Origin of the sequence: Pantoea sp. C8B4 (assembly GCF_051336905.1) — a bacterium.
Lineage (GTDB): Bacteria > Pseudomonadota > Gammaproteobacteria > Enterobacterales > Enterobacteriaceae > Pantoea > Pantoea rwandensis_B.
The window spans coordinates 1-44,619 of record NZ_JBGMNK010000024.1 but is presented as its reverse complement, the minus strand read 5'-3'; the positions used below and the strand labels follow the sequence as shown (position 1 = coordinate 44,619).

Here is a 44,619-nt window from a genome sequence, read left to right as displayed (position 1 = left end):
ACTCGAACTCGCGACCCCGACCTTGGCAAGGTCGTGCTCTACCAACTGAGCTATTCCCGCATAATCTTCGTCTTTCAATTTGCTGCTGCGTTGGCTTCCTTCACTCACACGGGTCACTTACTGAAGTAAGCTCTCTGTGATTCGTTCAGTTGCTGCCTTGCCGCAAACCGAAATACTTGATTCTGGAACTTCGTGTTACTGCTGCGCACCGTTGTAAATTCTTCACCGGTACGGGGTGCGCATTATACGAGAAATCCTTTCAGTCGCAAGAGTCTAAAAGCAAAATTTTACGCTTTCAGTTCGTTTGCTGCTTTAATCGGCAACCTGATGATTTCCTGCGCACCCTTTGCCGATTAAAGCTGCAAGAAGTGCTCGCGGTAATACGCCAACTCAGCAACGGACTCGCGAATGTCGTCCAGCGCCTGATGGCTGCCGGCTTTTTTGAAGCCTGGCAGGATATCCGGTTTCCAGCGACGCGCCAGTTCTTTCAGCGTGCTGACATCCAGATAACGGTAATGGAAGTAGGCTTCCAGTTCCGGCATGTATTTGAACAGGAAGCGACGATCCTGGCCGATGCTGTTGCCGCAAATCGGAGAAGTGTTGGCCGGAACCCACTGCTTAAGAAATTCGATGGTTGCCCGCTCTGCAGCACGGTCGTCGTATTGGCTGGCTTTCACACGTTCTACCAGGCCACTGTTGGTGTGCGTACGCACATTCCACTCATCCATCAATGCCAATTGCTCATCAGACTGATGCACCGCAAACACCGGGCCTTCTGCCAGGATGTTCAGGTTGGCATCGGTGACGATCGTGGCGATCTCAATAATGCGATCCTGCTCCGGATCCAATCCGGTCATTTCCAGGTCGATCCAAATCAGATTATTTTCATTTCCAGCTGTCATGCGTTTCCCGCCTGTTGCCAAAGTCGTCATTACACTCGTTTCAGGTGTATCATAGACGTTTTGCCCAGCGGGGCGAAGCCTGGCGAAAGCCGTGAGAGGATGCGTGAGCAAAAATAAACTGTCGAAGGGTCAACAACGTCGCGTGAGCGCTAACCATCAGCGTCGTCTGCAGCAACGGAATGAAAAGCCGGAACCGGATGACAACCTGTTTGGAGAAGCGAGCGAAGGCGTGGTGATCAGCCGTTTCGGCATGCACGCAGATGTGGAAGATGGCGTGGGCGAAGTGCATCGCTGCAATATCCGTCGCACCATTCGCTCGCTGGTCACCGGTGACCGTGTGCTGTGGCGTGCGGCGATTGGCGGCGGCAAAGGCATCGTAGAAGCGGTTCACGAACGTAAAACGGTGCTGACCCGTCCGGATTTCTATGATGGCGTCAAACCGATCGCGGCGAACATCGATCAGATCATCATTGTGTCGGCGATCCTGCCGGAACTTTCGCTCAATATCATCGATCGTTATCTGGTGGCCAGTGAAACCCTGGGCGTTGAGCCGCTGCTGGTCCTGAACAAAACCGACCTGCTCGACGCGGAAGCCCGCGCGTTTGTGGATGAGCAGATGGAGATCTATCGCAAAATTGGCTATCGCGTGTTGATGGTCTCCAGCCGTGCCAAAGATGGCCTGGCGGAGCTGGAACAGGCCTTAACCGATCGCGTGAGCATTTTTGCGGGTCAATCTGGTGTGGGTAAATCCAGTTTGCTGAACAATCTGCTGGGACTGGAATTGGCGGGCGATGAGATTCTGACCAACGACGTCTCTGATAACTCCGGTCTGGGCCAACACACCACCACCGCTTCACGCCTATATCACTTCCCGCACGGCGGCGACGTGATTGATTCTCCAGGCGTACGTGAATTCGGTTTATGGCATCTGGAGCCGGAACAAATCACCCGTGGATTTGTCGAATTTCGTGAGTTTATCGGCGGTTGCCGTTTCCGCGACTGCAAGCATGATACCGATCCCGGCTGCGCCATTCGCGAAGCGGTAGAGGATGGAACAATCAACATCTCGCGCTTCGATAACTACCACCGTATTCTGGAGAGTATGGCGCAGGTAAAAACGCGTAAAAACTTTTCCGCCAGCGAAGATTAACGGGTACAACGGCACATTCGCCAACTGACCGGGGCGCTGCTACAATCCGCCCCCTTTTGTGTAAACCAAGCGTAATTAAGCCAGGAGGCAACGGTGTTTGATCGTTTTAAACTCGGCCTGAATCATATTCTGCCTAAAAAAGGGCTGACCGAACTTGCCGGCTGGGGCGCCAGTCGTAGCGGTGGCTGGCTGACCAAAGCGGTCATCGACATTTTTGTCTGGTACTACAAAGTGGATATGGCCGAAGCCAGCAAACCCCATACCGGTAGCTATCGCACCTTCAATGACTTCTTCGTGCGTCCGTTAAAAGAGGGTGCGCGCCCGATTGATCCCGACGCGACCTTGCTGGCGCTGCCAGCCGATGGTGCGGTAAGCCAGTTAGGCCGCATCGAAGGCGATCAGATCTTCCAGGCGAAAGGCCATTACTATTCCTTGCAGGCCTTGCTGGCCGGTAACGACGATCTGGCGGAAAAGTTCGTCGATGGCGAGTTCATCACCACCTATCTCGCACCGCGCGATTATCACCGTGTGCACATGCCCTGTAACGGCATTCTGCGCGAAATGATTTATGTGCCGGGCGACCTTTACTCCGTCAACCCGCTGACAGCACGTAACATCCCGAACCTGTTTGCACGCAATGAGCGTGTGATCTGCGTCTTCGATACCGATCATGGCCCGATGGTGCAGATCCTGGTGGGAGCGACCATTGTGGGCAGCATCGAAACCGTGTGGGCGGGCACCATTACGCCACCACGTGAAGGGGTGATTAAACGTTGGCGTTATCCTTCAGCCGATCATGACGGTGCCGTTGTGCTGTTGAAAGGTCAGGAAATGGGGCGTTTCAAACTCGGTTCGACGGTGATTAACTTGTTCGCACCGGGTCGCGTCAAGCTGGCGGAAAGTCTCGAAGCCGAGAGTAAAACCCGTCTTGGCCAACCGCTGGCGATTGCCCTGCCGCAGCCCGGCGAAAGCGCCCCGCTCGCTGAATAACCGGAACCTATCCCGTGCGCGTTTTTCTCTCTCTGCTGCTGAGCCTGGTGCTCAGCAGTTCTGTATTGGCAGCCACCGTTCCTCCTGCGAGTCAACTGAAGCAGGAACTGGATGCGGCCAAATCCGCCAAAGCCTCTCCCGCTCAAGCCGAGCAAGTTCAGGCGATTGAAGCGGCGATCAATTTCCTCGCTGAGCGTGATGAATCGCTGGAGCGTGCCAAACAGTATCAGCAGGTGATTGATGATTTCCCACGGCTGGCACGCGAACTGCGTCAGCAGATTGCCACGCTGACCGACAGCAGTAAAACAGTGCGCACCAACATGAGCAGCGCCGAGCTGGATCAGGAAATCCTGCAAATCAGCAGCCAGCTGCTGGAAGAAGGCCGCCAGGCACAGCAAGAGCAGGACCGCGCACGTGAGATCAGCGATTCACTTTCACAGTTACCGCAGCAGCAGACTGACGCACGCCGGGCGATGACCGAAAGCGATCGCCGTGCTCAGGGCTTTTCTGCGGCCGCTACGCCGTTGGCTCAGGCGCAGATTTATGCCCGACTGGCCGAGAATGCCGCCAATAAAGCGCGCGTGGATGAGTTAGAACTGGCACAGCTCTCCGCCAATAATCGCCAGGAGCTGGCGCGTATGCGGGCGGAGGTGCATCAGCGCAAAGTGACGCAGCTGGATAACTATCTGCAATCGCTGCGCAATCAACTGAATAACCAGCGTCAGCGAGAAGCGGAACTGGCGCTCGAACGCACTGAACAGCTGGCGGAAAACAGTGGCGATTTACCGGCGTCGATCAGCGATCAATTCCGCGTCAACCGTGAGCTATCAGCCGACCTGAATGCGCAGGCTCAACGTATGGATTTGGTCGCTTCGCAGCAACGTCTGGCCACCAACCAAACGCTACAGGTGCGCCAGGCTCTCAGCACGCTGCGCGAACAATCACAATGGCTGGGCGCCTCGAATCTGCTGGGTGAAGCCTTGCGTGCGCAAGTCGCCAGATTGCCGGATATGCCCAAGTCGCAGCAGATCGACAGCGAGATGGGCCAGCTGCGTGTACAACGGCTGCATTATGAAGATTTGCTGGAGCGGCAAAAGGATCTGCGCAAAGAGAAGCAGGATGACGGCACGCCGTTCACCAGCGAGCAAACCCGTATTCTTGATGCCCAGTTGAAAACCCAGCGCGAGCTGCTCAATTCACTGATCTCCGGCTGCGATACACTGATTCTGGAAATCACCAAGCTGAAGGTGTCGAACACGCAGTTGCAGGACGCACTGGGTGAAGTGAAGGAAGCTACGCACCGTTATCTGTTCTGGACGGCGGATGTCAGCGCCATCGACCTGAAGTATCCGATTGACGTGGCACGTGACTTAACCCGCCTGCTGTCGCTGGATACCTTAGGGCAACTCGGTAAAGCGCTGGCGATGATGTTTACCAGCAAAGAAACCGTGATGCCAATCATCTGCGCAGTGCTGTTGGTGGGCTTCAGCATCAGCTCGCGCCGTCATTACAATGCCTTTATGGCGCGTTCCGCCAGCAAAGTGGGCAAAGTGACCCAGGACCGCTTTAGCCTGACATTGCGCACCGTGTTCTGGTCGATTCTGGTCGCCGTGCCGCTGCCGGTATTGTGGGCCGCGCTGGGCTTTGGTTTGCAGCACGCCTGGCCTTATCCGTTTGCCGTTGCGATTGGAGATGGCATCACCGCCACGCTGCCGCTGCTGTGGGCCTTTATGATCAGTGCTGCTTTTGCGCGTCATGATGGGCTATTTGTGGTGCACTTCCGCTGGCCGCAGGCGCGGGTAGCGCGTGCTATGCGTTACTACTCTCTGACGGTTGGCCTGATTGTGCCGCTGATCATGCTGCTGATTGCCTTTGCCAATCTCGACGATCCGCAGTTCTCCGGCACGCTCGGTCGCCTGTGCTTCATTTTGATTTGCGGTGCGTTAAGTATTGTTACCGTCAGCCTCAAACGTGCAGGCATTCCGCTGTATCTGGATAAAGAGGGCAACGGCGACAACTTCGTTAACCGCATTCTGTGGAACCTGATGATTGCCATCCCTCTGGTGGCGGCGTTGGCTTCCTGCATCGGCTATCTGGCGACGGCGCAGGCGCTGCTGGCGCGCCTGGAAACCTCGGTAGGCATTTGGTTCTTCCTGCTGGTGATTTACCACATTATCCGCCGCTGGATGCTGATCCAACGCCGTCGCATCGCCTTTGATCGTGCCCGCCAACGCCGTGCCGATATGCTGGCGAACCGCGCGCGCAGTGAAGAAGAGAAAGAGCAACAGACTCCCGCCAACGCCGATACGATTGAGATCGATGAACCGAGCCTGGATCTGGATGAGATCAGTGCGCAGTCGTTGCGTCTGGTGCGCTCTATTCTCACGTTGATCGCACTGGTATCGGTGATTGTACTGTGGTCAGAAATTCACTCGGCCTTTAGTTTCCTCGACAACATCCCACTGTGGGATGCCAGCACCACGGTGCAGGGCGTAGAGAGCGTGCAGCCGATTACGTTGGGCGCGGTGCTGATTGCCATCCTGGTGTTCATTATCACCACTCAGCTGGTGCGTAATATGCCTGCCCTGCTGGAACTGGCGTTACTGCAACACATCAGCCTGTCACCTGGCACCGGTTATGCCATCACTACCCTGACCAAGTACGTGCTGATGCTGATTGGCGGATTAGTCGGCTTCTCGATTATTGGCGTTGAGTGGGCAAAACTGCAGTGGCTGGTGGCGGCGTTAGGTCTGGGGTTGGGCTTTGGTATGCAGGAGATCTTCGCCAACTTTATTTCTGGTCTGATTATCCTGTTCGAAAAGCCAATTCGTATCGGCGATACCGTTACCATTCGCGATCTGACCGGCAGCATTACCCGCATCAATACCCGCGCTACGACGATTACCGATTGGGACCGTAAAGAGATCATCGTGCCGAACAAGGCCTTTATCACTGAGCAGTTCGTTAACTGGTCGTTGTCGGATTCTGTCACGCGTGTGGTGCTGACCATTCCGGCTCCGGCTCATGTTAACAGTGATGAAGTCACCAACATTCTCAAGCAGGCGGCCGAGCGCTGTACCTACGTGCTGGATATGCCCGCACCGGATGTGTTCCTGGTGGATTTACAGCAAGGCATTCAGCTGTTTGAATTGCGTGTGCACGCGGCTGAGATGGGCCACCGCATGCCGCTGCGTCATGAGTTGCATCAGTTGATTCTGCGCGGCTTTGAAGAGCACGGTATTGAGATGCCGTTCCCACCATTCCAGGTGCGTATGGAAACGCTGGGACGTAAAACACCGGCCAGCAATGGCTCACCGTCCAGCCAGACCTTTAAATCTGGCGGCTTATAAATGACAACGCCCGGCAATCACCGGGCGTTGTTTTTCTGCTGAGCGTTACTTCACAAACTCTACGCCCTGCGCGATATCTTTCTTCAGCGTTTCCAGCATACCGTTAAGCGCCTGCTGTTCAAACGCACTCAAAGAACCCAACGGGCGACGTTCCACAATACCGTTCTTGCCGATAAGCAGCGGCTGAGAGAAGAAGCGCGCATACTCACCGTCCCCTTCAACATAAGCGCATTCGACCACGTTTGCTTCGCCCTGCAGCGCACGCACCAGTGAGAGACCAAAGCGCGCAGCAGCCTGCCCCATGGATAAGGTCGCCGATCCACCACCGGCTTTCGCTTCCACCACTTCGGTGCCGGCGTTTTGAATACGCTTAGTGAGGTCAGCCACTTCCTGTTCGCTGAAGCTGATGCCTTTAACCTGCGACAACAGCGGCAAAATTGTCACGCCCGAGTGCCCCCCCACCACCGGGACCTCAATCTCGGTAGGCTGCTTGCCTTTCAACGCGGCAACAAAGGTGTTGGCGCGGATAATGTCGAGGGTTGAGACACCAAACAGGCGGTTCTTGTCATACACGCCGGCTTTCTTCAACACTTCAGCCGCAATCGCCACCGTGGTGTTAACCGGATTAGTGATCACGCCAATCAGCGCTTTCGGCGCGGTGCTGGCAACCTGCTCGATCAGGTTACGCACAATGCCCGCGTTAACGTTAAACAAGTCGGCGCGATCCATGCCGGGTTTACGTGCCACACCCGCAGAAATCAGCACAATATCGGCGCCCTGCAGCGCAGGTGTCGCGTCTTCGCCACTAAATCCTTCCACCTTCACTGAGGTAGGAATATGGCTGAGATCAACCGCCACCCCGGGCGTGACCGGGGCGATATCATAAAGTGAGAGAGCGGAACCTGCGGGTAATTGAGTCTTGAGCAGCAGTGCGAGCGCCTGGCCAATACCACCGGCTGCACCGAGAACGGCAACTTTCATCCTGAACTCCTTATGAAGGTGGGGCAGAGATATGCCGAAAATCCATCAGGTTACGAGTTTAATCAACTTCTCAGGCGATAGCGACAAACCTGTCGCGCAATAACATGACGCCGCAATCGGCTCCCGAGACATCTCCACTTCAGAAGTCGCCTGAATGATACAATCGCAGCCAGAAGACAATGGACGGCAATGATCATCGATATAGTTGTTACCACTTCAATACTATAACAACATTGCAACCTTCGCTTTGCGCGTCAGCCCGCGATTTTGGCGCAACACAAAACTCTGCTATGATGCCTGTCCGCAGTTGATTAGCGCGATTCTCTCACTACGCTTATTGCATAAAAATTCATCTAAATGCATAATAATTTATCTGCCGCTGGCCTGTTGCCTGCTGCACCCCTCTTTTATTGGTAGCTTATGCGAAACCCATCAAAACAAGACGACTTGATCAAAGCGTTCAAAGCGTTATTAAAAGAAGAAAAATTCAGCTCTCAGGGCGAAATCGTACTGGCGCTGCAGGAAGACGGCTTCGAGAACATCAATCAGTCAAAAGTTTCTCGTATGCTGACCAAGTTTGGTGCCGTACGCACCCGCAATGCCAAAATGGAAATGGTTTATTGTTTGCCAGCCGAACTGGGCGTGCCGACCACCACCAGCCCATTGAAGAACCTGGTGCTGGATATCGATTACAACGATGCCTTAGTGGTGATTCACACCAGCCCGGGTGCTGCGCAGCTGATTGCACGCCTGCTGGATTCACTCGGTAAAGCGGAAGGCATTCTCGGGACTATCGCGGGGGATGACACCATCTTTATTACCCCTGCACGTAGCTTCTCCGTAAAACAGCTGTACGATGCCGTACTGGTTTTATTCGAACAGGAACTATAAAACCCTGGTCTTAACCGGCAGATCATCTGCCGGTAACATCCTTCCTGATGACCCGTTACCCGCCACGCTTGTTACAAAATCCTTTTTTAATAATAAGTTATCGATATAGCTGCCGGTTCTGCATCCGCCGAAATATTGGTACGACCTTTTCCCCTGCTTAACCATTCGCGCTATTTTACACTGCTTTACATATTGTGCTCAGTGGTTATAGCTTCTTATGGCGTATCAGCCAGCGGGATCAACCATGATCTTTCGCACGAAAAGATAATTTGATGCAGATCATTGTTTTTACGAATAAATAACAGTCAATGGTTAATGATTGACCGGTTTTAATAACTTCCAGTTCTAAAAAGGTGCCATAAGGATAAAGAATAACAACCAAACATTATTAGCCAGATATTAATTTCATGGGTGATTAGATCTATACTTGTTTTCGTGATGCAAATCACACGAAAGAAAAAGATAAAAACAGAAGACGAGGAAAAATACCATGAACGTTAAAACTACTATCGCAACCCTGAGTGTTCTATCTGCCCTGTCATTTGGTGCTTTTGCAGCAGATTCTATCAATGCCCAACAGGCAGCGAATCTGCAACCTGTCGGCACCATTAGTGTGAGCGGCGTGGGCGGTTCTCCGATGGATATCCATGAGCAGCTGAATGCTAAAGCCGATCAGGAAGGTGCTAAAGCCTACCGTGTGATCGAAGCGAATACCGGCGACAGCTATCACGCCACCGCTGAGCTTTATAAATAAGTTGACTGAACAAGACGCAGTGTGAACGGCAACCCGTTTGAGACGCATTTGCCTCTCAGGTTGCCAAACCCCATTTCAGGAGAGTGAATCATGAAAACCAAATTAGCTATCGCCATCGTAGGTCTGGCTTCCGTATTGTCCTTCGGTGCCAGTGCCGCCAGCCTGGTTTCTAACGAACAAGCCGAACAACTGCAACCGCTGAATCAAACCATCAGCGTGAGCGGTGTTGACGGTGATCAGACCAACGTCCGTCAGGAACTGTCGCAGAAAGCCGATGCTCAGGGTGCCAGCCATTACCGCATCATTGAGAATAATCGTGGCGACACCTTCCACGTGACTGCAGAACTGTACAAATAAGAATACATCGAACGTCGGGCGCCTGAACGGCGCCAGACAATTGATCGACGACCCGCCTCACCCACTTTTTGCCGCAGGTTGTTGATTACAACGAGGAGAAAAAATCATGAAAATCAAAGCAACCATCGCAGCCGCCAGCCTTCTTTCCCTGTTTGCCTTTGGTGCATCAGCAGCACAACTGGTAACTGATGAGCAGGCGCAAAATCTGCAACCTACCGGCAGCACTATCACCATCAGCGGTACCGGCGGTTCGCCAATGGATTATCGTTCTGAGCTTTCTCAGAAAGCCGATGCACAAGGTGCCAGTGCTTATAAAGTGATTGAAGCGAAAACCGGCGACAGCTATCACGTGACCGCCGAGCTGTATAAATAATTCCTCGTCAATTCTGACGAACCCTTTGGCCCCGCTCGCCGGGGCCCTTTTTCGGCTTGTCACTTCACATTAAAGCGGAGCTGGCCTTCCAGCTCCTCTTCTGCTTCATCAAACAGCAGGATTAACGCGCCATACCGGCGTTTCTGCCCTGTCCCCAGATTCACAAACTCAATTTCCAGCGGCAATGGCAACTGCTCCCCAAGTATCGCATCCCAGAGATCATCAAGATCGCTGATGGCCAGATCCGCCAGCGCAAAACGATCGCTGAACTGGCGATAGAAATGGGCTTGATCGACGATTTCGTCAAAATCAAAACGCTCGGTTCTCATCGTGATTCCCTCTTGCAGGCAGGGCCGCCCGTCAGGCAAGCCCACCAATATGCAGCGCTTTCACTTCCAGGTACTCTTCCATTCCTAGCACCGATCCTTCACGTCCCAAACCGGACTCTTTTACACCGCCAAACGGTGCCAGTTCAGTGGATACGGCACACTCATTAATGCCAATCATCCCGGCCTCCAGCGCCGCCGAGACGCGGAACACCCGTTGCAGATTTTGCGTGTAGAAATAGGCGGCTAATCCGTATTCCGTGTTATTGGCGCGCTGAATGACATCGGCTTCATCATCAAAGCGGAAGCAGGCGGCGACCGGACCAAAGGTCTCTTCCTGGGCCAGTTTCATCCCCTCATGCGCCTCGGCAATCACCGTCGGCTGCCAGAAGTTGCCTCCCAGCGGATGACGCTCGCCGCCGATCAGCAACTTACCGCCTTTGCTCAGCGCATCCTTCACGTGCTCTTCCACTTTCTCCAGCGCCGAGCGCTCGATCAGCGGGCCGACAATCACGCCTTCTTCAACGCCATTCCCCACTTTCAGCTTGCCCACGGCATCGGCCAGTTGATTGACGAAACGATCGTAGACCGCGTTGTGCACATAGAAACGGTTCACGCTGACACAAACCTGGCCCGCATTGCGGAATTTGTTGGCTATTGCCCCCTGTACCGCCGCCTCAATATCCGCATCCTCAAACACGATATAAGGTGCATTGCCGCCCAGCTCCATCGAGACTTTCTTCATAGTGTCTGCTGCGTTGCGCATCAGCGTTTTGCCCACGGCGGTCGACCCGGTAAACGAGATTTTACGCACCGCCTGGCTGGCCATAATGGCGTCGCTGATGGCATGGGTATCGCCCGCTACCGCATTTAACACACCATCAGGTACACCGGCTTCTTGTGCCAGAGCCAACAGTGCAAAGGCACACAGCGGCGTATTGTTCGCCGGTTTGATGATGCCGGTACAGCCTGCTGCCAGCGCCGGGCCAAGCTTGCGTGTCAGCATCGCCATCGGGAAATTCCATGGTGTAATAGCCGCCACCACACCAATCGGTTCACGTGTTGCTAAAATGCGTGATCCGGGTTTCGCTGGCGGGATGATTTCGCCGTTGGCACGTTTAGCTTGCTCGGCAAACCATTGAATAAAGCTGGCGGCGTACTCGACTTCGCCTTCGGCTTCTTTCAGGGGTTTGCCCTGCTCGGCCGTCATAAGCTGCCCGAGCCAGCTTTTGTTCTCAATCATCAGTTGATACCAGCGATGAAGGATCTCAGCGCGCTGTTTCGCAGTTTTATCACGCCATGCCGGAAAAGCCTGCTGAGCGGCAGCGATGGCCTGCTCGGTTTCCGCCTTACCCGCTCGGGCGACTTTGGCCAGCACTTCGCCGGTTGCCGGGTTAGTGACGTCAAAGGTGGCACTGGCGTTGTGCCATTGACCCGCAGCGAAATAGCCGGTTTTAAACAGCGCGTGTTGTTGTAGAGAGGTGGACATCATTCTTCTCCTGCTAGTTTGCATCCTGTCAGGAAAGTATAGATGCCAATATCATCGGGTTTTGTGTCAGCGTGGGATCAAAAAGGCCGCTGCAACGTGCAGCGGCCGATTTCAGATTTGGATGAGGGTGTTCTGGTATTTATCCAGCATCAACGATAGCCGTTTCACCGGTTCGGTAACACTCTCCGGTGCCGAATAGTGATGGAGTTTTTCCTGATAAATCTCTAGTTCCTTCAACAAACGCTCAAAGTAGTAGCGCCGCTTGTCATCGCTGGTGGCTGAAATCACGCGATCGGCGGTGTATCGCAACTGGCGGTGATAAGCCGAAAGCTCCGCGTTAACCGGGACTTCAGCATTACGCAGTCGCTGATGGCCGATAATCAGCGTCAGCGCGATGCGGTATTTGTCGATATCGCCGGGGAACAGATTGAGCAGCAGAAACAGCTGCTGATAGAGCGCGGGCAGATGATTCTCGCGACGGCGCGCCTGATTAGTGGTCAAGGCCGCCACAGCCGCATACATAAAGCGATTCAACAATTTACGGCCGGTACGTGCTTTGGATTTATCGCGAATCAGCAGAATGACCATCATCGCCACAAAGCTGCCGATCCACTGGCCCAACGCGTTATCGAGGAAGACGTTGAACTCAAACTTCATCGGATTATCCAGCACCAGCACATTGATGGTGCCAATCAACGCACCTAACGTACCAATCTGACGTCGTTGCACAAAGATACCGCCGATAAAACCGAGTGCGCCAATCGCGATACACAACAGCAATGCGCTTTGCTGGGTGGCTGGCAGGATATAGATGAAGTAGAGCATGCCGAGTGGCACGGCGAAGGCCATACCGTAGAAGAAGTCTTTCGCCATCATCAGCGGATTCGGCATACGCATCGCCAGCGCGGTGATGACGGCCAGCATCACCATACAGCCACTGCCCGAAGTCCAGCCGGTATAGAGCCAAAACAGAGAACCGAGCGCAGTCGCCACAAAGGTACGCACGCCGTTGATCATCGCATGATGGGTTTCCGCCGAACGTGCCTGAATCACCACTTCGCGCTGCAGGATACTCTCTTCCAGCGTGGTAATGCGGCTGTTACTGCGCACACCATTAATCAGCAGCAGATATTCTGTTGCTGCACCGACCCAGCTTGCCACCGTCATCGGCACGGTTTTATTACTGACACTGATTAAACGACGCATCACCTTCATGCGCTTATGCACGTCATCGACGTTATGAACGTCTTTCTCAATCAGCAGGCGATACTGCGTCGGAATATAATCCGGACGGGCGTTTTGAATCAGGAAGGTTTCCGCTGCTTGCGTAATCAACGTCAGCGACAGCGTATTCAGCATCTGCAACCGGCGGCTGGTATTTTTCCAGCGCGAAGATTCCATCAACAATTGGCTGCGCATGCCGTTGAGTGCCGTGGTGCGACGTACCAGCGCGCTCCAGGTGCGATCCACCTCGTCTTTATCCGCGTGGGCGACACACAGTTGCAGCAGTTTGTAATGCGCCACCAGCAGCGAATCGACTTCGGCATCAATCACTTTTTTGATCGAGCGCGGCGAAAACAACATATCCGCAAGAATCGCACACAGAATGCCAATGACGATTTCACTGCAACGTTCAACGGCAAACTGGGGTGCCAGCGTTAAACCGCCACTGGCATCGGCAGTAATCACGATAATCAGTGCGGTGTAACCCGCCAGTCCCAATGCGTAGGAGTTCTCGACTTTAATCAGCGAAGAGAGCCAGACGCACATCCCCGCCCACAAACAGCACAGCAGCAGCATCACCACCGGTGCACGCACCGTGGCGATCATGATAGTGAGGGCGGCAATACAGCCAATAAACGTACCAATGATGCGCAGAATGCCGCGATAGCGCAGTGCGCCAGAATAGGGATCGCCCCCCGCAGCAAAGGCGGTACCACCGGCCACAATGCCGGCGGTCATCACCGCCCAACGCGGCGTTTCCAGATTAAAGTGAAAGCCAATCATCAGCGCTGCAACCAGCGCAAATGTCAGCTTCACCGGGAAACGCAAAAACTCAATCATAACGCCCTCGCTTAACCAAACTCGCGCAGGCGGTTAAAGAACTGCGTCATCGGCGAGACTTTGGTTTGACGATCTTTATCACCGGTGATCACCACCGTGGCGGTAGTGCCCGCCGGGAAGCGGTTGCCCGGTTGATCGTCAAGATGAATGCGCACCGGTACGCGCTGTGCCAGTCGTACCCATTCGAGGTTGGAATCGATGGTCGCCATGCCTTTGCTGTCCACGCTGCTGCTGCTGTTGGTCACGCCCGCAGCAATGCTGTCCACCGTGCCGCGCAATACGGCATTACTGCCTAGCGGGGTGATTTCGGCGCGGAAGCCCGGACGCACGCCATCCAGTTTGGTCTCTTCCATATAAGCCAGCACATAGAATGAGTGCTGCTGTACCAATGCCACGGCAACGGAACCACGGGTGATGAACTCGCCCTGATAAACGTTCAGGTTTGTGACCCAACCATCTGAAGGCGCTTTGATGGTGGTGCGATCCAGGTCGATCACCGCCAAATCGCGCGTTGCCACCGATTTCGCCAGCTGATGTTCGCTGGTTTGCAGATCGTTATTAGCCTGATCGATGGCTTCACGTGACATGGCACTGGTGCCAAGTTGGTTACGGCGCGCTGCTTCACGACGCTTTTCATTGACCAATGCCTGGTAATATTCGACATCCGCCTGGGCTTCATCCAGCGCTTTCTGGTAGCGCGGGCGATCCACGACAAACAGCGTATCACCCTGTTTCACCAGCTGGTTGTCATGCACCGGCACGTCAGTGATAAGGCCGGTCACGTCCGGCGAGATCGCCACCACATCAGCGGAGAATTTGGCGTCACGCGTCCAGGGCGATTCGGTATAGAACACCCAGGCGCGGAAGATGATCACGATTGCGATGATAACCAGCAGGATTGTAATCGCGTAACGCGCGATTTTTCTTATGAGCGCTTTCACTTAAAAACCTCAGACGAATAGACGGGATACAAGGTAAAACACGCAGCAATACAACGCTGTGTTAAAAAGTGCCGGATGCCACACCAGGTCATAAATTCCGCTGGGCGTCAGCACGCGTTTCACCAGCCAGAACAGCGCCAGAGAAACCAGTAGTTCAATGAAGATGGGCGGAAAACTCAGCCCGAATACGACAAATACCGGAAGCACACTCATTACGGTTCCTTAGTTCGACCTTGCCGGATTGCACCGATACCTGCCCTCATGCCGTATGGCACGTCGGGTTGAGAATCAGGGGATGATTGGGAGACTGATGGCAACATTCAGGCCGCGTTGAGCTAATGATAGCGTATCATCGTGTAAACACAGCCGTGTTAAGGTGCGGTGAACAGACCCAGCGTGCGTATAGTAACGCGCATGACTATACGTTTTCTACATATTGTGAGCTAAATCACTTTTTAGCCAGAGTAAACAATGGAACGACTTAAAGGCATGTCCATTTTCGCCAAAGTGGTTGAATTAGGTTCTTTTACCGCCGCGGCACGTCAGCTTCATCTTAGCGTTTCGTCAATCAGCCAAATTGTCGCCAAACTGGAAGATGAGTTGCAGGTCAAATTGTTAAATCGCAGTACGCGCAGTATTGGTCTGACCGAAGCAGGTAAGATCTACTATCAGGGTTGCCGCCGCATGCTGGCTGAAGCGTCTCAGGTGCACGAACAGCTTTATGCCTTTAACAATACGCCGATCGGTATTCTGCGCATCGGCTGCTCCTCCACCATGGCGCAAAACGTGTTGTCTGCAATGACCAGCGATATGCTGCGTGAATATCCTGGTTTGAGCGTCAATCTGGTTACCGGCATTCCCGCGCCAGATTTGATCGCTAACGGCTTGGATCTCGTGGTCCGCGTAGGCGCGTTGCAAGATTCAAACCTGTTCTCACGCCGACTGGGCGCAATGCCGATGGTGGTCTGTGCCGCAAAAAGTTATCTGGCACAGCATGGCACGCCAGACAAACCGGGTGAAATCGATAATTTTTCATGGCTGGAGTACAGCGTTCGCCCGGATAACACCTTTGAACTGGTCGCACCGGAAGGCTTGGTAACGCGATTGACGCCGCAGGGTCGCTTCGTCACCAATGACTCACAGACGCTGATTCGCTGGCTGAAAGCCGGCTGCGGCATCGCCTATGTCCCCCTGATGTGGGTGATTGATGAGATTAACGCCGGGGAGATCGATATTCTGTTCCCGCAATATCACTCAGAACCGCGCCCGGTGTATGCGCTGTATACCGAGAAGGACAAAATGCCGTTGAAGGTGCAGGTATGTATCGATTATCTGACCGAGTACTTTAAGCAGGTGGCGCAGCAGTATCAGCAGCATCGTAAGAGCTGATGATTCTCCTAAAGGGGTGAATCTCCGATGGGCGATGCCGCCATTCGGCAGGTACGCCATAGGTAAACTCAGACTGTTCGATAATGAGCAGAGTCCGCCATGTGAATATCTGACTCCACGGCCTTCAGAGTGGGTGCCATGGAGTCATCAGGCTTTGTAGCGTGCGCTATGCATGGGAATATCAGACGCTACGGTCATTCGTCAGGTGCGCATTTATGCGCACCTGGAATGATTATGCAGTACCGCCGACGGTGATTTTATCCAGCTTGAGGGTTGGCTGGCCGACGCCGACCGGCACACTCTGCCCCTCTTTACCGCATACGCCAACGCCTTTATCCAGCGCCAGATCGTTACCGACCATTGAGATCTGCTGCATTGCTTCAATACCCGAACCAATCAGCGTTGCACCTTTCACCGGCGTGGTCACTTTGCCGTTTTCAATCAGATAGGCTTCCGAGGTTGAGAAGACAAACTTGCCGGAGGTGATATCCACCTGACCACCACCAAAGTTCGGCGCATAAATCCCATACTCAACGCTGGAAATGATGTCCTGGGGCGTGGATTTTCCAGCCAGCATATAGGTGTTGGTCATACGCGGCATCGGCAGATGCGCATAGGATTCACGACGCCCGTTACCGGTTGGCGGAACACCCATCAGACGCGCATTAAGCTTGTCTTGCATGTAACCTTTCAGCACGCCGTTTTCGATCAATACGTTGTATTGGCCTGGCACGCCTTCATCATCCACCGCCAGTGAGCCGCGCAGGCCTTCGATGGTGCCATCGTCAACCACGGTGCAGAGTTCAGAGGCCACCAGCTGCCCCATTTTTCCGCTGAAGACCGAAGTTTCACGACGATTGAAATCGCCTTCCAGACCATGACCGACGGCTTCATGCAGCAGCACGCCCGGCCAGCCAGCGCCTAACACCACCGGCAATGTGCCCGCAGGCGCGGCAACAGCAGAGAGATTCACCAACGCCAGACGCACCGCTTCACGCGCCCATGCATCGGCACGGACATCACCGTTTTCATCGGCATAGAAGAATTCATAGCCGGTACGCGCCCCGCCGCCGCTAGAGCCACGTTCGCGTTTCCCCTGATCTTCCACCTGTACGCTGATCGACAGACGCACTAGCGGACGGATATCCGCAGCCAGCGTGCCATCAGTCGCCGCCACCAGCACCTGCTCGTACACGCCTGTCAGGCTGGCGTTCACTTCCTGCACGCGCGGATCGGCCGCACGTGCCACGGTATCAACACGATGCAGCAGTGCAATTTTGTCTTCGCGCGTCAGGCTGTCCAGCGGATTCACCGGCGCATACAGCGAACGGTTGATCACCGCTGAAAGCGTATGCGCTTTGCCATTGCCCTGCTCACGCACAATACTGCGCGCGGCTTCAGAAGACTGACGCAGGGCGTTCAGGGTGATTTGGTCTGCGTAAGCGAAACCGGTTTTCTCACCACTGATAGCACGCACACCGACACCCTGGTCGATATGGTAAGAACCATCTTTAATGATTTTGTCTTCCAGCACCCAGGATTCATGGAAACTGGACTGGAAGTAGAGATCGGCATAATCCAGACGACGTTCTGAAAGCTGCCCTAACAGGGAAAAAAGGTCCTGCTGATTAATGCTGTTCGCAGCTAGTAACTGCTCACTTACCAGATTCAGAGTCATCGTTTCTCACTCATTATGTGCTCGGATAGTCATAGCCTGCGGCAATTCCCCGACGGCGTCAAATTCACTTCTTGTCGTCTTCGCGCGGTTTGCGCAGCACTTCATTGATTTCCGGTTTATCCAACGGTCCGCTTATGTGATAACGCAGTAGCGAAATCTTATTCCAGAGCGGGCCCAATACTTTACTGGCGGCGAATACGGCGGCCCCGATCACCGGGTTGACCACAAAGGCCGTCGCCACACCCACCGAAGCGGAGATCTCAGGGGCAACGACCGCTTCCATATCAATCTGGCGTTTTGCCAGATCAATCTGCCCCTGCATGGCGATATCCGCCTCAAGGCCATCGACCAGCAGGTTATCCGTGTGCATTACACCGTTTTCGATCCACGCCGTGCCGTTAATTGAATCGAAATAGAAGCCCTCGCTGAAGGTGTCACTAAAATCGAAGCGCAGCTTACGCAGTAAGGCGTCAAAACTCATCAGGCGGAGCAACTGCCCTGCGCGCCCGGTATTCACATCCGCAATCTGGCCTTTGCCAAAATGGGTTTTCAGCGTACCGCTCAACGTTTCCGCGGAAGGCTGCCACGGGGCGGAACGCCAGTGCAGGTCATAATCCACGTTAAACGGTGCGTCACGAAGTGGGGTATTCATCCCAAACCAGTTAACAGCGTCATTGATGTTTTTACCGCTCAGACTGCCTTTTAATGAGGTACGCTGATTGCCCGGCTTGTTGACCCATTCGCCGTTGATCTTCAGCTTCGCACTGCCGGAATCCACGCTACCGTTAGTAAGTGCTAACGTATCTCCCTGCGGCTGTAATCTGGCCTGCATATGTCCAAACTTCTGCCCGCGCAGCCAGCACTCATCACAGTTTAGCTGCATCGCTGGCCAGTTACTGAAGTCGACTGTGCTGCTGTTGCCACCCAACGGCGAGGCGTTGTTTTCGCTGCTGTTCGCCCATTCTGGATTGTAGTAAAGATAGCTAAGGTCGATCTGCCATGGCGCATGCTGTGCGGTTTGCAAACTGCCGCGCGCTTCGCGGCTTTCCAGCTGGAGTTGCGTGTTGCCGGTCGGCCCTTGCGTGACGGTGGCATTAACGTCATGCCACTGCTGTCCACCCAGCATAAGTGCCGGTGTCCGCAGAGTCACATCGCCCGGTAACAGCGCGCCGCCCACTTCCGTTTCGCCCTGAGCATTACGCGAACCACTGCTCCCCGCCAGTAGCCCCATCCAGGCTTCACCCTCCAACGGTGGTAAATTGAGTTCCATCCCGCGTTTCTCTGGCAGCTTCGGCGTGCTTTTCGCATCGTTGAGCCAGATGCCGCGATCCACGCGCAGCTGGGGTTCGAGAATCCAGCGGCTGTTAAAACGGTTGTGCTCACGCACGCTGCCGCTTAGCGTGAATCCTTTCAGGTCACCGGTGGCGTTGATGGCGATGGGCATCGCTTCGCCCGCCTGCTTATCCAGTGGCGCAGGTAAGTGACTGCTTACTGTTTTGCCCTCACCCTGCAAATCGACTTTATAGGTCGCACCACCATTGTGTGGCAGCGTGATGTCAACATTGCCCTGCCACGGCAAACTGCCGCTCAACTGACTGCTGACACTGGCCGGCAATACTTTCAGTTTCGACGGCTGCCAGTCGCCCAATAACTTCACGTTGACGCCAAAGTTGTCAGGATTCTCAGTGGTAGAAAAACGGACGCCGGTGGGCTGACCGAACCAGTTAGCCTGCATCTCTTCACTTTCGAGATTGCCGTTGTTGTAGCGGAAGCGCCCGGTGAGATTTTCCAGCGTGGTGTTTAACGGCTTGATGTGCAGGCTGTTATTGTTCATCACCACATTCCCGCTGGCATGCACCAATTCACCATCCAGCGGAATATCGAGATTCAATGAACCGCGCACATTGCCACCGATTTGCAGCTGCTGCAGTGCCGCGCCCAACGTCGATTTCAAAGGCGTCTGTTCGAAGTAATCGGCAATCTGCTTGCCCTGACCGCTAAGATCGCCATTGATGATCAACTTCTCTTTGAGATAATCCGGGATCACCGCGCTGACGTTCCGTGCATCCACTTCCCCCAATTTGGTTTTCTCGGCTTTCATCCACAGGCCGTCGTTAACAAAATCGAGGTCGATATCGAGGTTTTCCAGCGCTGGCCAACCGGGCTGGAACTGGAAAGTGGATTGACGCAGCGGCACCCACACTTCAAACATGCCGTCATTGTGCTTAAACGGGAACAGGCTGGGATTACCAGCGAACAACAGCGTGGCATTGTCCACTTTCCCGCCTTTGATCGACTCGCTGAGGAAATGGGTCAGATCATGGCCCATTAGCGGTTCCGGGAAGTAGCGCCAGGCATCACCCGCATCGGTGACGCGAATGCCCGCCAGAATATCCAGCTGTGGCGCTTTGCCAACATTTTGCTGATAGCGGAAATCACCACGCGCCCACAGGGAACGTGCCTGAACATCAAGATTCTGACCGTCCAGCGTCAGGCCGCTGGCATCGCGCTGCCAGTTCAGCTTGCCAGTGATCTGTTGAATTTGCAGTGGCGCCTGGAACATGTCGCCATAAGGCACTTCCGCTTGTCCCATCGCCACATCTAACCGACCGTTACTCACGCTGCCGCTGGCGGTACCGTTGAGATTGCTGATCCCCGGCAACAGCTCCCAATGCTGCCACGCCAGGTTGCGCCATTTGGCTTGCAGGCGGGTTTGTTCGGGCTGATTGAGCGGAATATCCAGCGCGAGCGCATCGATGTTGCCGCGCGGCTGCAATGCACGCCAGTTATCCAGTAACGCAGGGGACAAGGGTTTGAACAGCGGCACCAACGGTGCCAGACGCTCCAGGTCCAGTTGGGTGGCACGGACGCGCACTTCCGCACCACTGTTAGCGCCCAGCATCTGCTGATCTTCGGGCTTCCACAGAAGTGAGAAGTGCCCCGGCGCCCAGGCGATGCCATCAGTGCTGAGTCGGGTTTGCGGGACGGACAAACTCCAGCCATTTTGGAAACGCGCCAGATGCGCGGTTAAGCCATCGACCTGCAGCTGGTGATCGCCCTGTTCGCCGCGCCAGCGTGCACCGCCTTTACTGAGCAACAGGTCACCGGCGTAGACATCGCCATCACGCAGATTCACCCACGCTGCAAGGCTGAAGCGGGCACTTTCGAGGCTGGTATTGTCACGCAGCCACGGACCGATCCACGGGCGCACATCGACGTCATCCGCTTGCATCCAGATGCGGCCATCGTTGAGTAATCCGTTGGTATCGTTGAGATCGAGTCGCACCTGCACCACACCGTGCTGCCCCGTAAAGCTGGAGAGATTAACTTCCCCTTCCGCCCGGTGACGCGTGCTTTCGTTGAGCCAGGTCAGACGCGGGATCGCCAGTTCAGCGTGCTGGCCAGAGGGCGTGAGAAAACGGATACTGCTATCACGCAGATCAAAGTGGTCAAACTGTCGCAGAAACAGATCGTTGATTTGCGCCGGCTTAAAGCTGTTTTTTTGTTGATCGCTGGTGAGCAGCGGATGATTGGTTTCGAGACGCAGTTGCCAGAAGGTCAGATCGCGGAACTGCCAGCGCCAGTGCAGCAGCGATTGCCAGACGTTAAGCGCCAGATTTACACGGCCAATGGTGAGTTTGCCATCTTCCGGCATCACAACGTTGAGATTGCGCACCTGCAGGGTTGGGCCGAAGTTCTCCCATTTACCCTGCAGCTCGCTGGCATCCACCGTCACTCCGCTGACGCGTGAAATCGTCTGCAGTATGTCGCTGCGATAGCTGTTGAGATGCGGCATCACGAGGCGCAACCCGCTGACTAGCAGCGCCACAATAACGATGATTGCGGCGAGCAGCAGTAACAAAATCCTCGGCAACCGCCTCACGCACCTCTCCTTGCTTCCCGTTGAATAACGGCGTTCAGCATCACGACTTACATCATGACAACGTCAAACTGCTCCTGAGTATAGAGCGGCTCAACATGAACTTTAACCTGCTTACCGACAAAGATTTCCACTTCAGCCAGCGCATGTGACTCTTCGCTTTTTAACGCCTCGCCCACTGCCGGGGAAACATAAACGAGGAAGCGATCGGAATCATAAGCATGATGCACACGCACGATTTCGCGCATGATTTCGTAGCAGACCGTTTCCACCGTTTTCAGCGTGCCGCGCCCTTTGCACACCGGGCAATCGGCACAGAGCACATGTTCAATACTTTCCCGCGTGCGTTTACGCGTCATCTCCACCAGACCGAGCGCCGAAAAGCCGTTGATACCGGTTTTCACCCGATCTTTGCTCAGTGCACTTTCCAGCGAATGCAGTACGCGGCGACGATGGTCGTCATTACTCATGTCGATAAAATCGATGATGATAATGCCGCCCAAATTGCGCAGACGCAGCTGGCGAGCAATCGCCTGCGTGGCTTCAATGTTGGTGTTGAAGATGGTTTCGTCGAGATTACGATGCCCAACAAATGCACCGGTATTGATATCGACGGTGGTCATGGCTTCGGTTTGATCGATGATCAGATAGCCGCCCGACTTGAGTTCAACCTTGCGCTCCAGTGAGCGCTGGATTTCATTCTCAACATCAAACAGATCGAAGATTGGCTGTTTGCCGCTGTACAGCTCCAGCTTGCTAGCCATTTCCGGGATATATTCGCCGGTAAATTCCACCAGCAGATCGCAGGTCAGACGTGAATCAACGCGAATGCGATCCAGCGCTGCGCCGGCAAAGTCGCGCAACACGCGCTGTGCCAACGCTAACTCGCCGTACAGCAGACAGCGCGTCTGGTTACGTTTCTTACGCTCGCTGACTTTGGTCCAGAGACGCTTGAGGAACGCGGCATCCTGCGCCAGGTCTTCCTCGCAGATGCCTTCAGCAGCAGTACGAATAATGAAGCCGCCGAGGTCGTCGCAGTAGGCGGAAACGACCGCTTTCAAGCGATCACGCTCCGCTTCGCTTTCAATACGCTGGGAAACACCCACATGCGATGCGCCTGGCATAAACACCAGATAACGTGAAGGCAGCGTAATATCGGTGGTCAGGCGCGCGCCTTTGGTGCCGAGCGGATCTTTCACCACCTGTACCACTAAATCCTGGCCGGGACGCACCAACTCGCTAATATCGCGTACGACGAAGTTTTTCTTCTCATCACCCGCCACGCATTCGGTGTGCGGCATGATATCAGAAGCGTGCAGAAAGGCGGCTTTATCCATGCCAATATCAACAAACGCGGCCTGCATGCCGGGCAAAACGCGGCTAATGCGACCTTTATAGATATTCCCTACGATACCGCGCCGTGCTTCGCGCTCGATGTGAATTTCCTGCAGAATGCCGCCATCAATATAGGCAACACGGGTTTCAGAAGGTGTAACGTTAACCAGCAGCTCAGCCGTCATCTTGTCCCCTTAACGCACGCAGTGACTGAAAGTGGCTCAGCAACTCATTGGTTTCAACCAGCGGTAATCCCACTACGGCGTGATAGCTTCCATTAATCTTGCGGACAAAGTTGCCGCCCAGACCCTGTATTCCGTACGCGCCGGCTTTGTCCATCGGCTCGCCGCTGGCAATATAGTGCGAGATTTCTTCTGCCGTGATATTGCGGAATGTCACGTCAGTGGTGACAAGACAATCCAGCTCGCGTGCACTGTCAGCCAGCGCGACGGCAGTCATCACCTGATGCGTTTGCCCGGAGAGTTGACTCAGCATCTGCGCTGCGTGTGCTGCATCACGCGGCTTTTCCAGCACGTCATTGTTGAGTACCACGATGGTATCTGCACCCAGCACCGGTAAATCCTGCGGCGCGACTGCCACGCCTGCGCGCGCTTTCTCCAAAGCCAGACGGCGAACATACACTTCCGCCGCTTCCTCTGGCTGGCGCTGCTCTTCAACGTCGGTAACCAGACGCTCAAACTGCAGACCCAGTTGCGTGAGCAGTTCACGTCGACGCGGTGAACCGGATGCGAGATACAGGCTTATCATAGTCTTCCTTACTGAACAGCGAACTGACGGCGAATCTTTCTCATTAATAAGAATAGCCAGGGCCATAGAATGCCGTCGACCACACTGCTCCAGAAGATTTCCGGGCGGAATGAGACGTTGATCACCAGGAATTCAGCCCAGAAAACAATTACATCCACCGCGAGCGACAGCACCATAACCATTAATGCCTGCTGCCACAACGCCAGATTTCGGAATAGCTGAAATTTGAAGGCCACCAGATACGCGATGATGCTGAACGCCAGCGCCCGCACCCCCAGCGTCGAACCGGCCACCAGGTCCATCACGGCCCCTAAAAAGAAGCCTGTACCCACATTAACCCGGTGCGGTAATGCCAGAACCCAGTAAACCAGGATCAACAAAAGCCATGAAGGCCGGAACATGTAGATTTGTTCCGGCCAGGGCATGATTTGCAGAATGAGGGCAATCAGAAAGGACAGCCAGATAACCCATCGGCCCTGGCTGCGATATCGACTCAAGGCTGGCCTCCGCGTGTGTTCGCTGGGATCCCTTGCGAACGACTGCTGTTAGCGGGTGCCGGTGGCCCCATTTGCTGCGTAGGCTGCATCATATCCGGTGCTGGTGGGCCCATTTCGCCCGCTGGCGGCAAGACCTGCGGCATCATCTGCATCAGACGCTCATTCGCCACGCGGTGAACTTCATCGGGTGCCATTGGCATGTCGCCATTCTTATCCGCGCCCCACAACAGCAGCAGGTAACGCAGACGTTGCAGGCCTGCCGTTGGATGCGCCTGAATCACGGTGTAGGCACGTTGGGTATCGACCTTCACGGAAGAGACCACGCCAACCGGGTAGCCTTCAGGGAAACGTCCGCCGAGGCCTGACGTCACCAGCACATCGCCAACACGAATGTCAGTGTTGCCCGGCAGATGTTCCAGCTGCAAGTCTTCGCTGCAGCCGTTACCCGCCGCAATCACGCGAATATCGTTACGTAACACCTGAATCGGCAATGCATGCGAAGCATCACAAATCAGCAGTACGCGGCTGGTCACCTGACCCACAGCCACCACCTGACCCACTACACCTTTATCACTGATCACCGGCTGGCCTTCGTAAACACCGTTTACGCTGCCTTTATCGATAACCACCTGATCGGTATACGGATCGGTGCCGGTTGAAATCACCTGGGTCACCATCTTGTGCTCATCCTGACGCAGCGGCGAGCCGAGCAGCTCACGCAGACGTGCGTTTTCCTGCTTGTATTGCCCCAGCATCAGCAGGTCACTGTTTTTCAGGAAGAGCTCACGGCGCAGCGCTTTGTTTTCCAGCTCGAGCTGCTGGCGTGAAGCCAGCGTTTCTGAGACACCGTCAAGAAGCTGTCGCGGCCCATTGGCCAGAAAGTAAAATGGACTTACCGACGTGTCCAGGTAGTTGCGGATCTGGGAGAAGGAGCTCACGCGACTGTCTGCGATAATAATCGCGATAGCCACAATGACTGCCAGAAAGAGACGCAACTGCAGGGAAGGCCCCCTGCTAAAAATCGGCTTCATAAATTCTGCGTGTTCCTCGACATCAGGGAAGAAGCGCCAGTCTTATGACTAACGCCTCCAGGGCTGGACGCATCTCGCCGTCGTGCGCAGCGTCGATAGGCGCGACTCCCTGCGCAATTTGACCACGGTCTCAGCCGATGAGGATTTACTCCTCGCTGAACAAATCGCCGCCGTGCATGTCGATCATTTCCAACGCTTTACCACCGCCGCGCGCGACGCAGGTCAGCGGATCTTCTGCAACAACCACCGGAATACCGGTTTCTTCCATCAGCAGACGATCCAGATTGCGCAGCAATGCGCCACCACCGGTCAGCACCATGCCGCGCTCGGAGATATCAGAAGCCAGTTCTGGTGGGCACTGTTCCAGCGCGACCATCACTGCACTCACGATACCGGTCAACGGCTCTTGCAGTGCTTCGAGGATTTCATTGGAGTTCAGGGTAAAGCCACGCGGTACACCTTCTGCCAGGTTACGACCACGTACTTCAATTTCGTGTACTTCATCACCCGGATAGGCAGAACCAATGCCGTGCTTGATACGTTCCGCAGTGGCTTCACCAATCAGTGAACCGTAGTTGCGGCGCACATAATTAATGATAGCTTCATCGAAGCGATCACCACCGATACGTACAGAAGAAGAGTAGACCACGCCGTTCAGGGAGATAACGGCCACTTCAGTGGTACCACCACCGATATCCACCACCATCGAACCGGTTGCTTCTGATACCGGCAGGCCTGCACCAATCGCAGCAGCCATCGGCTCTTCAATCAGAAACACTTCGCGCGCGCCTGCACCCTGTGCAGATTCACGGATAGCACGGCGCTCAACCTGAGTGGCGCCAACCGGTACGCAGACCAGCACACGTGGGCTTGGACGCATAAAGCTGTTGCTGTGCACTTGTTTAATGAAGTGCTGGAGCATTTTTTCAGTCACGAAGAAATCGGCGATCACGCCATCTTTCATAGGACGGATGGCCGCGATGTTGCCTGGAGTACGACCCAGCATCTGCTTGGCGTCATGACCTACGGCCGCAACGCTCTTTGGCGAACCGGCACGATCCTGACGAATGGCAACCACGGAAGGCTCGTTCAGCACGATGCCTTGTCCTTTTACGTAAATCAGGGTATTCGCGGTACCCAGGTCAATGGACAAGTCATTGGAAAACATGCCACGAAATTTTTTAAACATACTAAGGGATAATCCTGCAAGCTGGGGGCGGAAAATAAAATCCGCCTACTTTACCAACCACGCGAAGCCGCTACAAGGCGCAAAAACGTTCTGCTTCGGTGAAAAAATACGCTGAATAATTTTTTGGGCCGATTCGCTTATCCCTGGCCGCCGTTAAATAGCGCTAAGCCGCCCTATTAAACGTAAATTCACCCTCAATCACCGGGCGAATTTCGACATAAAATCTAACATTTCCAGCCATCATAAGCGCGGACGTTATCCACCAAAGGGCAGAAAAAGGCCACTCAGCGCCACTTTACTGGCTGAAGACCTAAATTCGATAACGTTGTGAATGTTTTTTCACGTTACTGTTCACCGGCAATGATGGGGCAAAGAAGTCGCCCTGCCCACCTGCCACGCCCAGATTCGCCAGCGTTTGCCACTCCGCGCGCGTGCGCACGCCCGCAGCAAAAACTTGTGTCGAGGTGGATTTGCATACTTCCAGTAAACTTTGCACAAATAACTGGTTTTCAGTACGACGTTCAATATTACGTACCAGCCCCGGATCGAGTTTGATCACTTCGATTGGGAACTGCTTGATATAAGCACTGCTCACCACGGTCATACCCGCCTGATCCACCGCCACACGACAACCAAACGCGGTCAACATTTGGAAAACCGGTACTAAGCGATTGATGTGTTGACAAACATCCGCCTCAGCAAGTTCAAATAAAAAACGTTTTCTTTGCGATTTTGTACATTGCAGCAAAAGCTTTTGCAGCCAGCGCTGGAATGGGCGCTGTAATAAGGAGTCAATATTGACGGGTAAAGCCAGTGTTTCATCAGGCCACACTTCAGAGAGTGCCGCGATTCGCGTCACCAGTTGGCGATCCCAACTGTCGGTCAAACCAAGTTGCAGCACCAGCGGCATATACTCGGCCGACACCACTTCTTTGTCGCCATCGAACACGCGCGCCAGCATTTCACGGTGGTGTACTTTGCCATCCAGCAATACGGCCGGTTTTTGGTAAAGACGTGGGCCGCCGCGATTAAGGGTGTTTTCCAGCAGCGTTCGCCAGCGCACACTACCACGCCCCATGTCTAAGGTATTGCCTTCACCGACTGACCAACTGTTACCGCCCTGCAAAGCGGCACGACGGGTCGCCATCTCGACATTTTCCATCACCTGCGGCACGGTTTTTCCGCTGCGCCACGCACTGATGCCAATGTGGATTAAATCATCGCGATCGACCATACGCATCGGCGGCAATGAGTCGACCGCGTTGATCAACTGATCGGCGATACTGTTGGCCTCTTTGAGCGTGCGGTGCGGCAATAACACAGCAAAATCGCTGCGGAAGTAGCGTGCCAGTAAAGCGCCTGGATAACGCAGAACAAAAGTCGACAGCATATTAATCAGGTCAAACAGATATTCATCCACCAGCGTTTGGCCCAGCGTTTCATGCAGCGTGTCGAGATCGGGCAGACGCACCATCATCACCACACCATGCGTGCCCACATCTTCCTGATCTTCCAACAGCGTGGCTAACTGGTTATCAAAGAACAGGCGGTTATTCAGGCCGGTGCGTGAATCCTGTGCGGCAAACGTACGGATAAGCGTATCAATGCGCAGGCGCTGCTCGCCCGCTTCCTGAAGATCGTTAAGTAAAGTGTCTATGGCGCGACTGGCTTTTGGCGGCCATTCGGCATAATGCCCCACGTAGGGCACGCGCTCACCCGCCAGAATGCGCTCGGAGCGTGCTTCTAAACGCTCCATGTGCTGCCAGCGACGATTGATCCAACGATGCGTCATCACCAATAAAGCGGACATAATGGCCACCACGCTGAGCAGGACAATCAGCGTATAGGCACCGGTAAAGGAGCGGAACCAGGTTTTCGCAGGATCGAGTACCACTACCCGCAGTTCAAGGCCGGGAGAGTGTACCAACGGAAGATCGAACTGGATAAAACGATTCGGCTCATCTTCGAGCATAGGGTTTTCATGGCGAGCGAGTTGAAACACCACGGTATTGCCGTTATGCATCTCAATCTGTTCCGCATTGATCACCGGCATGATGCGCGTCAACCACTGCGTCAGTTCTTGTGGCGATTGCGTTGTCAGCGCTTTATCGACTTCGGTCGCTAGCGTATTGACGCGTGTTTCTACGCGCTGTTGCGACAGCCAGATAAAACTAAAAGCGCAGCCGACCAGCATCAATAACATTGCCAGTAAGCTTAATAATGTAATAAACGCAGAAAACTTAGTTGTTAATCGCATCCCTGTGCCTGTATCACTGCGGTTCTGAACGGTCGCCATCCAACGGCGCCAACCTGCTCATTGGCGTAAACCTGAGCAAAATAGCACAAAACATCGTCTGAATCAGCGCCAGACGCGCATCAAATTAGGCGGTGCGCCATGCTAATCGGCCCTGCGGCGCGAGTATAGCCGCAAAGTGTGATGGCTTGCGTTTCACACGGGCTTTTTCGTCCTATTCTCAACAGAGCGCTTTCGCCAGGAAATTTCATATTTTTCCGGGCAAAGTGGCGTGTCCAGCGTGAGTTGATCATGCTGAGTACCACACCTTTTTCGCCGGAGAATGTCATGAAGCTGAAGCAATACCTTACCGAATCCGACGTGACGCCCGAGAGCATCTTTAATATGCGCCGCCGTCAGGTGTTGAAAGCGCTGGGATTAGGCGCAGCTGCGGCAAGTTTGCCCGGCGCGGCGCAGGCAGATGTGCTGAGCTGGTTCAAAGGCAATGACCGCCCACCTGCCCCCGCAGGTCGCGATCTGCAATTTACCAAACCCGCACAGTGGCAAGCTGATTTGCCCATGACGCCGTTTGACAAGGTTTCCGGCTACAACAACTTTTATGAGTTTGGCCTGGATAAAGCCGATCCTGCCGCCAACGCCGGCACGCTGAAAACCGAACCCTGGCAGTTGCGCATTGAAGGTGAAGTGGCGAAACCGATCACGCTGGATATGGACGACATCTTTAAACGTTTTGCCATGGAACAGCGTATTTATCGCATGCGCTGTGTTGAAGCGTGGTCGATGGTGATCCCCTGGGTGGGCTTCGAGCTGAATAAATTACTCAAATTGGCTGAACCCACCAGCAATGCCCGCTTTGTCGCCTTTCAGACGTTATATGCCCCGGATCAAATGCCTGGGCAGAAAGATCGCTTTATTGGCGGTGGGCTGGATTACCCCTATGTGGAAGGATTACGCCTCGATGAAGCAATGCACCCTCTCACACTATTAAGCACCGGCGTGTACGGTAAAGCGCTGCCACCACAGAATGGCGCCCCGATTCGCCTGACGGTGCCGTGGAAATATGGCTTTAAGGGGATCAAATCGATCGTCAAGATCACGCTGACCCGCGATCAACCACCGACGACATGGAGCCAGATCGCTGCTAATGAATATGGTTTCTACGCCAATGTGAATCCGCACGTTGACCATCCGCGCTGGTCACAGGCGACGGAGCGTTTCATTGGTTCTGGCGGCATTCTCAATGTGGAACGTCAGCCAACGCTGCTGTTTAATGGCTACGCTAAAGAAGTGGCATCGCTCTATCGCGGGCTCGATTTACGGGAGAACTACTGAGTGCGACTGACGTTACGTCATATCACCCTGCTGAAAGTGGTGCTGCATCTGGCTGCCTTCCTGCCCTTCGTCTATTTGTTTATGGCAGCCAGCCAGGGTTGGCTGAGCGCAGACCCAGCCAAAGACATTCAGCATTTTACCGGCAGGATGGCGCTGAAGTTGTTGCTGGCTACGCTGTTGGTCAGCCCTTTAACACGCTACCTTAAGCAACCCTTGCTGATCCGCACCCGCCGCATGCTGGGCGTGTGGTGTTTTGTGTGGGCCTGTTTGCATCTGACAAGCTATTACTTGCTGGAGTTGGGGTACAACCACCTGCAACTGTTGGGTAAAGAGATTGTTTCACGCCCTTATCTGTTACTGGGGATGATCTGCTGGATAGTACTGTTTGCGCTGGCCATCACTTCGTTTCAGCGTGCGCAACGTAAATTGGGTCGTCGCTGGCAAACCCTGCACAACGGCATCTATCTTGTCGCGATCCTCGCACCTATCCACTATCTTTGGTCGGTGAAAGTCTTCTCGCCGCAGCCCTGGATTTATGCGCTGCTGGCTCTGGTGTTGTTAGGCTGGCGTTACAATAAGTTGCGTAATCTTCTGCGTCGATAATCCCCGCACGGTTGTTTTCCTGTCACGAGATCTGTTAAAAGGTGTGGCCTAAGGGCCGCATCCGATCAACTTCGCAGATAAGACCAGTATTTTGCTGCGAATTGCGACGAAACGGATATAATGCCCGGCTTTATTGCAAGCGAAGTCGCCTTTTTCACTCTCAGGAGTGACAAACGGCAGATGTCGCGGTATTTTACGCGATGCCTCACTGATTGCAGGAGATAGCAGCAAGATGGCGCACAAATTTCACATACTGCTTTTGAACGGTCCCAATCTGAATCTGTTGGGAACGCGCGAGCCTGATAAGTATGGTCATACCACGCTGGCGCAAATTGTCGGCGATCTGACGCAACAGGCTGAACAGCACGATGTGAAATTAAGTCATTTGCAATCGAACGCAGAGTTTCAGTTGATTGATCGTATTCACGAGGCCCGTGGCAATGTGAATTACATCATCATCAACCCGGCTGCGTTCACGCATACCAGCGTTGCACTGCGTGATGCCCTGTTGGCGGTCAGCATACCTTTTATCGAGGTGCATCTCTCGAACGTGCATGCACGCGAACCGTTCCGACATCACTCCTATCTTTCTGATGTATCTGCCGGCGTCATCTGTGGACTTGGCGCTGATGGATACTCATGGGCTTTACAAACGGCAGTAAAACGCCTGTCACATTCCAATTAAACAGAGTACGGAACCACACTCATGGATATTCGTAAAATTAAGAAACTGATCGAACTGGTAGAAGAGTCTGGCATCTCCGAGCTGGAAATCTCTGAAGGCGAAGAGTCAGTTCGTATCAGCCGTTCACCTGCGAACGCTGGCTACCCGGTCATGCAACAGGCTTACGCTGCGCCAGTGATGCAGCAGCCTGCGCTGGCGACCGCCGTTGCACCTGCAGCCGCTGCGCCGGCTGAAGCCGCTAAGCCGGAAATCACCGGCCACATCGTGCGTTCTCCGATGGTCGGCACTTTCTACCGTACCCCAAGCCCGGATGCGAAAGCCTTCGTGGAAGTGGGCCAGAAAGTCAACGCAGGCGATACCCTGTGCATCGTTGAAGCGATGAAAATGATGAACCAGATCGAAGCCGACAAATCCGGCGTTGTGAAGGCGATCCTGGTGGAAAGCGGCCAGCCGGTTGAATTTGACGAGCCGCTCGTCGTCATCGAATAACGAGGCGAAGCATGCTGGATAAAATTGTCATTGCTAACCGCGGTGAGATCGCTCTGCGTATTCTCCGCGCGTGTAAAGAATTAGGCATCAAGACCGTTGCGGTTCACTCCACTGCGGACCGCGACCTGAAGCACGTGCTGCTGGCAGACGAAACCGTCTGCATCGGTCCGGCGCAGTCGGTCAAAAGCTACCTGAACATCCCTGCACTGATCTCCGCCGCCGAAATCACCGGCGCCGTGGCGATCCACCCGGGCTACGGCTTCCTCTCTGAGAATGCCGATTTCGCCGAGCAGGTTGAGCGTTCAGGCTTTATTTTCATCGGTCCGAAAGCTGACACCATCCGCCTGATGGGCGACAAAGTGTCCGCGATCACCGCGATGAAAAAAACCGGCGTACCGACCGTGCCAGGTTCTGATGGCTCGCTGACCGATGACATGGATAAAAACCGTGCCATTGCCAAGCGCATCGGTTATCCGGTGATCATCAAAGCCTCCGGCGGCGGCGGCGGTCGTGGTATGCGCGTGGTGCGCAGTGAAAAAGATCTGGAACAATCCATCGGCATGACGAAAGCGGAAGCCAAAGCGGCTTTCAACAACGACATGGTCTACATGGAGAAATTCCTTGAGAACCCACGCCATATCGAAATTCAGGTGATGGCCGACGGCCAGGGCAACGCTATCTATCTGGCGGAACGTGACTGCTCCATGCAGCGTCGCCACCAGAAAGTGGTCGAGGAAGCACCAGCGCCGGGCATCACGCCGGAGCTGCGTCGCTTTATCGGCGAACGCTGTGCGAAAGCCTGTATCGATATCGGCTACCGCGGTGCGGGTACCTTCGAGTTCCTGTACGAAAATGGTGAGTTCTACTTCATCGAGATGAACACCCGTATTCAGGTGGAGCATCCGGTGACCGAGATGATCACCGGCGTGGATTTGATCAAAGAGCAGCTGCGTATTGCTGCCGGTCAGCCGCTGTCAATCAAACAGGAAGACGTGGTGGTACGCGGTCATGCGGTGGAATGCCGTATCAACGCCGAAGACCCGAACACCTTCCTGCCAAGCCCGGGCAAGATCACCCGTTTCCACGCGCCAGGCGGTTTTGGCGTGCGCTGGGAATCGCACATCTATGCCGGCTACAGCGTGCCGCCGTACTACGATTCCATGATCGGCAAACTGATCACCTACGGTGACACCCGTGAAGTGGCCATCGCGCGTATGAAAAATGCGCTGGCGGAACTGATCATCGACGGCATCAAGACCAACGTCGAGCTGCAGATGAAAATCATGTCCGACGAACATTTCCAGCAGGGTGGCACCAACATCCACTATCTGGAGAAAAAACTCGGCCTGCACGAGAAGTAATCGCAGCGCAGAGCAAACAAAGGCCGGTTAATCCGGCCTTTTTCATTTTTGTTACCTTTGAGGTTGCATAATGGATTGGCGTTTTTTACAAGCGAACAAAGAGGCGCGCTGGGCATTTTATCTGACGCTGGCGTATCTCGCCGTCTGGGGCCTCAGCGCCTGGCTAGGCGGCAATGAGAGCGGCATCACCGGATTACCGCACTGGTTTGAGATCTCCTGCATTTTCGCCCCGCTGCTGTTTATTGTCCTTTGCTGGTTGATGGTTCGCCTGCTGTATCGCGATATGTCGCTGGAGGATCAAGATGGACAGTGAAATCATTCTGCCTCTGTTAGCCTATCTGGTCCTGATCGCCGGATTGTCGGTGTTTGCCATGCGCAAACAGCGACAGGGGAATTTCCTCACTGAATACTTCCTCGGCAGCCGTTCAATGGGTGGCTTTGTGCTGGCCATGACTATTACCTCCACCTACATCAGTGCCAGTTCGTTTATTGGCGGGCCGGGTGCTGCCTATAAATATGGTCTTGGCTGGGTATTGCTGGCGATGATTCAGGTGCCGGCGGTGTGGCTCTCGCTCGGTGTGCTAGGAAAAAAATTTGCCATTCTGGCGCGGCGCTACAATGCGGTGACATTGAATGACATGCTGTATGGCCGCTATGGCAGCACACTGCTGATTTGGCTCTCCAGTATTAGCTTGTTGGTGGCCTTTGTTGGCGCGATGACCGTGCAGTTCATTGGGGGCGCGCGTCTGCTGGAAACGGCAGCAGGTATTCCCTACGACACCGGCCTGCTGATTTTCGGCGGCACTATTGCGTTGTATACCGCGTTTGGCGGCTTCCGTGCCAGCGTACTCAACGATGCGATGCAAGGTCTGGTGATGCTGATCGGCACCTTCCTGCTGCTTTTCGCGGTGATCCATCAGGCAGGCGGACTGGAAACGGCCGTGACCAAGCTGCGCACTATTGATCCACAGCTGGTCTCTCCGGAAGGCGTGGGCAATGTCATCAACCCGACTTTTCTCAGCTCCTTTGCCGTATTGGTGTGCTTTGGCGTGATTGGCTTACCGCACACGGCAGTGCGTTGTATTTCGTATAAAGACAGCAAAGCCATGCATCGCGGCATTATTCTGGGCACCATTGTCGTGGTGATTCTGATGCTCGGCATGCATCTGGCGGGGGCGTTAGGTCGTGCCATTCTGCCGGATCTCACTGTTCCGGATCGCGTGATCCCGACACTGATGATCACCGTGTTGCCGCCAATGGCAGCCGGCGTGTTTCTCGCTGCACCGATGGCAGCGATCATGTCGACGATTAACGCGCAGCTGCTGCAATCCTCCGCTACGCTGATCAAAGATCTCTATTTGCGTATTGCACCACAGCACAGCGAGAATGAATCGCGCTTGCGGATGCTATCCGGCACCATCACTTTCGTGCTGGGCATATTGCTGTTACTGGCGGCATGGAATCCACCGGATATGATTATCTGGCTCAATCTGCTGGCCTTTGGCGGACTGGAAGCCGTGTTCCTCTGGCCGCTGGTATTGGGACTGTATTGGGAGCGTGCTAACTCGACAGGTGCTATCAGCGGCATGGTGGTCGGCGCGGCTTGCTATACCTTGCTCGCCAGCCTGAACATTGAACTATGGGGCTTCCACCCTATCGTTCCCTCATTGACCTTAAGCCTGCTGGCCTTCGTGGTGGGTAATTTGTTTGGCAGCACGCCTGAAGCGCGTCACGCTGCAGTGAAATAAAGAGAAACGCTATGCCTTGGATTCAAATCAAAATTAACAGTACCGGCGAAAATGCCGAGCCGCTCAGCGATGCGCTGATGGACGTGGGCGCCGTCTCGGTGACGTTTCAGGATACCCATGACAACCCGGTTTACGAACCGCTGCCGGGTGAAACACGTTTATGGGGCGATACGGATGTGATTGGTCTGTTCGACGCCGAAACCGAGATGGACGATGTGGTGGCAGAGCTGAGTCAACATCCGTTGCTGGGATCGCATTTCCATCACAAGATCGAGCAGATCGAGGATAAAGACTGGGAACGTGAATGGATGGATAACTTCCACCCGATGCGTTTCGGTGAACGTTTGTGGATCTGCCCGAGCTGGCGGGACGTGCCGGATCCGAATGCCGTCAACGTGATGCTGGATCCGGGCCTGGCGTTTGGTACCGGCACCCACCCGACCACTTCGCTCTGTCTCACATGGCTTGATGGGCTCGATCTGCAAGGCAAAACCGTGATCGACTTTGGCTGTGGATCCGGCATCCTCGCTATAGCCGCCCTCAAACTGGGCGCGTCGCAGGCTATCGGGATTGATATTGATCCACAGGCTATTCAGGCCAGCCGTGACAATGCGGAGCGCAATGGCGTTTCTGATCGTCTGTCGCTCTATCTGCCGCATCAACAACCTGAAAACCTGCAAGCTGATGTCGTTGTCGCCAATATCCTCGCAGGCCCGTTACGTGAACTGGCGCCGCTAATTAGCGTATTGCCAAAAGCGGGCGGACATCTGGGATTGTCGGGCGTATTAGCCAGCCAGGCCGAAGGGGTGTGCGAAGCCTATGTTGAGCGCTTCGAACTTGATCCGGTGGCTGAAAAAGAGGAGTGGTGCCGTATTACCGGCATACGTCGATAGCTCACGACTATCCTTTATGCCAGCCGCTTAATGGCTGGCATACATTCCTTCAAAGCCGCTCATTATCGTCCTAAAGTGCAAGCCTTGTCTGGTTCTCCCCCATCTAAAGCATTTCGTATGGCCTTCTTCCGCTCGCTAAGTATTATCGACTGCACGCCGCTGGTCGGTATCCTTTTAATCGAGAAACAGAGTGAAAAAGTTCGTTATCCTGAACATGATGCTGGCGTTCAGCGTCAATACCTACGCCGCTTCTGCTGCACCACATTGGAGTTACTCGGGTGAAACTGGCCCAGAGCATTGGGGCGAACTCTCGCCTGATTTTAAAACCTGCCAAATCGGTAAGTTCCAATCGCCCATTGATATTCGTCACACCATTGAAGGCAAACTGCCGCCGCTTAAGCTGAACTTTAATACCGCAGCAGAAAAGATGGTCAATAATGGCCATACCATTCAGGTGAATGTGGATGATGAAGATGAATTCGCATTAGATGGCGATATCTTTAAGCTGAAGCAATACCACTTCCACACCCCAAGTGAGAACCAAATTGAAGGTCGCGCTTACCCACTTGAAGCACATTTCGTCCATGCGAATGCACAGGGTGAGCTGGCGGTTATTGGTGTGATGTTTGAGTTAGGTGAAGAAAACACTGCGTTGAATCCAATCATTGCTGCGATGCCCAAACAGGTTAATCATGAAGTAGTAGTGAAACAGCGCGTGGATATGGAACCGCTTTTCCCTAAGGATCGCCACTATTATCGTTTTAGCGGATCACTGACCACGCCTCCATGCACCGAAGGTTTGCGCTGGTTAGTTATGAAGAACACCGTTACGCTTTCACAAGCGCAGCTAGATGTTTTCCAGCAGGCGTTGAAAGACGTTAACAACCGTCCACTTCAGCCGTTGCATGGGCGATTGATTGTAGAATGATTAGCAGCTCATAGAATGAGCAAAATAAGCACAATTAATAATCACATCACCGTCATTTCTTTGGCTAATTGCAAGATGTGGCGGTTTTTATATTGTGATTTCGCGCATGTTTTGAGAAATATCTTTGCACACAATTTAATCTGATATTTTTAATTATCTGATTTATAAACAATATAACCTTATCACCTCACTATCAGGCAGAGTTTTCCAAACTTGAATGGCGAATTGTTCAAAGTTTGGCCTTTCATCTTCCTTAAAAAATGCGTAATATACGCCGCCTTGCGAACAGTTAGGGTCACTTCTTTTTCATGCGCATTGGACACCATCAGCTACGTAATCGACTCATCGCTGCACCTATGGCTGGCGTTACCGACAAGCCATTTCGCACCTTGTGTTACGAGAACGGCGCGGGTATGACTGTCTCCGAGATGCTGTCATCAAACCCAGAAGTTTGGGCCAGTGATAAATCCCGTTTGCGTATGGTGCATAGTGACGAGCCTGGAATCCGTGCCGTGCAAATTGCCGGTTGCGATCCTGATGAGATGGCTGCTGCCGCGCGCATAAATGTGGCGTCTGGCGCGCAGGTTATTGATATCAACATGGGCTGCCCGGCTAAGAAAGTGAATCGTAAGATGGCTGGCTCAGCACTGCTGCAGCATCCGTCACTGGTGGAGTCCATCCTCCGTGCGGTAGTGAATGCGGTTGATGTACCGGTTACGCTGAAGATTCGCACCGGCTGGGACAAAGAAAATCGTAATTGTGTAGAGATTGCCCAATTGGCTGAACGCTGTGGCATTCAGGCTCTCACCATTCATGGCCGCACGCGCGCCTGTTTGTTTGAGGGGCACGCTGAATACGACAGCATTCGGACAGTTAAGCAGAGCGTTTCCATTCCGATTATCGCGAATGGTGACATTACTGACCCGCATAAAGCCAGAGCGGTGCTCGACTATACCGGAGCCGATGCTCTGATGGTTGGTCGCGCTGCTCAGGGAAGACCGTGGATCTTCCGGGAAATCCAGCATTATCTGGACACAGGGGAGCTGCTGGCACCGAAGCCGCTGGCTGAAGTGAAGCAAATGCTGATTGGACATATACGGGAACTGCACGACTTTTATGGTCAGCGCAAGGGATACCGTATTGCTCGTAAACACGTTTCCTGGTATTTGCAGGAAAGTGCTCCTGATGACCAGTTTCGGCGCACATTCAACGCCATAGAGGATGCCAGCGAACAGCTGGAGGCGTTGGAGGCATACTTCGAAAATCTTGCGTAAACGAAATAAAGAGCTGAAAGAACTATGTTCGAACAACGCGTAAATTCTGATGTACTGACCGTTTCTACCGTTAACTCACAGGATCAGGTGACGCAAAAGCCACTTCGTGATTCGGTTAAACAGGCACTGAAGAACTATTTTGCTCAACTGAACGGTCAGGATGTAAGTGATCTGTATGAGTTGGTACTGGCTGAAGTTGAACAGCCTCTGTTGGACATGGTGATGCAGTACACCCGTGGCAACCAGACCCGTGCAGCTCTGATGATGGGTATCAACCGTGGTACCCTGCGTAAGAAGCTGAAAAAATACGGCATGAACTAATTCATAACCGTAAATAGTTGAAAAGAAAGGCACTAAATTAAAATTTAGTGCCTTTTTTATTGAGCTGACTACACCACTAACTGGCTTAATGATTGATTGTGCTTTTTGATACCTGAAAAACATTTACCTCACTGGCTGAACATTCTTCACGCGTAGCATCGCTCTGAGTAATCACATCGTAAGATTTGCCGCTTACGTCATGAAAAGTGAAATGATAAACCTGAGTAAAGACGCCATCTTTCCTGGATTCGCTGGCGAGTAATTTCACAACAGTTTTAGGTTCATCAAGCTGGCCAACATCAACAACTTTTTCATTCTTGAGCCAGACTTCTGCCATATTCATCGGCCATGAATGACAGTCAGGCATAGCAGCAAAGGCTGAAGATGAAAAAATTATACCTGCAAAAATCAGAGTTCTTTTCATTGCACAACCTCAACCTGACGATCCCCGCTGGACCATATTTTATGTCTAATATTCAATGGCATGACAATACATCCATTCGAAGCACCACCGGGATGGGCCACACTGTCACCATGAATCAGGAACCCGGCACGGCCATACATCACGTTTGAAGGCGCGGGTTGCAGACGCATCGAATAGTTGCCGGTGTGGGGGTGATGGAATGGGTGTCAGGTAATCGTGTACTTCCCACGCGGCAGAGGACCCGTATCAGGAGTTGATTGCATGCCAGGGTTGTTCTTGCCGGCTCCCAAACCTGCATACCCTGTCGCCACGAGTACTCCGTTACGGGACAGTTGACCTGTACTCTGTTGGAAAACCCAGCTCATAAAATCTAACATCCTTTACAATCAATGAGTTTGGTTAGCCACATTAGTACAAAATGCAGGAAAATAAAATTTAGTGGCTTCAGGGTTCATCAAATATTCACCATGTTTTAAAACAACTTTTCCTCATGGTGATCACTTTGCCCTATATGCTTAATTCTGCGCGGATGGAAAAGATAGTTTCCCTGCGTTAGCAACGGATGAAACAATTGTCGCGGATATGGTAACGATAGTTGCAATTGCATCCGTGATATTTTGTCTCTCTTACGCACGTCTTTTGCCCCTTTTTAGCGCCAGCTTTGTGCGTCATAACGCCCGCCATGCCGCTTTCCCAGTGATCCTGCACTGTTTCTACCGTAACCCTGCAAACGCATACATTTTATCCTGAGTGATGGCTCACACTGCTTCCATATAGTGAAACTATTTGCACTATTTGTGATCGCGTCGTCTCGTCATGCAGCCTTTTGGTGCGCGATAGTAGCCAAAATTTCTGGATGCGTCCTTTTATTAAAAGATCTTTCCAGTGAATTCAGGATTCTGCAAACCTGGCATTACCTTTGCAGAGTCGTGGATGGCTAACCGCCACAGACAGAAAAAAGCGCACATTAAAGTGCGTGCAAACATAACAACACACGATCTCGCCACACAGGATGCTTTATGAAAAAGATGATGCTTTCCACCCTGGTCGCTGCAGCCTCGCTGTTCGCCGTTACTCAACAAGCGCACGCAGGCACCACGCTGGATGCCATTAAAAAGAAAGGTTTCGTACAGTGCGGTATCAGCGATGGCCTGCCAGGCTTCTCCTACGCTGATGCCAGCGGCAAATTTACCGGAATCGACGTGGATGTCTGCCGCGCTGCTGCGGCTGCGGTATTTGGTGATGCCAGCAAGGTGAAATACACCCCGCTGACAGCTAAAGAGCGTTTCACTGCGCTCCAGTCTGGTGAAGTGGATATCCTGTCTCGTAATACCACCTGGACCTCTTCACGTGATGGTGGCATGGGCTTCTTGTTCGCTGGTGTGAACTACTATGACGGCATCGGCTTCCTGACCCATAAGAAAGCGGGCCTGAAAAGCGCCAAAGAGCTGGATGGTGCCACCGTCTGTATTCAGGCAGGTACCGATACTGAGCTGAACGTGGCTGACTACTTCAAAGCCAACAAAATGCAGTACACGCCAGTGACCTTCGACCGCTCGGATGAGTCAGCGAAAGCACTCGACAGTGGCCGCTGCGATACCCTCTCTTCTGACCAGTCTCAGCTGTATGCACTGCGTGTGAAACTCGGCAAGCCAGATGATTTCATCGTGCTGCCAGAAGTGATCTCTAAAGAGCCGCTGGGTCCAGTAGTACGTCGTGGTGACGATGATTGGTTCACCATCGTTAAATGGTCTCTTTACGCCATGCTGAACGCAGAAGAAATGGGCGTGAGCTCTAAGAATGTTGATCAGATGGCGGCCAAGCCAACTACTCCGGATATGGCTCACCTGTTGGGTGCAGAAGGTGACTTCGGTAAAGACCTGAAACTTGATAATAAATGGGCTTACAACATCATCAAACAGGTCGGTAACTATCAGGAAGTGTTCGATCGCAACGTGGGTAAAGACAGCGCACTGAAAATCGCGCGTGGCCAGAATGCACTCTGGAACCAGGGCGGCATCCAGTACGCTCCACCAGTACGCTAAGTCTGTTCTGCCAGTCGGGCACCGCACCCTGCGGTGCCCAAGCGTTTTCTTCACTGAGGTTTCAACATGTCACAACGCCCAACCGTAAAGAGGGATTTTTCGTTTGGTAATCCTACGGTTCGCGCCTGGCTTTACCAGATCATCGCGATTGTGGCCGTGCTTGCTGTAGTGGGATATCTGGTCCACAACACAGTAATCAACCTGGCCAACCGCGGCATCACGTCCGGTTTCGGATTTCTTGAGCGCAATGCCGGTTTCGGCATCGTCCAACACCTGATCGATTACACCGAAGGCGATACTTACGCGCGCGTGTTTATGGTGGGGTTGACCAACACCCTGCTGGTTTCCGCACTCTGCATTGTGTTTGCCTCCATCCTGGGCTTCGCCGTGGGGCTCGCACGCCTGTCTGAAAACTGGCTGCTGCGTAAACTCTCGACCATCTACATCGAGACGTTTCGTAATATCCCACCGCTGCTGCAGATCTTCTTCTGGTACTTTGCGGTATTGCGTAACCTGCCAGGGCCACGTCAGGCACTCAATGCGTTTGATCTGGCGTTTGTCAGTAACCGCGGTTTGTATATTCCGTGGCCAGAGTATGCACCTGGCACCTGGCCATTCCTGATTGCGCTGGCACTGGCCATCCTCGGCAGCGTTGCGCTTTTCCGCTTCAACCGTAAGCATCAATTAAAGACCGGCCAGTTACGCCGCACGTGGCCCGCTGCTGCAGGTTTGATTGTGCTGTTACCACTGATTGCACACACATTGTTTGGTGCCGCAACGCATTGGGATGTACCAGAACTGCGCGGATTCAACTTCCGCGGCGGCTTTGTGATGATCCCCGAGCTGGCGGCGCTAACGGTGGCGCTGTCTGTGTATACCTCATCGTTCATTGCGGAAGTGATTCGCTCCGGGATTCAGTCCGTGCCGCACGGTCAGAATGAAGCAGCTCGCTCACTGGGTCTGCCAAATCCTGTCACGATGCGCCAGGTCATCATCCCGCAGGCGATGCGCGTGATCATCCCACCGTTAACCAGCCAGTATCTCAATATCGTGAAGAACTCATCATTGGCGGCGGCCATTGGCTATCCCGATATGGTGTCGTTGTTTGCCGGTACCGTGCTGAACCAAACTGGCCAGGCGATTGAAACTATCGCGATCACCATGGCGGTCTATCTGATCATCAGCCTGCTCATTTCACTGCTGATGAACCTCTACAACCGCAAAATTGCGCTAGTTGAGCGATAAGAGAACGGGATCATTATGTCTGTTACCACACACGATACATCGCCTGCACCCAGCAATCCGTTAGGGAAAGCCTGGCTGTGGGCGCGCAAAAATTTGTTCTCCAGCTGGCTGAATACCCTGCTCACGTTGTTCAGCTTCTGGATTATCTGGAGTGTGATTCCACCGGCGCTGGAGTGGCTGATTTTCCAGGCCAACTGGATTGGCGAAACACGTGCAGACTGCACCAAAGCAGGTGCATGCTGGGTGTTCATCCATGCACGTTTTGGCCAGTTTATGTATGGGCTTTATCCACACGAACTGCGCTGGCGCATTAATCTGGCGTTGGTGATTGGCTTAGTGTCGATCGTTCCCATGTTCATTAAGTCTATGCCACGCCGTGGTCGCTACATTGCCTGCTGGGCGGTGATCTACCCGATCGTTGTCTGGCTGCTGATGTATGGCGGCTATCTGGGGCTGGATCGCGTGGAAACCCGCCAGTGGGGCGGCCTGACGCTAACGCTGATTATTGCCTCAATTGGCATCGCCGGCGCGCTGCCGTTGGGGATTCTGCTGGCGCTGGCTCGACGTTCAAAAATGCCTGTGGTTCGCACCCTGTCAGTCATTTTCATCGAGTTCTGGCGCGGTGTACCCTTGATTACCGTGCTGTTTATGTCATCGGTGATGCTGCCGCTGTTTATGGCTGAGGGCACAACCATCGACAAGCTGGTACGTGCGCTGGTTGGGGTAATTCTCTTCCAGTCCGCTTATGTTGCAGAAGTGGTGCGTGGCGGCCTGCAAGCGCTGCCAAAAGGGCAGACTGAAGCAGCGGAATCACTGGCACTCGGCTACTGGAAAACGCAGATGCTGGTTATTCTGCCGCAGGCACTCAAGCTGACCATCCCCGGATTAGTGAATACCATCATCGCACTGTTTAAAGATACCAGCCTGGTGATCATCATCGGCCTCTTCGATCTCTTCAGTAGCGTGCAGCAAGCCACCGTTGACCCCACCTGGTTGGGTATGTCGACCGAAGGCTATGTGTTTGCTGCCATGGTTTACTGGATTTTCTGTTTTAGCATGTCGCGCTATAGCCAGCATCTGGAGAAGCGCTTCCACACCGGGCGTAAATCGCACTGAGGTTTTACATGACACAAATTATGACTAATGCGGCTGACGCCATGATGATTACGCTCGAAAACGTGAATAAATGGTACGGTCAGTTCCATGTTCTTAAAGATATTAATTTACTGGTGAAACCCCGCGAACGCATTGTTCTTTGCGGGCCTTCTGGCTCCGGGAAATCGACGACTATTCGTTGCATCAATCATTTAGAAGAACATCAACAAGGCCGTATCGTAGTAGATGGCATCCATCTTAACGATGATGTGCGCAATATTGAGCGTGTACGCACCGAAGTCGGCATGGTATTCCAGCATTTCAATCTGTTCCCGCATCTTACTGTGTTGCAAAACTGCACGTTGGCACCGATTTGGGTGCGTAAGATGCCGAAGAAAGAAGCGGAAGAGTTAGCGATGCATTATCTGCAACGCGTGCGTATCGCGGAACATGCCCATAAGTTTCCAGGACAGTTGTCAGGAGGGCAGCAACAACGTGTGGCGATCGCGCGTTCGCTGTGTATGAAACCGAAAATCATGCTGTTCGATGAACCAACCTCAGCACTCGATCCAGAAATGGTGAAAGAGGTTCTCGATACCATGATTGGTCTGGCAGAAGATGGTATGACGATGTTATGCGTGACGCACGAGATGGGCTTTGCGCGTACTGTAGCGGACCGGGTGATCTTTATGGATCGCGGAGAGATCGTTGAGGAAGCGCCACCGCAGGAGTTCTTCGCGAATCCTAAATCAGAACGTACACGCGCCTTCCTTTCTCAAGTTATCCATTGATATTCAATGAGCTACTTAAGCCTCTGCACAATCTGGCAGAGGCTTTTTTATGCCCGTAATATTATTTCGCATTAACTCATTTCGACGTTTTTGGCGAATCTTGAGCCTGGTTGCGAGTTTTAAACATACAAAAAAGCCCTGAACTTTCGTTCAGGGCTTCTGTGTTTGATGCCTGGCAGTTCCCTACTCTCGCATGGGGAGACCCCACACTACCATCGGCGCTACGGCGTTTCACTTCTGAGTTCGGCATGGGGTCAGGTGGGACCACCGCGCTAAAGCCGCCAGGCAAATTCTGTCATTTACCGAACTCACGCTTTAAAACTGGTGCTGATACCCAGAGTCGAACTGGGGACCTCACCCTTACCAAGGGTGCGCTCTACCAACTGAGCCATATCAGCACACTTTAATTTGATGCCTGGCAGTTCCCTACTCTCGCATGGGGAGACCCCACACTACCATCGGCGCTACGGCGTTTCACTTCTGAGTTCGGCATGGGGTCAGGTGGGACCACCGCGCTAAAGCCGCCAGGCAAATCTTGGTGCACGAAACGAATCTTTTACGCCGTAGCTGCGTTGCTCTCCCTCGCGCTGTTCGGTCACATACTTCAGTATGCTCCCTCTCATCGTCTCGGTCGGCGCCTTGCCCCTGCGCAAAATCTTTCGTTTCCGCTAATTCTTATCCGGATGAATCAAGCTGAAAATCTACTTCTGCGTCTCTCAAAAAACGCCTCTGGCGTTGTAAGGTTAAGCCTCACGGGTCATTAGTACCGGTTAGCTCAATGCATCGCTGCACTTAC

Annotated in this window: 40 protein-coding genes, 1 tRNA gene and 2 rRNA genes; 23 read left to right on the top strand and 20 right to left on the bottom strand. The window is 53.6% G+C overall.

The genetic code is table 11. The features are described from left to right. Positions 1–353: 353 nt before the first annotated feature. Entirely contained in the window at positions 354–902 is a 549-nt protein-coding gene (gene orn / locus ACCW76_RS20125) for an oligoribonuclease (protein WP_038644391.1), read from the bottom strand. Positions 903–1,005: 103 nt separating this feature from the next. Here orn and rsgA point away from each other — a divergent pair, with 103 nt between their 5' ends. The 3 genes from rsgA (at position 1,006) to mscM (ending at position 6,392) form a co-directional block, all read left to right on the top strand. Next, entirely contained in the window at positions 1,006–2,052 is a 1,047-nt protein-coding gene (gene rsgA, locus ACCW76_RS20120; protein ID WP_436339930.1) for a small ribosomal subunit biogenesis GTPase RsgA, read from the top strand. 93 nt (positions 2,053–2,145) lie between these two features. Continuing rightward, on the top strand, positions 2,146–3,042 hold the full coding sequence (asd, locus tag ACCW76_RS20115; RefSeq protein WP_436339929.1) for an archaetidylserine decarboxylase: 897 nt from the start codon (positions 2,146–2,148) through the stop codon (positions 3,040–3,042). A 14-nt stretch (positions 3,043–3,056) separates the two neighbouring features. Then, the gene (gene mscM / locus ACCW76_RS20110) at positions 3,057–6,392 is read left to right on the top strand and encodes a miniconductance mechanosensitive channel MscM (RefSeq protein WP_436339927.1); all 3,336 of its coding nucleotides are present in this window, start codon (positions 3,057–3,059) and stop codon (positions 6,390–6,392) included. A 45-nt stretch (positions 6,393–6,437) separates the two neighbouring features. Here mscM and mdh read toward each other — a convergent pair whose 3' ends face one another. Next, positions 6,438–7,373, bottom strand: coding sequence for a malate dehydrogenase (gene mdh, locus ACCW76_RS20105; protein ID WP_436339926.1), 936 nt, complete (start codon positions 7,371–7,373; stop codon positions 6,438–6,440). A gap of 420 nt (positions 7,374–7,793) precedes the next feature. Here mdh and argR point away from each other — a divergent pair, with 420 nt between their 5' ends. The 4 genes from argR (at position 7,794) to yhcN (ACCW76_RS20085) (ending at position 9,748) form a co-directional block, all read left to right on the top strand. After that, on the top strand, positions 7,794–8,264 hold the full coding sequence (gene argR / locus ACCW76_RS20100; RefSeq protein ID WP_436339924.1) for a transcriptional regulator ArgR: 471 nt from the start codon (positions 7,794–7,796) through the stop codon (positions 8,262–8,264). 490 nt (positions 8,265–8,754) lie between these two features. After that, positions 8,755–9,018: a peroxide/acid stress response protein YhcN gene (gene yhcN / locus ACCW76_RS20095; protein ID WP_436339922.1), complete on the top strand. Its 264-nt coding sequence runs from the start codon at positions 8,755–8,757 to the stop codon at positions 9,016–9,018. 90 nt (positions 9,019–9,108) lie between these two features. Next, on the top strand, positions 9,109–9,375 hold the full coding sequence (locus tag ACCW76_RS20090) for a YdgH/BhsA/McbA-like domain containing protein (RefSeq protein WP_034831135.1): 267 nt from the start codon (positions 9,109–9,111) through the stop codon (positions 9,373–9,375). A 106-nt stretch (positions 9,376–9,481) separates the two neighbouring features. Then, positions 9,482–9,748, top strand: coding sequence for a peroxide/acid stress response protein YhcN (gene yhcN / locus ACCW76_RS20085; protein ID WP_038644381.1), 267 nt, complete (start codon positions 9,482–9,484; stop codon positions 9,746–9,748). Positions 9,749–9,807: 59 nt separating this feature from the next. Here yhcN (ACCW76_RS20085) and ACCW76_RS20080 read toward each other — a convergent pair whose 3' ends face one another. From ACCW76_RS20080 to aaeX, 5 genes are all read right to left on the bottom strand, one after another. Next, entirely contained in the window at positions 9,808–10,077 is a 270-nt protein-coding gene (locus tag ACCW76_RS20080) for a barstar family protein (RefSeq protein ID WP_034831139.1), read from the bottom strand. Between the two features lie 31 nt (positions 10,078–10,108). Then, complete coding sequence (locus ACCW76_RS20075; protein ID WP_436339934.1) at positions 10,109–11,563, bottom strand: NAD-dependent succinate-semialdehyde dehydrogenase; 1,455 nt, start codon at positions 11,561–11,563, stop codon at positions 10,109–10,111. A 111-nt stretch (positions 11,564–11,674) separates the two neighbouring features. Further along, a complete protein-coding gene (gene aaeB / locus ACCW76_RS20070; RefSeq protein ID WP_436339912.1) occupies positions 11,675–13,627 on the bottom strand; it encodes a p-hydroxybenzoic acid efflux pump subunit AaeB in 1,953 nt (650 codons plus the stop codon). Between the two features lie 11 nt (positions 13,628–13,638). Next, positions 13,639–14,568 carry a p-hydroxybenzoic acid efflux pump subunit AaeA gene (gene aaeA / locus ACCW76_RS20065; protein ID WP_436339911.1) on the bottom strand — a complete coding sequence of 310 codons (930 nt, stop codon included), beginning with the start codon at positions 14,566–14,568 and terminating at the stop codon, positions 13,639–13,641. 9 nt (positions 14,569–14,577) lie between these two features. After that, entirely contained in the window at positions 14,578–14,781 is a 204-nt protein-coding gene (gene aaeX / locus ACCW76_RS20060) for a p-hydroxybenzoic acid efflux pump operon protein AaeX (protein WP_021508145.1), read from the bottom strand. A gap of 258 nt (positions 14,782–15,039) precedes the next feature. Here aaeX and aaeR point away from each other — a divergent pair, with 258 nt between their 5' ends. Then, a complete protein-coding gene (aaeR, locus tag ACCW76_RS20055; RefSeq protein WP_038644372.1) occupies positions 15,040–15,957 on the top strand; it encodes an HTH-type transcriptional activator AaeR in 918 nt (305 codons plus the stop codon). 232 nt (positions 15,958–16,189) lie between these two features. On the opposite strand, the gene tldD is transcribed toward aaeR, so the two are convergent. The 8 genes from tldD to csrD all read right to left on the bottom strand — a co-directional run bounded on the left by tldD (position 16,190) and on the right by csrD (position 28,592). Further along, positions 16,190–17,635, bottom strand: a complete 1,446-nt coding sequence (gene tldD, locus ACCW76_RS20050; protein WP_038644371.1) for a metalloprotease TldD — start codon at positions 17,633–17,635, stop codon at positions 16,190–16,192. A 64-nt stretch (positions 17,636–17,699) separates the two neighbouring features. After that, the gene (gene yhdP, locus ACCW76_RS20045; RefSeq protein WP_436339908.1) at positions 17,700–21,518 is read right to left on the bottom strand and encodes an AsmA2 domain-containing protein YhdP; all 3,819 of its coding nucleotides are present in this window, start codon (positions 21,516–21,518) and stop codon (positions 17,700–17,702) included. 47 nt (positions 21,519–21,565) lie between these two features. Next, complete coding sequence (rng, locus tag ACCW76_RS20040; protein ID WP_038644369.1) at positions 21,566–23,035, bottom strand: ribonuclease G; 1,470 nt, start codon at positions 23,033–23,035, stop codon at positions 21,566–21,568. Next, complete coding sequence (locus ACCW76_RS20035) at positions 23,025–23,618, bottom strand: Maf family protein (protein ID WP_436339905.1); 594 nt, start codon at positions 23,616–23,618, stop codon at positions 23,025–23,027. Before ACCW76_RS20035 ends, rng begins: the two co-directional genes overlap by 11 nt. Positions 23,619–23,626: 8 nt before the next feature. Next, the gene (gene mreD / locus ACCW76_RS20030) at positions 23,627–24,115 is read right to left on the bottom strand and encodes a rod shape-determining protein MreD (RefSeq protein ID WP_034830875.1); all 489 of its coding nucleotides are present in this window, start codon (positions 24,113–24,115) and stop codon (positions 23,627–23,629) included. Beyond that, a complete protein-coding gene (mreC, locus tag ACCW76_RS20025) occupies positions 24,112–25,146 on the bottom strand; it encodes a rod shape-determining protein MreC (protein WP_034830877.1) in 1,035 nt (344 codons plus the stop codon). The genes mreD and mreC overlap by 4 nt, the downstream gene beginning before the upstream one ends. Before the next feature lie 145 nt (positions 25,147–25,291). Continuing rightward, positions 25,292–26,335 carry a rod shape-determining protein MreB gene (mreB, locus tag ACCW76_RS20020; RefSeq protein ID WP_007891976.1) on the bottom strand — a complete coding sequence of 348 codons (1,044 nt, stop codon included), beginning with the start codon at positions 26,333–26,335 and terminating at the stop codon, positions 25,292–25,294. Positions 26,336–26,645: 310 nt separating this feature from the next. Continuing rightward, on the bottom strand, positions 26,646–28,592 hold the full coding sequence (gene csrD / locus ACCW76_RS20015) for an RNase E specificity factor CsrD (RefSeq protein ID WP_436339903.1): 1,947 nt from the start codon (positions 28,590–28,592) through the stop codon (positions 26,646–26,648). A gap of 324 nt (positions 28,593–28,916) precedes the next feature. Here csrD and msrP point away from each other — a divergent pair, with 324 nt between their 5' ends. The 11 genes from msrP (at position 28,917) to fis (ending at position 38,223) form a co-directional block, all read left to right on the top strand. Continuing rightward, positions 28,917–29,921 carry a protein-methionine-sulfoxide reductase catalytic subunit MsrP gene (msrP, locus tag ACCW76_RS20010; protein WP_045816532.1) on the top strand — a complete coding sequence of 335 codons (1,005 nt, stop codon included), beginning with the start codon at positions 28,917–28,919 and terminating at the stop codon, positions 29,919–29,921. Continuing rightward, a complete protein-coding gene (gene msrQ, locus ACCW76_RS20005; protein WP_045816531.1) occupies positions 29,922–30,524 on the top strand; it encodes a protein-methionine-sulfoxide reductase heme-binding subunit MsrQ in 603 nt (200 codons plus the stop codon). It abuts the gene before it with no gap. Between the two features lie 232 nt (positions 30,525–30,756). Further along, entirely contained in the window at positions 30,757–31,209 is a 453-nt protein-coding gene (aroQ, locus tag ACCW76_RS20000; protein ID WP_436339900.1) for a type II 3-dehydroquinate dehydratase, read from the top strand. A gap of 21 nt (positions 31,210–31,230) precedes the next feature. Further along, positions 31,231–31,698 (top strand): acetyl-CoA carboxylase biotin carboxyl carrier protein, encoded by a 468-nt coding sequence (accB, locus tag ACCW76_RS19995; RefSeq protein ID WP_034830260.1) that lies wholly within the window; start codon positions 31,231–31,233, stop codon positions 31,696–31,698. Positions 31,699–31,709: 11 nt separating this feature from the next. Continuing rightward, positions 31,710–33,059, top strand: coding sequence for an acetyl-CoA carboxylase biotin carboxylase subunit (gene accC, locus ACCW76_RS19990; RefSeq protein ID WP_436339898.1), 1,350 nt, complete (start codon positions 31,710–31,712; stop codon positions 33,057–33,059). 70 nt (positions 33,060–33,129) lie between these two features. Then, positions 33,130–33,372 carry a YhdT family protein gene (locus ACCW76_RS19985; RefSeq protein WP_436339896.1) on the top strand — a complete coding sequence of 81 codons (243 nt, stop codon included), beginning with the start codon at positions 33,130–33,132 and terminating at the stop codon, positions 33,370–33,372. After that, positions 33,362–34,807, top strand: coding sequence for a sodium/pantothenate symporter (gene panF / locus ACCW76_RS19980; protein ID WP_436339894.1), 1,446 nt, complete (start codon positions 33,362–33,364; stop codon positions 34,805–34,807). Before ACCW76_RS19985 ends, panF begins: the two co-directional genes overlap by 11 nt. A gap of 11 nt (positions 34,808–34,818) precedes the next feature. After that, positions 34,819–35,700, top strand: a complete 882-nt coding sequence (gene prmA, locus ACCW76_RS19975) for a 50S ribosomal protein L11 methyltransferase (protein WP_436339893.1) — start codon at positions 34,819–34,821, stop codon at positions 35,698–35,700. Positions 35,701–35,914: 214 nt separating this feature from the next. Next, positions 35,915–36,628, top strand: a complete 714-nt coding sequence (locus ACCW76_RS19970; protein WP_436339932.1) for a carbonic anhydrase — start codon at positions 35,915–35,917, stop codon at positions 36,626–36,628. Between the two features lie 308 nt (positions 36,629–36,936). Continuing rightward, positions 36,937–37,902: a tRNA dihydrouridine synthase DusB gene (gene dusB / locus ACCW76_RS19965; RefSeq protein WP_038644355.1), complete on the top strand. Its 966-nt coding sequence runs from the start codon at positions 36,937–36,939 to the stop codon at positions 37,900–37,902. A 24-nt stretch (positions 37,903–37,926) separates the two neighbouring features. Next, positions 37,927–38,223, top strand: coding sequence for a DNA-binding transcriptional regulator Fis (gene fis, locus ACCW76_RS19960; protein ID WP_003855228.1), 297 nt, complete (start codon positions 37,927–37,929; stop codon positions 38,221–38,223). 85 nt (positions 38,224–38,308) lie between these two features. On the opposite strand, the gene ACCW76_RS19955 is transcribed toward fis, so the two are convergent. Both ACCW76_RS19955 and ACCW76_RS19950 read right to left on the bottom strand, forming a co-directional pair. Next, positions 38,309–38,647 carry a hypothetical protein gene (locus ACCW76_RS19955; protein ID WP_436339891.1) on the bottom strand — a complete coding sequence of 113 codons (339 nt, stop codon included), beginning with the start codon at positions 38,645–38,647 and terminating at the stop codon, positions 38,309–38,311. Then, complete coding sequence (locus ACCW76_RS19950; RefSeq protein ID WP_436339889.1) at positions 38,644–38,817, bottom strand: tlde1 domain-containing protein; 174 nt, start codon at positions 38,815–38,817, stop codon at positions 38,644–38,646. The genes ACCW76_RS19955 and ACCW76_RS19950 overlap by 4 nt, the downstream gene beginning before the upstream one ends. A gap of 849 nt (positions 38,818–39,666) precedes the next feature. Here ACCW76_RS19950 and ACCW76_RS19945 point away from each other — a divergent pair. The 4 genes from ACCW76_RS19945 (at position 39,667) to ACCW76_RS19930 (ending at position 43,823) form a co-directional block, all read left to right on the top strand. Further along, entirely contained in the window at positions 39,667–40,692 is a 1,026-nt protein-coding gene (locus ACCW76_RS19945; RefSeq protein ID WP_034830184.1) for an amino acid ABC transporter substrate-binding protein, read from the top strand. Between the two features lie 66 nt (positions 40,693–40,758). After that, positions 40,759–41,937: an amino acid ABC transporter permease gene (locus tag ACCW76_RS19940; RefSeq protein ID WP_034830186.1), complete on the top strand. Its 1,179-nt coding sequence runs from the start codon at positions 40,759–40,761 to the stop codon at positions 41,935–41,937. A 15-nt stretch (positions 41,938–41,952) separates the two neighbouring features. Next, positions 41,953–43,053: an amino acid ABC transporter permease gene (locus ACCW76_RS19935; RefSeq protein WP_436339887.1), complete on the top strand. Its 1,101-nt coding sequence runs from the start codon at positions 41,953–41,955 to the stop codon at positions 43,051–43,053. A gap of 8 nt (positions 43,054–43,061) precedes the next feature. Next, positions 43,062–43,823 (top strand): amino acid ABC transporter ATP-binding protein, encoded by a 762-nt coding sequence (locus ACCW76_RS19930; protein WP_034830190.1) that lies wholly within the window; start codon positions 43,062–43,064, stop codon positions 43,821–43,823. Positions 43,824–43,993: 170 nt separating this feature from the next. On the opposite strand, the gene rrf (ACCW76_RS19925) is transcribed toward ACCW76_RS19930, so the two are convergent. The 3 genes from rrf (ACCW76_RS19925) to rrf (ACCW76_RS19915) form a co-directional block, all read right to left on the bottom strand. Further along, positions 43,994–44,109 (bottom strand): 5S ribosomal RNA (rrf, locus tag ACCW76_RS19925). A 36-nt stretch (positions 44,110–44,145) separates the two neighbouring features. After that, a tRNA-Thr gene (locus ACCW76_RS19920) sits at positions 44,146–44,221 on the bottom strand. A 15-nt stretch (positions 44,222–44,236) separates the two neighbouring features. After that, a 5S ribosomal RNA gene (gene rrf, locus ACCW76_RS19915) occupies positions 44,237–44,352 on the bottom strand. Positions 44,353–44,619 lie beyond the last annotated feature (267 nt).

What these genes read in the sequence shown, in the direction of transcription:
- orn (WP_038644391.1), bottom strand. Translation starts at nt 902, where the DNA reads ATGACAGCTGGAAATGAAAATAATCTGATTTGGATCGACCTGGAAATG.
- mdh (WP_436339926.1), bottom strand. Translation starts at nt 7,373, where the DNA reads ATGAAAGTTGCCGTTCTCGGTGCAGCCGGTGGTATTGGCCAGGCGCTC.
- argR (WP_436339924.1), top strand. Translation starts at nt 7,794, where the DNA reads ATGCGAAACCCATCAAAACAAGACGACTTGATCAAAGCGTTCAAAGCG.
- yhcN (WP_436339922.1), top strand. Translation starts at nt 8,755, where the DNA reads ATGAACGTTAAAACTACTATCGCAACCCTGAGTGTTCTATCTGCCCTG.
- ACCW76_RS20090 (WP_034831135.1), top strand. Translation starts at nt 9,109, where the DNA reads ATGAAAACCAAATTAGCTATCGCCATCGTAGGTCTGGCTTCCGTATTG.
- yhcN (WP_038644381.1), top strand. Translation starts at nt 9,482, where the DNA reads ATGAAAATCAAAGCAACCATCGCAGCCGCCAGCCTTCTTTCCCTGTTT.
- ACCW76_RS20080 (WP_034831139.1), bottom strand. Translation starts at nt 10,077, where the DNA reads ATGAGAACCGAGCGTTTTGATTTTGACGAAATCGTCGATCAAGCCCAT.
- ACCW76_RS20075 (WP_436339934.1), bottom strand. Translation starts at nt 11,563, where the DNA reads ATGTCCACCTCTCTACAACAACACGCGCTGTTTAAAACCGGCTATTTC.
- aaeB (WP_436339912.1), bottom strand. Translation starts at nt 13,627, where the DNA reads ATGATTGAGTTTTTGCGTTTCCCGGTGAAGCTGACATTTGCGCTGGTT.
- aaeX (WP_021508145.1), bottom strand. Translation starts at nt 14,781, where the DNA reads ATGAGTGTGCTTCCGGTATTTGTCGTATTCGGGCTGAGTTTTCCGCCC.
- aaeR (WP_038644372.1), top strand. Translation starts at nt 15,040, where the DNA reads ATGGAACGACTTAAAGGCATGTCCATTTTCGCCAAAGTGGTTGAATTA.
- tldD (WP_038644371.1), bottom strand. Translation starts at nt 17,635, where the DNA reads ATGACTCTGAATCTGGTAAGTGAGCAGTTACTAGCTGCGAACAGCATT.
- rng (WP_038644369.1), bottom strand. Translation starts at nt 23,035, where the DNA reads ATGACGGCTGAGCTGCTGGTTAACGTTACACCTTCTGAAACCCGTGTT.
- ACCW76_RS20035 (WP_436339905.1), bottom strand. Translation starts at nt 23,618, where the DNA reads ATGATAAGCCTGTATCTCGCATCCGGTTCACCGCGTCGACGTGAACTG.
- mreC (WP_034830877.1), bottom strand. Translation starts at nt 25,146, where the DNA reads ATGAAGCCGATTTTTAGCAGGGGGCCTTCCCTGCAGTTGCGTCTCTTT.
- mreB (WP_007891976.1), bottom strand. Translation starts at nt 26,335, where the DNA reads ATGTTTAAAAAATTTCGTGGCATGTTTTCCAATGACTTGTCCATTGAC.
- csrD (WP_436339903.1), bottom strand. Translation starts at nt 28,592, where the DNA reads ATGCGATTAACAACTAAGTTTTCTGCGTTTATTACATTATTAAGCTTA.
- msrP (WP_045816532.1), top strand. Translation starts at nt 28,917, where the DNA reads ATGAAGCTGAAGCAATACCTTACCGAATCCGACGTGACGCCCGAGAGC.
- aroQ (WP_436339900.1), top strand. Translation starts at nt 30,757, where the DNA reads ATGGCGCACAAATTTCACATACTGCTTTTGAACGGTCCCAATCTGAAT.
- accB (WP_034830260.1), top strand. Translation starts at nt 31,231, where the DNA reads ATGGATATTCGTAAAATTAAGAAACTGATCGAACTGGTAGAAGAGTCT.
- accC (WP_436339898.1), top strand. Translation starts at nt 31,710, where the DNA reads ATGCTGGATAAAATTGTCATTGCTAACCGCGGTGAGATCGCTCTGCGT.
- ACCW76_RS19985 (WP_436339896.1), top strand. Translation starts at nt 33,130, where the DNA reads ATGGATTGGCGTTTTTTACAAGCGAACAAAGAGGCGCGCTGGGCATTT.
- panF (WP_436339894.1), top strand. Translation starts at nt 33,362, where the DNA reads ATGGACAGTGAAATCATTCTGCCTCTGTTAGCCTATCTGGTCCTGATC.
- prmA (WP_436339893.1), top strand. Translation starts at nt 34,819, where the DNA reads ATGCCTTGGATTCAAATCAAAATTAACAGTACCGGCGAAAATGCCGAG.
- ACCW76_RS19970 (WP_436339932.1), top strand. Translation starts at nt 35,915, where the DNA reads ATGATGCTGGCGTTCAGCGTCAATACCTACGCCGCTTCTGCTGCACCA.
- dusB (WP_038644355.1), top strand. Translation starts at nt 36,937, where the DNA reads ATGCGCATTGGACACCATCAGCTACGTAATCGACTCATCGCTGCACCT.
- fis (WP_003855228.1), top strand. Translation starts at nt 37,927, where the DNA reads ATGTTCGAACAACGCGTAAATTCTGATGTACTGACCGTTTCTACCGTT.
- ACCW76_RS19955 (WP_436339891.1), bottom strand. Translation starts at nt 38,647, where the DNA reads ATGAAAAGAACTCTGATTTTTGCAGGTATAATTTTTTCATCTTCAGCC.
- ACCW76_RS19950 (WP_436339889.1), bottom strand. Translation starts at nt 38,817, where the DNA reads ATGCGTCTGCAACCCGCGCCTTCAAACGTGATGTATGGCCGTGCCGGG.
- ACCW76_RS19945 (WP_034830184.1), top strand. Translation starts at nt 39,667, where the DNA reads ATGAAAAAGATGATGCTTTCCACCCTGGTCGCTGCAGCCTCGCTGTTC.
- ACCW76_RS19940 (WP_034830186.1), top strand. Translation starts at nt 40,759, where the DNA reads ATGTCACAACGCCCAACCGTAAAGAGGGATTTTTCGTTTGGTAATCCT.
- ACCW76_RS19935 (WP_436339887.1), top strand. Translation starts at nt 41,953, where the DNA reads ATGTCTGTTACCACACACGATACATCGCCTGCACCCAGCAATCCGTTA.
- ACCW76_RS19930 (WP_034830190.1), top strand. Translation starts at nt 43,062, where the DNA reads ATGACACAAATTATGACTAATGCGGCTGACGCCATGATGATTACGCTC.